The sequence below is a fragment of the Halomonas sp. OfavH-34-E genome (assembly GCF_024124525.1).
In the GTDB taxonomy this organism is placed as follows: domain Bacteria; phylum Pseudomonadota; class Gammaproteobacteria; order Pseudomonadales; family Halomonadaceae; genus Halomonas; species Halomonas litopenaei.
On sequence record NZ_JAMXRY010000040.1, the window covers coordinates 1 to 46,852 of the forward strand.

Here is a 46,852-nt window from a genome sequence, read left to right on the forward strand (position 1 = left end):
CCAGGCGCAGCGCCAGGCCCTGCCCCGCGCCAACGAGCGGCGCCTGATGACCCTGGCGCTGGATGGCCGAGGCCAGGACGCGGCCTGGGGCTATCGCTTCTATCTGGGTGCCATCACCCCGCGTCCCGACACCCCGGAAGCTGGCGCACTCGAGCAAAGCGGCCTGCTGCGGCCACGCCCGTCGCTGTCATCCGAGCGAGCCGAGTGGGACCGCTGGGCCTCTGCCATCCTCGAGGCCCACGCCCAGTTCCAGTTGCTGACGCCGCTGCGCGCCGGCCACTACGGGGTCGAATCGCTCAATCAGCGCATCGAGCAGGCGCTGGCGCGGGCCGGACTGATCGACAAGCCGGATCACAGCACCCACTGGTACGAAGGCCGCCCGGTGCTGGTCACTGGCAACGACTACGCGCTCAAGCTGATGAACGGAGATATCGGCATTGCCCTCAAGGTGCCGGTGGAGTTCGCCAACCCCGAGGCCGGCACCACCCTGCGCGTGGCCTTTCCTGCCGGTGACGGTCAGGGCGGTATCCGCTGGGTGCTGCCCAGCCGGCTGCAGCGGGTCGAGACGGTATTCGCGATGACGGTGCACAAGTCCCAGGGCTCGGAGTTCGTCCATACCGCCCTAGTGATGCCGGACACCCTGTCGCCGATCCTGACCCGCGAACTGGTCTACACCGCCGTCACCCGCGCCAAGAAGACCTTCACCCTGCTCAGCGCAAGCGATGTGGTGCTGGCCAAGGCCATCGAACGACGGATTGCGCGTCAGAGCCGGCTATTTCAGTCGCCCGAAACATAAGCCCTGCAAAGTCCCGGTCGCACTGCCTATCAGCAGAAAGCCGCGTCCTCACAGCGCCAACGACGCTTTGGCACAAGGCGAAGTGGGGATGCGACCAACGCCAGGACGCTCTAGGCTGGTGGAGAATGGAGTGTCACACGCATCCAAGGAGGACTCATGCCCGCCACCCGCACGACCTCGCCCGCCCTGGAGCGGGCTCATCTGGTGTGGGACCTGTTCATCATCGCGCTGGTGATCGCCAACCTGGCGCTGTTGCTGTTCGACAGCCTGTTTCTGCTGCCACCGCTCAACGCCGCCTTCGAGGCGGCGGCACCTGGCCTTCACGGCGCCTACGACCGGCATATCCATGCCAACTTCTTCAGCATCGACCTGGCCTTCGTCGCCGTCTTTCTGTTCGATGTGCTGCTTGGCTGGGCCGTCGCCATCTACCAACGCCGTTACCACCGCTGGTTCTTCTACCCCTTCGTGCACTGGTACGACGTGCTGGGGTGTATTCCCCTCGCCGGCTTCCGCCTGCTGCGTATCCTGCGTGTGATCTCGCTGCTGCACCGCCTGCACCGCCTGGGACTGATCGACGTGCGTCGCTGGTATCTCTACTCGGTTGTCGCCAAGTACACCGACATCCTGATGGAGGAACTCACCGATCGTATCGCCATCCGCCTGCTCGACAACGTCCAGGAGGAACTCACCAGCGGCGACGGCCTGGCCTCACCGGCCATCGAGAAGATCGTCACGCCGCGCAAGGAAGCCCTGGTGCGGGAAGTCAGCCAACGCCTCGAGACCATGGTCGGCGACATCGCCCACCACAACCGTTTCGCGACGCTGGCCTACGTGCGCGGCCTGGTCGCCCGCACCCTGGCCGAAACGCCGGAGCTTCAGCGACTCAAGCGCCTGCCCATGGGCTCCCAGCTCACCCAGGGCCTGGAGTCATCGATGTCCGACCTCGCCTGCCACCTGGTCGATGAAGCCCTGAACGGTCTCAAGTCCAGGGAGTTCTCCTCGCTGGTCGAACATATGGCCGACAGCGGCTTCGACGCCTGGCTGCGTACCGACCCCGAGACCGAACAGATCACCGAACAGGTGCTGGTCGACATGCTGGAACTGCTCAAGGAACGTATCGCGGTCAAGCGCTGGCACGACAAGTACGCGTGAACGGAGCGGGCCACGGGGGGAGCCCTGTGGCCCACTGGGCATTCAGGTCTCGCATATTCTTTGCGATGGATCTGCGGTCGCTAAGCTAGACGGCACAACCACGGCTAATGCTGTGGAATGCGATGGTGGCACAATCGATGACTGCACGGAGGGAGACACCTGCGAACGGGGAGAGACACGTGGCCATTACTGAAGATGACGTCAGGCAGGCAAAGGCCCGCATGGCCTGTGCACGCGGTCACGCCCACGTTGTTTCCGCGCGATACGACAGTCGCACCCATCGCGTCATCATTCATCTGAACTCAGGGCTTGAGCTCGCGATTCCGCCGCACCTCGTGGAAGGTCTCACCGACGCCACTCCAGAAGCCTTGGCCGACATAGAGGTTTCTCCCACCGGGCTTGGCCTTCATTGGCCCCAACTCGATGCTGACCTCTACGTCCCCGCCCTCCTGCAAGGCCAATTTGGCTCCCCCTCCTGAGCTAAAGGATGGCGCCAAAGGGGGCGCCCGCGGACGGTTCGGTGAAACGGTCATTAACAAACATCCGGGACCCGACAATTAAGCAGTCACTGGCATACTCGCAGACCTTATTCAACATTTAGTACCTGTCGGTGCTCGGTAGAAAAGGCATCGATTGACCGAAATTCAGCCTTAGGACGCAAGCCAATCGACACGACGAGTCAGCAAGCAAGATGGCGTCACCAAGAAATCAATGGACTAGTTTCTTGAACGCTTGTTGTCGAAGCTGTCAATATCCCGGATATTTTTTCCATACCCAATCATTGTCGACGCCGCCAAAATCATCCAAGTCCCATTCATTGCTATCCACTAAATCCTCAGCCATTTCAGTTATCACGTCCCGTAATTCTAGCGGTTCCAACCAACTCTCCGGGATGGCCGAGACCCCCATCATGGCGCCCAATAGATTGCCAGCAATGGCGCCAGTAGAATCAGAGTCACCATCATGATTAACTGCAAGGCAGACTCCATGGCGGAGATCTTTGGCACCCAAGGCGCAATAGACAGCAATAGAAAGTGCCTCTTCTGCTACCCACCCTTGTCCCAGCTTACTAATAGCCTCGAAGTGATTACTCGAAATATCGGCCAACGCTTCAGCTTTTTCCAGAGCATCAAGCGTCTCTTCGTGCCCTTCATATGCCACAAGTGCCTCCTTCACTTTGCCAAGTGAATCTCTGAGACCTTTACCATTGATAAGATGCAAGATTAATTCCGACAGCACTCCAGCAGTCAAATAGCCGCTGGGATGACCATGAGTAATACTCGCGGCTTGCATACCCAGATGGAAAGCATCGCTGCCAGTCGTAGAAGGCCAAATGAAAAGTCCACATGGCGCCACTCGCATGAGTCCACCACAGCCTTTACTGTTGTTCTTAGCTGAAGCGCCATATCTTTCCATCGATCGCAATGCCGAGATACAAGTACGACCCGGCGCACGTTGATTTTGTAATTCTGCATGTCCGGCTAACCAACCACTAGTGAGCCAGTCTTCTCCTGTTTCCATTCGCGACCGATACCCTTGTGTATAAAGCCAGCGCTCATAAGCACTGGAGATTACACTGGCTCTGTGACATATCCCACGTCTGGCGCCCCGTACATGACCGCGCAGCAGCCCCTCGGCAGTAAACAATACCATTTGGGTATCATCAGTAATTCGACCTATACCACCATAACACGGCACGTACTCAGTTATACCAGACTCACCAAACTTAGAGACAATCTCAACATGAGTCATAAACTCTACCGGAGCGCCAAGTGCGTCACCGACAGCGCCCCCTAGTAGGCAACCAACGAACTTTTGTCTTATTTCATGAGTTTTATTTTTCATATCCACAATCACACCAAAAAAATCAAAAACACTAAAACAGAATGGTTGATTTTAGAATCAAAAATCACCTATTCACAAAAATCGAACTTTTTCCCTCGTACCTATACGATCAAACACAATACAATCCTCCGTCGATCTTGCAATATTTAATTTAAATGTACCAACAAACCGAAGAAGGTTTCTTCCCAAGGAGTCTTTAGCTTTGGCAAAAACAATTGTTTTTCTTTCCGGATTTCTCTCAGCGTCTATCAACTGAGTCTCAATAGATTTTTTCCCGTCAAGATTTTCAGCACACTCGTAAATACGCTCACCATCTTTTGTTATTTTATTGTGCCACATACCATGTCTAAAAAGTCTGGGAAACCATACAACATCGGTACTACCATCAGGTATCCCCCAAGCGCCACGCTGCAGTGCTTTACCTTTAAAACCAAAACATCTCAAGGCTTCTGCCTGCGTTCGAAAAACAGGATTATCGGCAACGTCCAAGTATCCTTGATTGATCCATCTCCGTGAAGAATAAGCGAAATCCCAGTCCCAAGGAACAAACGTGCCGTTGTCAACACCAATCTCTTTAATTTTGTTCAGTTTATCGATGAAATTATCAGTTTCTTCCGCAACAATAGAAATGTCTTTAAACATCCCTTCATCGCCATACGTTTTTATCCTATGAATTTCGTGTCCTGTAGCTAAAACAATATCATCACTTCTCTCAACATCTTCAGAAATTTGGTTTGTGTGATGCTTTTCATCAATCTCCAGATGCAGATTGAACTGAGGAAAATAAATATCAGTCAAGGCGCGATAGCCCTCTGGCCGATATACAAGCTGCTGACATACGAATTCAACGTCATCATCAATTTTATGAATTATTCGAGAAACAATGTACAGCTCCCATCTTTTGTGGGATATTTTCTGCAGACTCCTAAGAATGTAGTCAGCTTTAGAAAGTTCTTTTGCCATCAAATCCACCAAACCTTTTAATCATCATAACAATTATTCTAGATATAAAAATATCACATACATCAGAGGGTAACAGCACTTATTTTACTATACGTTAAATTCCCGTTTACCTATATAAACGCACTTCAACCGTTGCCTTGTCTAAGCCACAATCCATAAGTTCGTGCAAGAGTACCAACTATTACCGACAGCCCCACCAACCTCGTCATCCACCTTCCAATTCCCTACTCCCAATCCAACCAACCCCATCTCGCTCACCAAGCCAACTTTGCCCCCGCCCTCCTGTGCTGGCGCAGCCATGCACCTCCTGATACTGTATATCCAAACAGTTTCTGCGATTCAGGAGGCCCCCATGCGCGACGACTATTCCCTTGTTTGGCGAACCCTTTCGTGTAGCGCCTATGGCAACGACGGGAGCCTGTGCCATGAGTCTTGAGGTGGAGGTGCTGGGGCGGGTCGATCCGCACGCGCCCAGGACCGCCTTGCCGCTGGCGGCGACCGAGGTTCGCGCGGGCTTTCCGTCACCGGCCGATGACTACCTGGAGGGACAGCTCGATCTGGTGGCGCATCTGGTGCCCCACCCCAGCGCCACCTTTTATCTACGCGCCAAGGGCGAGTCGATGAAGGGACTCGGCATCTTCGACGGGGATCTGCTGATCGTGGATCGCTCGCTGGAGCCGTGCAGCGGTTCGGTGCTGATCGCCAGCGTCGACGGTGAGCTGACCTGCAAGCAGCTTGGCTATATCGGCAATCGACCCTACCTGCTGGCGGCCAATGAGGCCTTCGCGCCGATTCCGCTCAACGGTCGCGACTGCGACCTATGGGGCGTGGTCACCCACAATATCCACGCCCTGGCAGCGGGAGTCGCGCGGTGATCGCGCTGGTCGACTGCAACAACTTCTACGTCAGCTGTGAGCGGGTCTTCGACCCCTCGCTTCGCGGCAAGCCTGTGGGGGTGCTGTCCAACAACGACGGCTGCGTCATCGCCCGCAGCCAGGAGATCAAGGACCTCGGCGTTGCCATGGGCATGCCTGCCTTCAAGATCGAGGGCGCGCTGCGCAGGCAGTGCATCCTGCTGTCGAGCAACTATGCGCTCTACGGCGACATGTCGCGTCGGGTGGTCGATACGCTGCGGGAGTTTGCTCCCGCCGTCGAGGTATACAGCATCGACGAGTGCTTTCTCGACCTCGCGGGCATGGCACCCGCCGGGCTGGACGCCCACTGCCGGCGCTTGCGACACACGGTGATGCGCCACACCGGCATTCCCGTCGGCGTCGGCGTGGCGACCAGCCGCACCCTGGCAAAGATCGCCAACCACCAGGCCAAGAAGGATCCCCGCGCAGACGGCGTCCACGTGCTCGAGGCCGATTCGGCGGCAACCCGGGCGCTGCTGCAACGCCTGCCGGTCACCGAGGTCTGGGGCGTCGCCGGGCGCACCGCCGCCCGGCTTGGGCAGCTCGGCATCGAGTCCGCCTGGCAGCTACGTGAAGCCGACCCCAAGCATATCCGCCGCCATTTCAGCGTGGTGCTGGAACGCACGGTACGCGAACTTCGCGGCGAATCCTGCATCCGCCTCGACGACGTCGGCGCCCCGCGCGAACGGATCATGACCAGCCGCTCCTTTGGTCGGCCCACCGATGATCTCGCGCAGTTGCGTCAGGCAGTGCGCGCCCATGCCGGCCGCGGTGCTGAAAAGCTGCGTGGTCAGGGCAGCGTGGCGCGGGCGCTGCTGGTGTTTTTGAAGACCAACAAGCATCGTCAGGATCTGCCCCAGCACCATCCTTCGCTGGTGGTTCCGCTGGAGCGTCCCAGCGACGACAGCCTCGAGATCGTGGCAACCGCGACCCGGGCGCTTGCGCGCATCTATCGCCCAGGCCACCAGTACATGAAGGCCGGCGTGATGCTGCTCGACCTCGCCGACAAGGCAAGCCTGCAGCAGGATCTGTTTGCCGTCGACGACGCCAGACAAGCGCGCAATCAACGCCTGATGGACACCCTGGACGCGATCAACCAGAAGCACGGACGTGGTGCATTGAGCCTTGGCAAGACCAGCGTGGACGCGGCCTGGCAGCTCAAGTGCGAACACCGCACCTCAGGCTACACCACCCGCTGGGATGAACTGCCGATCGCCAGGCTATAGCCACACACGATGGCGTCACGCCATGCCCTTGGCCCTGCCGGTCAACCCCGCCAACACGACGCTGCCCCTGGCCACGTGTATCACGGGGGCAGGGGCAGCGGTGACGATCAGCCATTACGGCCTGGTGAAAGGATGACTACTCCGAGGTGACACTCTTGCCTTGCCTGGTCAGCTCGCGACGCCGCTTGCTCAAACGTGTGGCGGTGATGTCTTCCAGCTCCTCCAGCGTCTTGCCCTTGGTTTCCGGCACGTAGCGCAGGACCACCAGCAGGCTGATCAGCGTCAGCACCGCATACAACCAGAAGCTGAAGCCACCCCCCGTCAGCTCATTGAGGAAAGCATTCTCGCGCAGCATGGGGAAGGTCTGGGTGACCATGAAGCCCATGAACCACTGCGCTGCCACCGCCAACGACATGGCCCGCGCGCGGATGGCGTTGGGGAAGATCTCCGAGATCAGCGTCCAGCACACGCAGCCCCAGGAGATGGCGAAGGACACCACGTAGACGATCAGCGCGATAAGTGCGCCCGGCCCGGCCTCGCCTCCGGCGATCACAACGCCGAGGAAGGTCATGGCCACCATGCTGCCGAGGCTACCCGCCACCAGCAGTGGGCGACGGCCGACCTTGTCGATCAACAGCATCCCCAACAGGTTGCCGCCGACAAAGGTGACCCCCATGATCGACGTCTGCAGCAGCGCATCCTCGTTGCTGGCGGTCACCGACGACAGCACGTCAGGCGCGTAGTACATCACCACGTTGATGCCCGTCAGCTGCTGAGCGGCGGCGATGAAGACACCGATCATCACCAGACCGAAGGTGCCCTTGGCGCGCAGCGACACCTTGCGTTTCGTCTGGCCACGCTCGAACGACTTCTGGATATCACCGAGGGTCTGCTCGATGGCCTCGGGACGATAGAAGCGTCCCAGCACCCGTCGCGCCTCGTCGATCCGCCCTTTCAGCACCAGCCAGCGTGGTGACTCGGGCACGAAGGGAACCAGCACCGCGAAAAGAATCGAAATCACCGCTTCCGAACCCAGCATCCAGCGCCAGCCGAAATTCAGTATCCAGGTTTCGGCCATCCCCTTGGCGATGAAGTAATTGACGAAGAACACCACCATCTGGCCGAACACCACCGACTGCTGGAACAGACTCACGGTACGCCCGCGCAGGTAACCCGGTGACATCTCGGAGATGTACATGGGCGCGATGACGCTGGCCATGCCGACGGCCACGCCACCGACCATGCGCCACCAGATGTAGCTCTCGAAGGTGCCGGCAAGACCAGAACCAAAGGCCGAGGCGGTGAACATCAGAGCAGACAGCAGAAAGACCGCTCGGCGGCCGTACAGGGTCGAAAGCCAACCGGCGATGAGAGCACCGCCGATGCAGCCGATGACCACCGACGATACCGCCCAGCCCTTGGCGGCGGGTGAAAGATCGAAGTACTCGGCGATGGGACCGATGGCGCCGGAAATGACCCCGGTGTCATAGCCGAACAGCATGCCGCCAAGGGCGGCGACCAGGATGATCTTGACCAGATAGACCAGCTGGGTGGATGTCAGTTGTTGCTGCTGACTGGCCGGTGGTGACACGCCGGCCGGTGAAGGGGCAGCGCTGGCGCTGCCATCGTGTGACGTGGGCATGGTGACCTCTCGTTGAAGGTTGTTGTAGTACCAAGAGTCCTGCTTGCGCAGGCATGACAAGACGTCACACCCCGATCTCGCTGGCGGATGACGTACACACGGCTGAGCCCCTGCCCCCCACCGAGGCCGCCCAGGCCACGGGGAGGAGTCTGTCCATCAGGCCTCGGCCAAACCCTGTTGCAGAATGTGGCGCTCGATGAACTCGCGACTCTCGCGGGCGTTATCCAGGGCATCGTTGTCCCTGGTCGGATCCACGTCCTGCTCGACGGTGATCCAGCCCTGATAGCCGATGGCGGCCAGGCTTTCGCGCACGGCATCGAAGTCGACACTGCCCTGGCCCAGTGGGCAGAACACGCCCTGACCGATGGCGCGGTAGAAGTCGGTGCCCTGGGCCACCACATCCTCAAGCACTGTGGCCTGGACATCCTTGAAGTGGATGTAGACGACCCGCTCTCCGTAGTGGCGAATCAGCTCGGCGGGATCGATGCCGGCATACAGGCTGTGGCCGGTATCGACACACAGCTTGACCAGGTCCTGATCGAGCTCCGCCATGGCACGGTCGACCTCATCGCGGTACTCGATGTAGCTGCCGGCGTGAGGATGGAGCACCGGTATCACCTGATACTGGTGACAGATCTCGGCCACCTGACGAATGGTGCACATCATTTCCGCCCACTGGACGTCGCTCAGTCGGGTGGCCGAGGCCTGCTGCCCCGCCTGATCGGTACGTGGCGAGCTGACGTGATCGATGATCACCATGTAGCTACCCTGCTGGGGTTTAAGCACCTCGCAGGTCGCCCGGGTGTAATCGAGGATCTGCTGTCGCTGCTCGGGATCGTGCAGGTGCTTGAAGATGGTGCCGGCCACCAGCGAAAGCCCCCGCTGCTCAAGCGCCTCGGCCAGCGTGTCCGAAGACGTGGGCAGGTAGCCCAAAGGGCCCAGTTCGGTGGCGTTGAAGCCGGCCCCGGACAGTTCGTCCAGCACCGTGAACCAGGGGGGATTGGCCGGGTTGTCGGCAAATTCGATGCCCCAGGAACAGGGGGCATTGGCAAGCTTGATCTGCATCTTGGTGGTCCTCAGGTTGTTGGTGGCGTGCTTGGCGATGCAACGAAGGGCTAGAACGCCACCCAGGCGCCATCGTTGTCGGCGGACTCGACGCAGCACTCGAGCAGGCGCACGCCTTCGATGCCGTCGTCGATGTCCGGATACCACAGGCCGCCAGCAGCGCCGTGCATCGCCATGGCGTAGCGGTGGTAGAGGTTGGCCCAGGATTCAAAGAAGCCCTCGGCATGGCCGCCGCCGATACGATTGCAGGCCACGCCAGGGTCGTCGGTCGCCAGATAGCCCATGCCACGCTCGAGAATGCGCACCGGCTGGTTCTGCACTTCGTGGCGCAACTGGTTGGGATATTCGTCCCACCATTCGAGGCTGGCCTTCTCCCCGACGATGCGAATCTTCTGCTGATGCATGGAGCCGGCATTGACGGCACTGGCCCACAGCGACCCCACGGCGCCGCTCTGGTACTGCAACAACACCTGGGCGTTGTCCTCCAGCGGTGCCCGGGTCGCCACGAAGCTCTGGCGATGACACAGCAGCCGTTCGACCTTGAGCCCAGTGATGAACTGGCCAAGGTGGAAGGTGTGGGTGCCAAGATCCCCCAGAACGTAGGTCGGGCCTGACACCGCGGGACTGGTGCGCCATTTGGCGCCACTGCTGGTCTGCTCTACCGGCTGACTGTGAAAGCCGTGGGCAAACTGCATGTTGACCAGGCGTATGTCGCCCAGCTCGCCGGACTGCACCATGGCCCGGGCCTGGTGCAGCATGGGATAGCCGCTGTAGCCATACATGACGCCAAACACAAGCCCCCGCGCCTGGGCTTCGGCCTTGAGTTGCTGCGCTTCGGCGACGGTGAAGGTCACCGGCTTCTCGCAGATGACGTGCAGCCCGGCCTTGAGGGCAGCAAGACCTATCGCGTAGTGGGTGCTGTTGGGGGTGGCGATGCTGACCGCCTGGATGCCATCGTCGCGTACCGCTTCGGCACGCAGCATGCTGGCGTAGTCCGGGTAGCAGCGCTGGGCGTCGACACCCAGGCGAGTGCCGAAGTCGCGCCCGCGCTCGGCGTCCAGGTCAAAGGCGCCGGCCACCAGCTGAAACAGGCCGTCGCGCTGTGCCGCGGCCCGGTGGGCATGGCCGATCTCGCTGCCCCGACCGCCGCCGACCATGGCCCAGCGCAGCGGGGTAAGTTGGTGTTCCTCGTTGAACATTGGTTGTTCTCCGGTGAGTCAGTGGCATGTCACCGAGCCAGGGCCACGCCCTGGCTCGGTGACGTGGCTAGATACCGCGACGCTGGTGGACACGACCGGCGTCCATGGCAGCGACGCGCTCGGCGTCGACCCCATCGGGCACCTGTTGCGGCAGTCCCACGTCCCACCAGCAGTCGCAGGAGGACCACTTGGTGGGATCGATATCGACCACGATGACGTAGGTACGCGGGCTCTCCTGGGCACGCTCGTAGGCGGCGCGGAAGTCGGCGATGTCGCCAAGGTGCTCGCCATGGGCGCCCTGGGCACGGGCATGCTGGAGAAAGTCGACGCGCACCAGTTCATCTGCCTGACTGCGACAGTCGGCCAGCATGTTGTTGAAGGAGGGATTGCCGCTGTTGTTCTGCAGCTTGTCGATCACCGCGTAACCGGCGTTGTCGCACACCACCACAATCATCTTGTGGCCGGTCAGCACCGAGCTGTAGATATCGGAGTTCAGCATCATGTAGGAGCCGTCACCGACCAGCACCACCACATCGCTGTCGGGGTTGGCGATCTTGGCACCCCAGCCGCCGGCGATTTCGTAGCCCATGCACGAATAGCCAAACTCGATGTCGAACTTGCCAAGCTGACGGCTCTGCCAGTTCATGTTGAGCTCTGCCGGCAGACCGCCGGCGGCGGTCAGCACGGTGTCCCCCGGTTGCTGCACCGTATTGACTGCGGCGACCACCTGGGCGTAGGACGCCACCTGGCCGGGCGTGATCTCGCCGCGCCGAGCGCAAAGCGCCTTCCACTCGGCCGCCAGCGCCTGTGCGCTGTCCAGCCAAGCGGCGTCTGCCTGCCAGTCGCCCAGAGCGTCATCGAGCCGCGCCAGACTGTGCCGGGCATCACCGACGACCGCCAGCGCCCGATGCTTGTACGCATCGGTGGGTGCCACGTTGAGCGACACCATGGCAAGGTCCGGATGCCGAAACAGCGACCATGACCCGGTGGTGAAATCCTGAAGCCTGGTGCCCACGGCCAGCAGCAGATCGCAGTCGTGTGCCAGGGCGTTGGCCGAGTCGCTGCCGGTGACGCCGACAGGTCCCGCGTTGCAGGGGTGTGACTGCAGCAGCGAGGCGCGACCGGCGATGGTCTCCACCACCGGGATGCGGTGGCGCACGGCAAAGTCCGCCAGGCGCTCGTTGGCCTTCGAGTAGTGCACTCCGCCACCGGCCAGAATCAGCGGCCTTTCGGCCTTCTTCAGCAAGGCGATGGCCTCGTCGATGCTGCGGCTGTCGGCTTCCGGGCGGCGAATTCGGTGCACGCGCTCCTCGAACAGCGCCTCGGGGTAGTCATACACCAGCCCCTGCACGTCCTGGGGCAGCGAGATCAGCACCGGCCCGCAGTTGGCGGGGTCCAGCAGAGTTGCCACCGCCGCCGGCAGCGACTGGATGATCTGCGCCGGGTGGGTGATGCGATCCCAGTAGCGGGTGACGGGCTTGAAGGCGTCATTGACGCTCAAGCCCGGCTGATGAGGGTGCTCGACCTGCTGCAGCACGGGGTCCGGCAGACGGCTTGTGTGGGCATCACCGGCCAGCATCAACAGCGGCAGGCGGTTGGTGTGGGCGATGCCGGCGGCGGTGATCATATTGGTCGCGCCCGGCCCGATGGAGGTGGTGGCGATGCCGATCCGCTCGCGCCGATTGGCCTTGGCATAGGCCACCGCCGCCATCGCCATCGACTGTTCGTTCTGCCCCCGCCACAACGGAATCACGTCCTGGATGCGGTTGAGCTGCTGGCCGAGGCAGGTCACGTTACCGTGACCAAAGATGGCAAAGCCGCAGCCAAACAGCGTATCGATGTGTCCGTCCCGCTCGACCTTCTGGGCCGCCAGAAAGCTGGCAATGGCCTCGGACACCGTCAATCTTGTCGTCTTCATTTCTTTCTCCCGTCATCCCGAAGGCTGCATCGAAGTACCGGCGAACGGATGAATTCCGTCTTCCGGACGCTGACGACTGGCCCATGAATATCTCGTTCACTGTGATCGCTCGCTGTGAGCGTTCATTGCGATCGCTCGCTGCGGTCACCGACAGCGCAAACCCGCTGCAGACCTTCACCGCACCATGTCTTGCCGCGCTGCTTGCCGCACTGCTTGCCGCACTGCATGAAAACGTTTTCATTCGTCGTCAAAAAAGAGAGGCTGACACTTGCCCTCTGCGTGCTGGCCCTGGCGCTCTGCGCGAATCCGTCAGCCGGTGGCTAACCCGCTACCCGTGCCAGGCGCTCCTGGGCTAGACCAGTCCACCATCCACGATAAAGGTCTGGCCGCTGATCATCTGGCTGTCGTCTGCGGCAAGAAACAGCACCATCCGGGCGATATCCTCTGGCTTGACGCGCTGGTGGAGGCTCTGATTCTCGAGCACCTGCTGCTCGAGCTCCGCGCTCCACCACAGGGACTTCTGCCGCTCCGTGATCACCCAGCCTGGCAGCACGGTGTTGACGCGGATGCCGGCGTCGCCCATGTCCCGGGACAAGGTTCTGGTCAGCCCTATCGTGGCCGCCTTGGCACTGGAGTAGGCACAGATATCCCGTGAACGTCGCATGAAGCTGGGGGAGCTGAAGTTGATGATCGACCCGCCCCCGGCCGCTTTCATGCCGGCGAAGACGGCCTGGCAGGCAAACACCGCGTGGCGCAGGTTGGTCGCCTGCAGGTCGTCCCAGGTGTCGACGTCCAGTTCACTCAAGGGCACACGGGTGTCCCGCGCCGCATTGTTGACCAGCACCTCGACCGGGCCGAACGCGCCAGCCGCCTGCGCGATCGACGCCCGCAGCGCTTCGATGTCGGTCACGTCGCAGCGGGTAAACGCCACCTGGCCGCCCTGGCGCTGCAGTCGTTGTGCCAGTAGTGATCCCGCCTGCTCGTCGATATCGATGAAACTGACGCAGGCCTTCTGCTCGCAGAAATGCTCGACCAGGCTGGCACCGATACCGGACGCCCCACCGCTGATGAACACATGGCGCCCCTCGAGGCTCGGATACCGTGCATAGCTGTCCAATCGAAAACCCTCCACATCACCTGGATGTTCTGTCCTGCTTCATCTGCGACACCTAAGGCTCTCAATAACCTGCCTTTCCCGTCGCCTCGCGCTGCATCTCCTGCAGAATGCTGCTCGAACCTGCCACCAGCATTCGCGCATCCGACGACACCGTCACCAGATCGCATCCACGGGCCAGCATTTCGCGGGCGTGTGCCGCGCTGCCGTTATGGATACCGACGATCTTTCCCTGCTGGCGACAGCCATCGACCAACCGCTGAATGATGGCGTCAAGTTCGCTATCGTCATGGTCGAACCCCGGCGTCTTGCCGTGGGACAGTGCCAGATCCGCGGGACCGATATAGATACCGTCGAGGCCTTCCACCGCGAGGATATCCTCGAGATTCGCCACGCCTTCCCGGGTCTCGATCATCGCCAGCACCAGCAGCTCGTGGTTGGCATGGGTGACATAGTCATTACCGGCATAGAGCATGGCGCGGTGGGGACCGAAGCTGCGCACACCCAGGGGCGGATAGCGGCAGGCCGCCACCAGTGCCCGCGCATCCTCGGCACTGTTGATCAGCGGGGCGATGACACCGTAGGCCCCGGCGTCCAGCACCTTCATGATCAGCCCCGACTCGAGACTCGGCACCCTGACCAGCGGCACCGTCGGGGTGGTCGAAATGGCCGTCAACATCTCCACCAGCTGGGGGTAGTCGATCAACCCGTGCTGCATGTCGATGGTCAGGCTATCCCAGCCCTGGTGGGCCATGACCTCGGCAGAAAAACCGCAGGGCAACGACAGCCAACCATTGACCACGCCCGTGCCTTCCTTGATGTGCGACAGAATTCGATTGGTTCTCATGTTCTGCTCCGTATAGGGCTCACAAGAATGCCGGAGGGGAAGACGGCGCCAGCTCGGCGTGTCGGCTCGCGCCGCCGAAGGTCGAGACCGGCACACCCGGCACCTCGACCTCCAGCGCAAGGACGCTGCCGGACAGCGGAAACGCCGCCAGATCGGCCTCGGACAGTCCCTTGCGCAGGGTGGTGACAAACAGGGTCTTCATGTCCGGGCCGCCAAAGCACGGCATGGTCGGCCCCGTGCATGGCAGCGATACCTGTCGCGCCAGACGCCCGCGATCGTCCCAGTAGTTGAGCACGCCGCCGAACACACCGGCGCTCCAGTACCCACCTGCGACGTCGGTGGCGCCACCGTCGGGACGTCCGTGCACGGCGGGATCGGTCACCGCCATGACCCGGGGCGCCCCCATGGCGCCGCTCTCCAGGCAATAGTCGGCGACATAAAGGGTGTCGCGGCGCGTATCGCTGAAGTAGAGACGGCGGCCGTCGGCGCTCCAGGCCAATCCGTTGGCAACGATGAATCCCTGGTGCAGACGTGTGGTCTCGCCCGAACGGGACACGCTGTAAAGAGAACCAAGCGGGCGCGACCTGCACTGCTCGTCCATGGTCCCCACCAGCAGACGCCCGTCGGGGCCTACCTTGCCGTCATTGAAGCGTGTGCCGGCCAGCGGCTCGCCGGGAGGACAGCAGAGAAACTCGAGCGCGCCGCTTGACGGCTCGAAAAGATGGATGCCCGAGCGCATCGCCACCACCAGGCGGCCATCGTCGCAACGACCAAAGGAGCCCAGGGTTTCCGGCAACACCCAGCGCTGGCGATGACCATCCGCAAGGCGCCAGGACTCGATCGCCGGGGCGTAGAGGTCGGCCCAAAGCAGGCACCCCGTCTCGGCGTCCCAGACCGGCGATTCGCCGAGCTCGGCACGACTTTCGATCAGCACTTCGACGCTGGTCATATCCCCTGCTCCTCTGTTGGCAACGCCTCCGGCCACGCCGGGCGACGTACCGGGCGACGTACCGGACGACGTACCGGGCGAAGTAAAGAACGCTGTCCCATGCTCAGTAGATGTCCGGCTCGGGAATGCTGCCGGGCGCCCCTTTGGCGAAGTCGAAGTCGCAGCCTTCATCCGCCTGGGTCACGTGCGCCTTGTACAGCGCGGCATAGCCATGCGGATGGCGATCTGCCGGCGGCTGCCAGTCTTCCAGGCGACGGCGGATCTCCGCCTCCTCGACCAGCAGGTCCAGGCGCCGATTGGGCACGTCCACCGAGATGATGTCTCCGGTCCTGACCACCGCCAGGGGGCCGCCGACCGCCGACTCCGGCGTCACGTGCAGGATGCAGCTTCCGTAGCTGGTGCCGCTCATGCGGGAGTCCGAGATGCGCAACATGTCACGCACCCCCTGCTTGAGCAGCTTGCCGGGGATCGGCATCATCCCCCACTCCGGCATGCCAGGGCCGCCCACCGGCCCGCCGTTCTTGAGCACGATGACGCTGTCGGCCGTCACCGGGAGATCCTCGTCGTCGATGTGTGCCTTGAGCTCGGCGATGGTCTCGAACACGAAGGCCGGCCCCTGGTGGACATGCAGCCGCGGATCGGCCGCGGTCGGCTTGATGATGGCGCCCTTGGGCGCCAGGCTGCCGCTTAGCACGGCGGTCCCGCCGGAACTGTTGACCGGTTCCTCAAGCGAGTGAATGACCTCCGGTCGCCAGACCCTTGCCCCCTCGATATTGTCGCCGAGGCGGCGGCCTGTGACGGTCATGGCATCGAGCGCCAGCTCCTCGCCGATCGTCGACATCAGCGCCGGCAGTCCCCCGGCGTAGAAGAAGTCCTCCATCAGGAACTCACCGGATGGCTTGAGGTTCAGCACCAGAGGCACGCGTCGCGATATCTCGTTGAAGCGCTCCATCGGCAGGTGAATGCCGAGGCGCCCCGCCATGGCGACGAGATGAATGATGGCGTTGGTGGAACCACCGATCGCCATGTCCACGGCGATGGCATTGTCAAAGGATGCCTCGCTCATCACGTCGGTGGGCTTGAGGTCTTCCCACACCATGTCCACCGCCCGCTTGCCGCTGGCGAAGCAAATCCGTGAATGGTTGGCGTCCACCGCCGGGATGCTCGAGGCCCCCGGCAGGCTCATGCCCAAGGCCTCGCCGATCGACATCAGGGTGGCCGCGGTCCCCATCGTCATGCAGGTCCCCGCCGATCGGGCGATACCGTTCTCGATGTCGTTCCAGTCGGCCTGGGAGATGTTGCCGATGCGACGCTCGTCCCAGTACTTCCAGACATCGGTACCGCTACCCAGCACCTGCCCGCGAAAGTTGCCACGCAGCATGGCACCGGCCGGTACGTAGATGGTCGGCAGATTCATCGAAATGGCGCCCATCAGCACGCCAGGGGTGGTCTTGTCACAGCCGCCCATGACCACGGCGCCATCCACCGGGTAGCTTCTCAAGAGCTCTTCCACTTCCATGGCCAGCATGTTGCGATACATCATGGCGCTGGGCTTCATCAGCTGTTCGCCCAACGATATCGCTGGCAATTCCACCGCAAAGCCCCCGGCGGCGGTAATCCCGCGCTTGATATCCTTGACCCGCTCGGGAAAGTGGGAGTGGCAGGTATTGAGATCATTCCAGGTATTGATGATGGCGATCACCGGCTTGCCGACGAACTCCTCATCCCAATAGCCCATCTGCTTCACTCGGGAACGATGTCCGAATGAACGAAGATCATCCCGCTTGAACCAGCGATTACTGCGCAGATCATCCACACTTTTCGCGTGCATTGCGTTCTCCTGAGCCACACTTCAGCCTCACCACTTTGGCCGTCCTGCCGGTTATTGTTGTGTCACCACCGCCATCCCGTACGGGGCGGCGTTACATCCAGCCCCTGATGGGGTATCGAAGCCAAATGCCTAGGGGGATGTTGCTGGCATCGCCACCCACTCCCCATTGGCATTGGTCGATGCCAAGGCTGTCGCCACGAACTCCACCCCGCGCACCCCCGCACGGAGGTCCGGATACCAGTACGCCAGGGGGTCGGCTCTGGTCCCATGACGCGCGGCATCAATCACCTCGAACAGGTCGCTGTACAGGCTGGCAAAGGCTTCTCGGTAGCCCTCCGGGTGACCAAAGGCCACACTCGATACCCGCCGGGAGGCCGGGTGCAGTCCTGGCGCGCCCTTGGACAACCATTGAGGGGCGTCGTCCAGGCGTCGGAACAGCAGCTTGTCGGGATTTTCCTGGTGCCACTCGAGGCCGCCCTTGCTGCCGAAAATACGAAAGCAAAGGCCATGCTCGGCGCCGGCAGCCGCCTGGGTGATCCACATCATGCCCCTGGCGCCATTGGTGTAACGCAGCATCAGGTTGGCGTTGTCATGGGCCGTGCGCTCGGGCACCACTGCGACCACATCGGCGCTGACTTCACGGGTACTGAGCCCCGAAACGTACTCCAGCATGTGGAAGGCATGGGTGGCGATGTCACCCAGGATCAACGATTCGCCCGCGACGGCGGCTTGCATATGCCAGTCTTCTCCCGCCACTTCGGCATCGCTCATCCTGGCCAGGTGACCCTGGACGTAGTCGCACTGGAGCTGTCGAATCTCGCCCAGTTCCCCCGCCTCGATCATGGCCCTGGCCTGACGCACCATGGGGTAGCCGGTGTAGCCGTAGGCCACACAGAAGCATCGCTCGCCTCGTTTCGCCAAGGCTTCGAGTGCCCGCGCTTGCGCCAGGCTATTGGTCAGCGGCTTTTCACACACCACGTGAAAACCCAGCTCCAGCGCCAGTCTTGCCAGCGCAAAGTGCGAGTCATTGGGGGTCAGGATGGCGACAACCTCGGCGCCGTCCTCACGGGCGGCTTCCTCGCGCAACAGCGTCTCGCCGTCGCCATAGCCACGCGCAACGCCCAGCTGCCGTGCCTGTTGTAGCGAACGGTCGGCGTTCGACGACAGCGCCGCTGCCACCAGCTGGTAGCGCCCATCCATCTGCGCCGCCGCCCGGTGAACCTGACCGATAAACGACGCAACGCCACCACCGATCATCGCCAGCCGCAGTGGACGGGCTGCCCCGGCTTCGCCGGATGCCTGCGGCGAGGCTTGCCCTGCCATCGGCAAGGAAGATTGGGCCGAGGTATCGCAGGCGTCAGACATCGGTCGCTGTGTCATGTGTTGAACCTTTTCAAGAACCTTTACCGAAAGCCTTTATCGAGCGCCGCTATCGACTAACTTTATCGACTAACTTTATCGATCAACTTTATCGATGCTGAATGGCAGACACTCGAGCCTTGGAGCTTGGAGTGGACGACACCTGGTATCGATGGAACTGGTATCGGCGCCCTCCTTCATGTGGACCGAGGCTAGCGCATCAAAAACGCTTTTGAAAACGTTTTCATCGCGATTTATACCAAGGATTAATTCACGAAAAACTCATCGTATCGGCTCGTTCATCCTCGATTAACACGGACCAGGCCAAGCGATCTCTTACATAAAAAGGAAATCTCTTCAAAAAATTTTGCGATTACATTTACACCTGGATAAGCGATACCCGAACACAAGGACACCAATGTCGTCGACACGGAGCGTGCAACACACTTCCCTCGACGCCACATGATTCAGCGCGATCATCCATTGCGTACAGGCTGAGGGCTCACCGCCGAGACACCGCCCTGCTCAGTGGCGGCAAAAAGGAGAGTTCATGAAATGACGGGATTGGCTGCAACTACCAGAAGCGAGAAAAAGCGAAGGCCTTACTCAGAGATATCGCCAACTGTTCAAGTCATCGACGCACACTCAATCAGCCATCCCGCCTGCCCACGGACAACCGGGAAAGATGGCATCCTCAGGTGATGCGACGGGTCGTGCTGCGCTGGACAATATGACAGGGCAACAGGACGCGATCGGCTGACACGGCGGGCCGCTGCACACGCTCGAAAAGCCCCGCCACCGTCCGTTCCACCATGTCACTGAACGGCTGGCGAATGGTCGTCAGGTCAAACGACCGACTGGAGGCAAACTGAATATCATCGATGCCGACCACGCCGACGTCGTCAGGGACCCTTAACGAAAAGTCATGGCGGATCGCATCCAGCCCACCACAGGCCATGATGTCATCGAAGTAGAAGATGCTGTCGGGCATACCGGGGGTGCTGTTCAGCAGCTCGCAGGTGGCCGTGTAGCCTGCCTCGTAACTGTGCCTCAGGCCTTCGGCATGGCCATGCAGACGCTGTCCACGCTGCTCGAGTCGCTGCGAGAAACCACGCAGGCGATCCTGGGTGGCCTGCTCGTTGGAAGAGGCTCCGACATAGGCCGGTCGACAATAGCCGCTGTCCAGGAGGTGATCCGCCGCCATCCGCCCCATCTCCTCGTCATCACAGGTCACCACCAGAGCGCCGGAATCCGGCGCATCGCGCCCGAAGACCGCCACCGGGGTCCTGTGCTGCTCGCAGGCTTCGACCAGTTCGGCAGGCACCGAGGCGGACGTCACGATCAGCGCATCCACGTGATACTCCATCACCAGGGAGACGGCCTCCTCGATGCTCTTGGCGGTATTCACGTTGATCAACAAGGTGTGGCAGTTGTAGCGCTGAATGGCGGAAGAAAACTCGCTGAGAATGGCGAGATAGGCAGGGTTCTCGAAGTTGGTGACGAGGATGCCGATCAGACTGGAGCGCGACTTGATGCCACGTGCCAGGCGGTTCGGCTTGTAGCCAAGACTGTCTGCCACCGCGAGGATTCTGCTGCGCATCTCGGGGGAGCTGCTGCCGTTGGGATTCATGGCGCGTGACACGGCCGCGATCGACACCCTGGCCTCGCGCGCCACGTCGGTGATGGTGACGCGCCCCGACGGCGACCGGTCGCTCGTTTTCGTCATGCCAACTACTCCTTTGCGAGCTCGCTTCCTCGGATCACCCAACCGCGGCGACTTCAGGCCCCTCGCGACATTCTACAGCGTCTCGAGCGTCGCACACCGTCGCCGAACTGCGCACCGCCTCGTTGCACTGGCGAATCCCTTGATGGACACCTTGGCTCACCTTGAAATCCAGCAGCCTGGATTGCCAGCAGAAAATCCGATTGTTGCACGCGCGTTTGACGACAGTCACCTGCATCATTGCGGCGCAATCTTGCCTAAGCTTTATCTCAACAACGATTCTTTAAAGCACAGTTTCTGCTAGATGCTCTCACTCCGGCAACTTCAACGATGGCAATTGAATGACGTGCACGCTGATCCCGGCGACGCCGTCGAGGCCATGGCGCGAGCCAGCTGACCTGGGCTGCTTGCCCTGGTAGGCGTAAGGACTCACCGGCGAGCACCTACATAAACCACGACTAGCCTGAATGCCTGGATCTGCCGGCATCGCGGCACAAGAAAAGCAAAAACTGACCAAGGTACGCTATGAAAAATCCAGTCTTGATGGGCCTCGTCCTGCTTTCGGTTTCCCTGCCTGCCATGGCCAGGGACGTGACGGGTGGTGTCTACGTCGCCACCAACAACGCCGACGAGAACTCGCTGATCGCCTGGCGCCAGTTTGACGATGGCACCCTGGAGAAAGTCGGCGAGTACACCACCGGCGGCACGGGCAACGGCATGGATGGCGGCCTCGACCCGCTCGGTTCGGCCTACGGCGTGTGGCGTTCGGCAGACAACCGCAACGTACTGGTGGCCAACGTCGGCGACGGCACCCTGTCGTCACTTCACGTCGAAGACGACCTGACGCTGACGCTCAACAATGTGGTGGATGCCGGCGGCGCCAAACCCAAGGCCATCGACGGCCATGGCGACATCGTCTACGTCGCCAGCACCGATGGTGCCAACGATGAGCCGGGGGTGATCAAGGGCTTTACCATCGATGGCGATGGCAACCTGACCGAGATCCCCGACTCCGTTCGGCCGCTGGACGATTCTCCGGTCAGCATGGAGTTCACCGAGGACGGCAAGTACCTGACGCTTGTCGGCTTTCTTACCGGCATGGTGCATGTCTACGCAGTGGACGACGAAGGCCTCCTGTCGCAGGAGCCGATCTCGAGCCTCGAGTCGCCGCACCTGAGCGAGGAGCGCTTCTTCGCCCTGCCCATCGGCACCAAGCTGGTCACTCGCCCGGACGGTCACAGCACCCTGCTGGTGACCGAAACCCGCTATATCACCCAGGGCTACCAGTTCCACCCGTCCTCCGAGGAATCGAAGGCCAAGTATCCCTTCCTGCAGGAATACGAGGGCCAGACCGGCTCCATGTCGTCCTACGACATCGACGAGAACGGCAAGCTGACCCTGGTGTCGGCGGATGTGATGACTGGCGACGACATCTGGGGTGGCGAGCAGGCCGCCTGCTGGGTCACCACCTCGGAAGACGGCAAGTACGCCTGGACCACCAACTCCCATACCTCGAGCCTGTCGACCTTCAGCGTCGATCCCGAGGACGGCAGCATCGCTCTGCTGGAAGAAGCCGCCTACCGCGCCGAGGATTACAACGAGTATTTCGCCGACATGGACCTGAGCGCCGACGGCAACTACGTCAACATCATCAGCGGCAACACCGGCAAGACCTGGGTGTTCGAGATCCAGCACGATGACGGCAGCCTGAGCGTGGTCGATGCCTATCCCGGCAGTGCCGAAGTCCACTCCTACGGGCTGGTGACCATCCCGCTGCCCCAGGGCGGCTAGGCGACTTTTCGGACAAGGACTAGGGGGCGGCGACCAGAGCAGAAAGCTATGCCACAAAGCTTCGCCAGGAAGCTGACCAAAATCGCCAGATCAGCCGGGTAGGTAAAGTAGCTAAAATGGGGGCCGTGCTGACACGGCCCCCTTCTCTATTGCAAGCAGCATAAAAAACTCAACTCGTGCGCGGTGCTTCCCGGCTCGAGGCCGCAGGCCATAGATCCAGCAGCCGATGCAGTACCGCCATCACCGCCAGGGTGACCAGCAGTGCCACGCACATCGAGCTGAACCGATAGACGGCGTCGACGACCAGATCCTGATCGGGTCTCAGGTACTGGCCAAACAGGATACCCAGGGTCGTCAGCCCGCCGAAGCCGATGCCGGAGCCGGCGTTCTCGATGACGTGCTCCCGTGCGAACAGCAAAAGACCGATGGCGTAGGCCAGCAGCACCAGAAGCAGATGGTCGCTCTTGGTGAACAGCACCATTTGCAGCACCAGTGCCAGGTTGCAGCCCAACAGAGTGCCGATGGCACGACGCCAGGCCGACATCCGGGCGCCATGGTAGCCGAGGGCAAACAGGATCAGGATGGTCGCCATCTGCGCGGACAGGGAGTCGCGCAGATCGAGCAATTGAAACACCAGAAAGGACAGGGTCGCGGTCAGCGCCCCGATCAACGCCTGATGGCGCTTCAGCGCCGCCGTCTTGGCCTGACGTGGTGGCGGCTGTCGCGGCGTGACATCGGGAAACAGCCAGTGCATCAGGGCGGCGATGGCCACCGCCAGAAAACTCGCCACGGTGTTGCTGGCCAGCAGATCGAACAGGTCGAGGTCGGGGTAGCTGGCAAAATGCAGCATGATGCTCAGGGTCAGCACGCCGTTGGCGCCGAACACGAACAACGGCCCCCTGGCCATCAGGGTGAAGCGTCCCAGGAACATCAGGAACACCAGTCCCGTCATCACCACCGGCAGATGCTGGGTCAACCCCACCACCAGGCTGATCTCGACCACATTGAGGCAGGCGTTACCCAGGAACTGGCGCACCACATGGGCGTTGAACACCGGAATGATCCCGAGCAGAAACATCGGAAAGACGGTGAAGAAGACACCATAGTTCCAGTGCATCAGCTGGCTGATCAGAAAGCCGAACCAGGCCCCCACCGCGATACGCAGACACTGGCGCAGGCCGTTGTCGCTGAGCTTCGAGGCCTTCGGTTGCTGCTGCCCTGACGACGCCGGTGGCTGCTTAATAGACGACGCCCGTAGCTGCTTGGTAGACGACGCCCGTGGCCGCTTGGTAAACGACGCCGGTAGCCGGTTAATAAACATAATGCAGCCAGGACATCAGCCGAATCTGCAGCGCCCCCAGCGGATGGGCCAGCGGGTGCTCCCCGGGAAACAGCTGCACCGTGGCGCGGGAGCCGGTGGGTAGACTCGTCGGTGCGTCCCCGGCCAGCGAAAGGTGCAGGCGAAGGCGCTGGGCGTCGCGCAGCCAGCGGTCGGTGGTGGGGATGTCGGCCAGGTTACCGTCGGCGCTGATCTGTCCGTCGTAGACCCCGGCGTCGCGCTTCTCTACCCGGGCGGCAAAGACCTGGCCGGGCATGGCGTCGAACACCACCCGGGCCTCGTCGCCGGCGGTGACCTTGCGCAGGCTCTTCTCGCGGAAATCCGCGATCAGTTCGACCTCATCGGTGATCAGCGCCAGCGCTGGCTGTCCCTGGGTGGCGTAGTCACCCACCTCGAGTTGCAGGTTGCTCAGCGTGCCGGAATGCTGGGCCCGCACCAGGGTGTGGTCGAGATCGAGCTCGGCCTGCTCCAGGGCGTTGCGGGCCTGACGCAAACGCAAGTTGGCCTCCCCTTCGGCACCCAGTTCGGCCTCCAAGCGCGCCACTTCGGCCTCGGCGGACTTGACCTCGGCCTGGGCCTGACGGTCGGTGGCTACCAGGCCATCAAGGCGCTGGCGCGAGATGCTGTTCTGGCTGATCAAGCGCTCACCTCGCCGGCGCTCCTGGGCGCTCTCCTGGGCCCTGGCGCGGGCCGCTTCGAGGGCGGCGCGGGCCGATGCGATGCTGGCGCTCAAAGTCGCGTTCTGCTGGCGGGCTGCCTCCCGTTCCAGTCGCGCCTGCTCAAGCGCCAGCTCGAAGGGCGCGGGGTCGATACGAAACAACGGATCACCCGCCTCGACATGGTCGTTATTGCTGACGTGGACCCGCTCGACGGGGCCGCTGACTTCCGGGGCGATACGCACCACCGGGCGCATGACCCGCGCCTCCGGGGTCATCGGCATGTAGGTATCTGCCACCACAAAATAGGCAAACATCAGGACGAACATGCCCAAGGCCAGGCGAACGATCCACCTGAAGCGCTGGTCGGGGGTCATGGTATTCCTCTTGGTTACACGACGGGCTGACTTGACGGGCTCACGTGACGGAGCCGCTCGGTATTTGACGAAGGCGTCCCCCGTCGACCGGCCGCGTAGACTAGCACTTTGTTAGCCTGTTAACAATATTGAGACCCTTCATGCACCCTTCCTGAACCTTTGCCGATTCGGGCAGTCGTACCCTTCGACGTGCTCGACCAGGCGTAGCGACTGCTTACCCAGGCAGTCGCCCGACACCCGACATGCTCGACCCACAAGGATGATGGAAATGCAGCGACGTGACTTCCTCAAGGCGGCCACCGCCCTCAGCGCCTACGCCCTGCCAATCTCCCCGCTGCTGGCCGCGCTGGACCAGCGGCTCATGACCACCGGAGAAAAGGTCTCCTTCGACTACGCCTGGCTGAAAGGCTTCGCCCGCCATCTGTCGGGGCAACCTCACCAGGATCACGAAGGCGAACTGCCCGACCAGCTCAAGTCCCTTTCCTGGGACGACTACCAGGCCATCGGCTACCGCGCCGACCACGCCCTGTGGAGCAACAGCGACGCGCCCTATACGGCCCAGCTGTTTCACCTGGGTCGTGGCTTCACCACCCCGGTCAGGATCTACCAGGTCAGCCAGGGACAGGCGCAGGAACTGGCCTACGACCCGGCGCTATTCAACTTTTCCAATGCCGATGGGGATAGCGTGGTCGATACCGATACGCTATCCGAACGCCTCGGCTTCGCCGGCTTCCGCCTGCACCATCATCAGGACCCCAAGCGCGATATCGCCTCCTTCCTGGGCGCCAGCTACTTCCGTGCGGTCAGTCAGAGCATGCAGTACGGCATGTCGGCCAGGGGCCTGGCTATCGACACCGCCGGCAGCGAACCCGAGGAATTCCCCGATTTCACCCGCTTCTGGCTCGAACAGCCCGAGGGTGAAGACAAGCTCATCGTCTACGCCCTGCTCGAGTCGGAGAGCACCACCGGGGCCTACCGCTTCGATATTCGTCGCGACGTCGAAGGCGTGGTCATGGACGTGGCCGCGACCCTCTATCCGCGCAAGACGATCGAGCGTCTGGGCATCGCGCCACTGACCAGCATGTACCTGGTCGGCGAGAACGATCGTGACGTCAACTATGACTGGCGCCCGGAGATCCATGACTCGGATGGGCTGTCGATCCACACCGAAAGCGGCGAATGGTTGTGGCGCCCGCTGGTAAACCCGCCCCAGCTTCGCTACAACGCCTATTCCGCCACCCATGTTCAGGGCTTCGGCCTGGCCCAGCGCGACCACGACTTCGACCACTACCAGGACGATGGGGTCTACTACGATCGCCGACCCAGCGTGTGGGTCGAACCTACCGAGGGCTGGGGCGAAGGCAGCGTGGACCTGGTGGAGCTGCCTGCCAAGGACGAGACCTTCGACAATATCGTGGCCTACTGGCAACCCAAGGCCCCGGTGGAGGCCGGCCAGGAGCTACGCTACGCCTATCGTCTGAGCTGGTACGACCTGCCGCCACAGCAACCCAGCCTGTCGCGCTGCGTGGCGACCCGTACCGGACTAGGTGGCGTCGTCGGCCAACGTCGCGAGTACTTCAGCTGGCGCTTCGCCGTGGACTTCCGCGGCGGCCCCTTCCCCTTCGATGACGCAAGCGAGGCCGAGGTGGAGCCGGTCATCGAGACCAGCGCCGGGCGCGTCGAGATCACCTCGGCCCGACCGCTGGACGCCATCCAGGGCTACCGGGCCATGTTCGATGTGGTACCACCGGACGAGGGCACCGAGCCGATCAATCTGCGTCTGTATCTGCGCGATAGCGAAGGCAAGCCGCTGTCGGAGACCTGGATCTACCAGTGGACGCCGCCGCCCGGCGATGAGCGCGAGTTGCATAACCCCGATCACTTGTAGTCGCCCCCCCACCGACGATGCGGGGCGCCCTCCTTCCTTGATGACAAGTTGCCAGTGCCAGGCCACAATGTAGCTACACAGTGGCTACCAATGAGAAGGAGACATTCATGGGTACCGATACCGTGGTCCGAGCTCGCATCGACAGCGAGACCAAAGAGCGCGCCACCGCCGCCCTCGATGCCATGGGCCTGACCGTGTCCGACGCCATCCGCCTGCTGATGCTGCGGATCGCCGACGAAAAGCGCCTGCCGTTTGCGGTGCAGGTACCAAGCGCCACCACGACCAAGGCGCTGGAAGAGCTCGAAGCCGGAAAGGGCAAGCGCTTCGATAGTGCGGATGCGCTGTTCGACGATCTAGGCATCTAATGCTGACCCCAGTTCGCTCGAGCCAGTTCAAGCGAGACGTAAAGCGGGTCCAGAAGCGCGGCAAGGACATGGAAAAGCTACGCCGACTGCTGGGCCTGCTGCTTGAGCAAGCGCCCTTGCCGGATACCTACCAGGATCATGCATTGCAGGGAAACTGGAAGGGTTACCGAGATGCCCATATCGAGCCAGATTGGCTGTTGCTGTATCGCGTCGTGGATGACCAACTGCAATTGGCCCGGACAGGTAGCCACGCAGATCTCTTCCGCGAGTAGGCTAGGGCTTGTCTGAAAAGTGCCTGCGCTCGGTAATACGGCGTTAAAAATCGGCTGGTGCGCCAGCCCGGTCAAAATGCTCATTTACACCCCGTAAACTGCGCTTTCTCACCAATTTTTGCCTTGTCTAACCTTCGCTCGTCGACTTTTCGAACAGCGCCTAGCCTGAAACCCTTCCCCGCATGGCGGTTCCCGACACCACGACACAGGGTAATTCCCCTGCTCTCATCCTTTGCTCTTCCCCCTCAACTCAGCCGAATTGACCGCGTGGCGCCGCTTCCGGCATGATCGTGGCTGCTAGATCACTCCAACCTCTCAACAAAAACAAGGCGCTAGGCGGCTACCATCGTAAAGTGACGGCCCGCCGAGAAGACGCCATTTCGCTGAACACCACCAAGGAACCCCCATGACACGCCACATCGCGCCCCGCCCCCTTGCCCTGACCACCCTGGCCGCCAGCATCGCTCTGTCCACTGCGCTTGCCACGTCCGCCGCCCAGGCCAACGACTTCGCCGACATGGACCCGGTCAAGCTGCGCCTGGCCCACGTGGTCAACGAGCAGGACGGCTTCCATATCGCCGCTACCAAGTTCGAGGAGCTGGTCGAAGCCCGCACCGACGGCAAGGTCGACGTCGAGATCTTCCCCAACGCCACCCTGGGTGATGAGCGCACCCTGCTCGAGGGCATGCAGATCGGCACCGTCGACATGGGCGTGATCACCAACGGCCCGGTGGCCAACTTCGTCGAGCCCATGGCGGTATTCGAACTGCCGTTCCTGTTCGCCTCGCCCGAGGAGGCCTACTCGGTACTCGACGGCCCCATCGGCCAGGAACTGCTCGACAGGCTGGCCGACGTCAACCTCAAGGGCCTGGCCTACGCCGAGCGCGGTTTCCGCAACCTGACCAACTCCGAGCGCCCGGTGGCAAGCCCCGAGGACATCGACGGCCTGCGCATCCGCGTCATGGAAAACCCGGTCTACGTCGACACCTTCCGCGAACTCGGCGCCAATGCCGTGCCGATGGCCTGGACCGAGGCGCTGACCGCCATGCAGCAGGGCACCATCGATGGCCAGGAAAACCCGATCAACGTGGTCCACTCGTTCAAGCTCAACGAGACCCAGGACTACATGACGCTGTCGCGCCACACCTACGCCCCGGCGATCTTCGTCATGGGTATGCCGTCCTGGCAGAAGCTGCCCGAGGCCGCCCAGGAGGTCGTCGAGGCCGCCGCCCAGGAAGCCGCCGAGTACGAGCGTGAGCAGAACGCCGCCATGGCCGAGCAACAGCTTGCCGAACTCAAGGAAGCCGGCATGCAGATCGAGGAGTCCCCCGACATCGCCGCCTTCCAGGACGCCGTCGCTCCGGTCTACGAGACCTACGGCGAGCAGTTCGGCGACTACCTGCCGCGCATCCAGGAAGCGCTGAAGGCCGGGGAGTCCAAGTAAGTGCTGTCCCTGCTCGAACGCCTTGAGCGGGGACTCGACGCCGTGACACGCCCGGTGGTGTTCGCCGCCATGGCGGCGCTGATCGGCGTCATCTCCCTGCAGATCATCTCCCGGGTAGCCTTCACCGCGGTGGGCTGGACCGAAGAGGTCGCACGCTTTCTGCTGGTCTGGATCACCTTCCTGGCCGCTACCCTGGCCTACCGCGCCGGTCGTCATATCGCCGTGACCTTCGTGGTCGACGCCCTGCCCGGCCTTGGCGGACGAGTCGCCAGGATCATCGCCCACCTGGTGGTGCTGGCCTTTCTGCTGGCGCTGATCATCATCGGCTGGAACTACATGCAGTTGCAGAGTTTCCAGAAGTCGGCGTCACTGCGCCTGTCGATGACCTGGGTCTACGCGGTGATGCCCCTGGCAGGCGCCTTGATGGCCTTCACCACCTTGGTGGCGATCGTGCGAGAGCTCACCGGCCAGACGCCGGCGAGCCCGCAGGAGGTGGCGTGATGCTGTTGCTGTTCATCTCCTTCGTGGTGCTGATGCTGATCGGCGTGCCCATCGCCTTCACCATCGGCGCCAGCACCCTGGTGACGCTGGTGGTACAGGGCACACCGCTCGCCGTGGTGCCCCAACAGATGTTCCAGGGCATAAACACCTTCGCCCTGGTCGCGGTGCCGATGTTTATCCTCACCGGCGACCTCATGGCCCAGGGCGCGGTCAGCCGCAAGCTGGTCGACTTCGCCGACAGCCTGTTCGGCTTTCTCAAGGGCGGGCTTTCGCTGGTGTCGGTACTGGCCGGGATGTTCTTTGCCGCCATCTCAGGCTCCGGTGCGGCCACCACCGCTGCGGTGGGCTCGAGCCTGGTGCCGGAACTCAAGCGCAAGGGCTATGACCCGGCCTCCGCCGCCAGTCTGATCGCCGCCAGTGGCACCATCGGCGTGGTGATCCCACCCTCGGTGCCGATGATCATCTACGCGGTCATCGCCCAGGAGTCGGTGTCGGACCTGTTTCTGGCCGGCTTTCTGCCGGGGCTGGCCATGGGTCTTGGCCTCGGTGCCATCGCCCTGGTCCAGGCCCACCGTCGCCAGTACCCCCACGGCAGCCCGCTGTCGCTGGCGACCATCTGGCGGACCCTGCGTGCAGCAAGCTGGGGGCTGATGACGCCGGTCATCATCCTCGGCGGGATCTTCTCGGGGGTGTTCACCCCCAGCGAGGCGGCGGTGGTGGCGGTGGTCTACGCCCTGCTGGTGTCGCTGTTCGTCTATCGCGACCTGACCTATCGGGACGTGTACGCCGTGATGATCCGCTCGGCGATCACCACCTCGGTGATCATGCTGGTGATCGCCACCTCGGCGGTGCTCAGCTGGACATTGTCCAGCGCCCAGGTGCCGGCCCAGATCGCCCAGTCGGTGCTGTCGCTGTCCACCGATCCCTACGTCATCCTGCTGCTGGTGGTGGCGGTGATCCTGCTGACCGGGGTGTTCATCGAGACCGCCAGCGCCCTGATCATCCTGACACCGGTATTGCTGCCGCTGGTGACCCAGCTCGGCATCGACCCGGTGCACTTTGGCCTGATCATCGTGGTGGGGCTGGCGATCGGCATGATCACACCCCCTGTGGCGATCAACCTGTACGTGGCCTCTTCGGTGACCCAGCTGCCGCTCGAGCGTATCACCCGTGCCATCCTGCCCTACCTGCTGGGGCTGATCGGCGTGCTGTTGCTGGTGGTCTACGTGCCCCTGTGGCTCTCGTCCTGACGCCGGAGGCGAGAAGGCCGGTTTAGCGCCAACCAGCGAGCCGCGGATGCTGTCACCAGGATCCGCGGTTTTTTCTTTGCTGCCACAGCGCCATACTGGCGATGGACCGCTTCATCGGCGACTCCTTTGCAGCTTCACCGTACCCTGACATCCGGAGCCTTCATGTCCCTTCGCCTGCCTGTCGTTGCCCGCCCCGGCCTTCGCGCCTTCCTGCACCAAGCAAGGATCGGCCTGCCGAGCCGCGCCATGATCGCCGCCATGATCGCCGCCCTGCTGCTGGCAAGCCTCGCCGGCTGCACCACCTACACCTACGATGACGGACACAAGGAGACGGTCTGGGGCGTTCCCCCGGTGGATGAGCACAAGACCGAACAGGAGCGCCAGAACGAAGGCGTCAAGTATCGTGAACCGGGCGTTATCCCGGAAGAATGATCGCCCGATTTGCTCCCTCATTTCACCGGTGGTACAGGCCTCGCCAGGACCTGCTGATGCTCAGGTGCTGCCGCCCTTCACCAGGGTGAATCCCAGATCCCGGATCGGCCGTTCCGGGGTCTTGCCGGACAGACGCTCGAGCAGCAGTTCCGCCGCCTGGGTGCCCATCTCGCTACGGGCCACCGCCAGGGTGGTCAGCTTCGGCGTCAGGTGCTCCGCCAGCGGCAACCCCAGATAGCCCCCCACCGCCAGCTCCTCGGGAATCCTGATGCCCTGGCGGCTTGCCGCCAGCAGCACGCCGCTGGCGACGATATCGTTGGAGCAGTGGATGGCGTCCGGTCGCGGGGTCATCGCCATCACATCCTCCAGCGCCCGCACCCCGACCTCGTAGGACGCCGGCTCGTGGTACTCCAGCACCCCGCCACAGGCCGCGCCCGCCTCCTCCAGCGCTCGCTGGTGGCCCTCCAGGCGCTGTGCCGCCCGGTAGTCATGCCCCAGGTGCGAGCCGACGAAGGCGATACGCCGATAGCCCTGCCCGATCAGATGGGACGCCATAGCGTGACCCAGGGCGACGCCGTCCACCCCCACGTTCATGTCGATGGGGTCGTCGCCCACTTCCATGATCTCTACCACCGGGCGTCCCCAGTCCCTGAGTCGCGAGATCACCCGGGGCCGGTGGCGCAGACCGGTCAGGATCACCCCGGACGGCGAGTAGCCGAGCACCGTATCGACCAGACTGGCCTCGCGGTCCAGATCCCAGTCGGTGGTGGCCAGCAGCATCTGGTACCCCGCCGCCTCCAGTCGCTTCTGGATGGCATCGATGACCTCGATAAAGGTCAGGATCGCCAGCGACGGCACGATCACCGGGATCACGCGGGTGCCCGCTGCGGCAAGCCCCCCGGCGATCAGGTTGGGCACATAGCCAAGCGCCTCCACCGCCGCGTCGACACGCTGCTTGACCTCGGCGGAGACTCGCCCCGGCGTATTCAGCGCCCGCGATACGGTGATCGGCGCGACCCCCGCCTGCCGGGCCACGTCGGCCAGGGTCACTCGGCCCTTGCCCCGGTGGCGCTTGCGTGAGCGAATTTCCTGGCTGTCCATTGGCGTCCTTCCTCGAAGATTCCTTTGGCCACAGTGTAACCCAAGACCAAAGTATGGGTAGCGCTACCATCTTAATGGTAGCGCTACCCATGCAATGTCGGCTACCTTTCGACTACGCCTCGACGCAATAGCGTCGTCGGACGATACGCCCCGAGGAGACAACGACAATGAACGCACGCAGCCTCACCCCCCTTGCCCTGGTCACCGCCATCTCGCTCGGCGCCGCTGGCACCGCCGCCGCCGAAGACCTGGCCATCGCCATCCACACCGACCCGTCCCACGCCATGTTCAAGATCGGCGAGCGCCTCAAGGACACCATCGAGAGCGAGTCCGATGGCGAGCTGACGGTGACCCTGCTTGGCACCGAGGTCGGTGGCGAGCGCGACCACCTGGAAGGCGCCAGCTACGGCGAGTACGCCATCGCCCTCGGTGGCTCCATGCCGATGACCCTGTATGCCCCCGAGTTTGCCGCCGCCGACCTGCCCTTCGTCTACGACTCCAGTGACCAGGCGCGCAAGATCTACGAAGGCGAGATCGGCGAGGCGCTGAATCAGAGCCTGATCGCCAAGGGCAACATGCGCCTGGTGGGCCTGTCGGCACGCAACCCCCGCAACCTGACCTCAAAGACCCCGGTCAAGACCCCGGAGGACGTCAGCGAGGTGCGCATGCGCGTGCCGGAGATCGCGCCCTGGGTCGCGGTATGGGGCGAGATCGGCGCACTGCCGAGCCCGATCGCCTGGCCGGAGGTCTACACCTCGCTGCAGACCGGCGTCATCGACATGCAGGAAAACCCGGTGGACAACATCTACGCCGGCAAGCTGTTCGAGGTGCAGGACTATGTCAGCCGCACCGAGCACGTCTACTCGTTCTTCCACTGGCTGATGAACGAAGACGTCTATCAGGAACTGTCCGACGAACACCGTGACATCGTCCTGTCCGCCATCGACGACGCCACCACCTGGGGCGATCAACTGGTCAGCGATGGTCAGGCGGAGCTGTTTGAAAAACTCAAGGAAGAAGGCATGGAGGTGGTCGAGCCCGATGTCGCCGCCTTCCGCCAGGCCGCGCGCCCCGCCGTGGAAGAGATCGCCCAGGACTACGACCCGGCCGTTCGTGACTATGTGCTGTCACTGATCCAGTAAGTCCGAGGCGGCGCTAACCCCGAAGGCGTTGTTGCCTCGAGGGTTGGCACAGCATCTGACCGTCCCACGGGGCCTCGCCGACCGAGGCCTCCCTCCCTTGAGTCAAGTCCCCGCCACCCGGCGGGGGCAACGGAGTGTCCGATGACCTCATCTCCTACCCTGTCCCGGGCACTGGGTGCTTTCTGGTGGTTGTTGACCACCGTGGTAGTCGGTGCCTTCGGCCTGATGCTGCTGGTCATGGCCATTCAGGTAATCGCACGCTATGCCCTCGGCGTCGCGGTGCCCTGGACCGACGAGGTTTCCCGCTATCTGTTCCTGGCGGAGATCTTTCTCGGTTCGGTGCTGGCGCTGCGCTACCAGGAACACATCCGCATCACCGTCGTCACCGACCTGCTGCCAGCGGGCGCCCAGCGCTGGGCGGCGGTCGCCGCCGACGCCATCAGCATCCTGGTGCTTCTGATGATCATGGGGGGCGCCTTCAACATGATGGAGCGCACCGCCGGCATCTTCGCCAGCACCTTCGACATGAGCTTTTCCTACCTGTACCTGATGCAGCTGGTCGCTGCCGGCCTGATGGCACTGCTGCTGGTGGAGGACCTCGTCGTTCGTCTGCGCGGCAAGCCTTCCACCTTGCCTGACGAACCCAAGGAGTAAGACACCATGGAAATCTTTGCCATCATGTTCGTCGGCCTGATCGTGCTGCTGATGCTGGGGGTGCCGGTCGCCTTTGCGATGATCGCCTCATCGGCGGCGGTGCTGGCCTACACCCGTGGCTTCGCCGAGATCCCGCTGGAGATGATCGCCCAGCGCACCCTGTACGGCGTCAACAGCTTCACCCTGCTGGCGATTCCCGCCTTTCTGCTGATCGGCCGGCTGATGAACTCCGCCGGCATCTCTGATCGGGTGTTCGACGTGGCGCGCTGCGCCGTGGGTCACCTCAAGGGCGGGCTCGGCCACGTCAACGTGCTGGCGAGCATGCTGTTTGCCGGCATGTCGGGCTCAGCGGTGGCCGATGCTGGCGGGCTTGGCGCGGTGGAGATAAAGGCCATGGAAGACGATGGCTTTCCCACCGACTTCAGCGCCGCGGTCACCGCCAGTTCCGCCACCATCGGGCCGATTATCCCGCCCAGCATTCCGGCGGTCATCTATGGCGCCCTGGCCAACGCCTCCATCGCCGCGATCTTTCTCGGCTCCATCCTGCCGGGCCTGTTCATGGGTGCCGGCCTTATGGTGATGGTGGCGGTGATCTCCCATCGTCGTGGCTACCCGACCCGGGCCCGCGCCACCATGGCCGAATTCACCCGTGCACTGTCGCGGGGCCTGCTGCCCATGCTGACGCCAGTGATCATCCTGGTCGGCATCCTGTCGGGGCTTTTCACCCCCACCGAGGCCTCGGTGGTGGCGCTGCTCTACTGCATGATCATCTCGTTCTGCGTCTATCGCTCGATCACCCTGCGCGAGTTCGTCCAGATCCTGCGTGACACCGCCATCGACACCTCGGTGCTGCTGCTGATCATCGCCGGCAGCGCGCTCTACAGCTGGATCCTGGCACGCTACCAGGTCACCGCCCTGGTCGCCGACTTCCTGCTCGCCACGGTCAGCGATCCTATGCTGCTGCTTCTGCTGCTGAGCCTGTTCATCCTGCTGATCGGACTATTCATCGACTCGGTGCCGGCGCTGTTTCTGCTGACGCCGCTGCTGGTGCCGGTGGTGGTGCAGTACGGCATCGATCCGGTGCACTTCGGCGTGCTGATGATCTTCAACCTGATGATCGGGCTGATCACGCCACCGGTGGGCACGGTGCTGTTCGCCATCCAGAAGATCACCGACCTGCCCTTCAACACCCTGGTGCGGGCCACCCTGCCGTTCTACATCCCGCTGGTGGCGGTGCTGATCGTGATCACGCTGTTTCCGTCCATCGTGATGTTCCTCCCCAACCTCTTGCTCAAATGACGCCGCGACCGGGCAAGGCTCCAGGGCCTTGCCCGGCGGGCTTATCTCAATAGGAGTCATGCCATGGCTATACTGATCACCGGTGGCCTCGGCCACGTCGGTTCCTGGGTCGCCACCCTGCTCGCCCGCCAGGGCAAGAAGGTCATCATCTGCGATATGGCCGCCCCCCACGTCGACCGCATGGGCCTCGACTATCTCGAGGAAGTGCGCGACAACGTCCACTTCGAAGCGGTCGACGTGCTCGACACCCACACCCTGTTCGAGACCTTTCTGCGCTATCGCGACGAGCTTGAAGGGGTCATCCACGGCGTCTCGGTGATCGCCGGGCCGAGCTTCCAGACCCGCCCGTTCAAGCACCTGTCGATCAACGCCATGGGCACCCTGAACGTCTACGAGACCTGCCGACTGCTGGGCATCGACAAGGTGGTCAACATGAGCTCCGGCGCGGTCTACGGCGACGCCGCCGGCCCCCAGGTCGAGACCATGCCCTACAAGGCCACCGACCTTTACGGCGCCACCAAGATTTCCGGCGAGCTCTACGGCGACCAGTACACGGCGACCTACGGCATGGATATCCGTCAGGCCCGACTGTTCTTCGTGTATGGCCCCGGCAAGCGCCCTTCCCACATGCACGCGGTCTACCAGGCGATGTTCGGGCCACTCGAAGGGCTACGCGATGTGCACCCGGACAACGGACGCGACCAGACCACCGACTGGACCCACGTCGAGGACACCGCGAGGGGCATCCTGGCGCTGTTCGATGCCGACAGCGTGCCTCACCGCCACTACAACATTTCCTGCGGTGTGCCGATCGCCCATCAGGACATCGTCGACAGCGTCACCGACCTGCTCGGCCACGACAGCGGCATGCGTCTGGGGCCTGGCCCCTTCGTGGTGCGTGGCAGCCCCCTGGACATCACCCGCGCGCGCACGGATCTGGGCTTCGAGCCGCAATTTACCGATATCCGCGAGGGGCTCGAGGACTACCATCGCTGGCTCAAGAAGAACGCCTGAAACGACACGGCCGGCCTGTCAAAGGCCGGCCGCTCGCAGACGGGGTCGATCCGCTTCCGCCATCACTGCCGACGGAACACCAGCGCCAGATTGTTGGCCGGCAGCTCGTGGACGGCCTCCCGGCTCAGGCCGTGCTCGGCGGCAACCTCGGTCACCTGCTCCAGGTCCCGCACGCCCCAGCGCGGGTCACGGCGCCTCAAGTCGGCGTCGAAGGCCGCATTGGACGGCGCGGTATGCTCACCACCACGTCGGTAAGGGCCGTACAGCAACAGCACGCCGCTTGGCTCGAGGTGGACCTGGGCCTTTGCCATCAGCGCAGGCGTCACTTCCCACGGCGAGATATGGATCAGATTGATCGCCACCAGGGCGTCAAAGGTGTCATCCGGCCAGGGCTCCAGCAAGTCGCGGCGCACCGGCGCCAGCAGATTGCCGCCCCCTTGCGTCGCTTGCTCCGGCTCTCGCCCAGCAGGCCCTGCCCGTTGCGCTTCGCTTTCGCCTTGCCTGTCACCCTCCGCTGCCCCTTGCCTATCTTCTGCTGCTGCAAGCGCGCGCCAGGCAGCGATGGACGCCAGCGCCGCCTCGGAAACGTCACTCGGCTGCCATCGCCAGCCCGGCTGGCACTGCGTCATATAGAGTCCGTGCTCACCACTGCCGCTGGCGAGCTCCAGCACACGGGCATGGCGTCCCAGGCACTGGCGCAGCACCGCGTGGATGGGCTCGCGATTGCGAAGCGCCGCTGGACTGGAGAGTCTCGCGTCGGACATGGGAAAACCTCACGGTAAACAAGGGGAGTAACAAGAGCGGCAATGGCCAAACGGATATAACGGAAGCATGGTAACGTCTGGCATCAACGGCTTGCGCAACGATGCCAAGCGATGATCGTCCCGGTACACTAGCAAAAGATACCCTTCATCTTCACCAAGGACGGCCCATGGCTCGACCCGCGCCTCGCTACCTCGAGATTCAACAGCACATCCTGGCCAAGATCCAGCGGGGGGAATGGCCCACCGACCATCGCATCCCGGGTGAGGAGCAGCTGGCGCTCGACTTCAACGTCAGTCGCATGACCGCCAACAAGGCCATCCGCGAACTGGTTCAGCGTGGCTACCTTACCCGCCAGCCGGGGGCGGGAACCTTCGTCACCGAACGCAAGGCGGAATCCTCGCTGATGGAGGTCCACAATATCGCCGAAGAGGTCCGCGGTCGCGGCCATCACTATCGGGCCAGGGTGCAGCGTGCCGAAGCGATCGATGCCAGTGAGGACATCGCGTTGCAACTGGGGGTCAAGCGAGGCAGCAAGGTCTTCCATACCCGCATCGTTCACCACGAAAACGACGAGCCCATCCAGCTCGAGTTGCGCTACGTCAATCCCCGCCACGTGCCCGACTATCTGGACGCCGACTTCACGCTCACCACGCCCCATCAGGTGCTGATCCAAACCTGGCCGATCACCGATATCGAACACGTGGTCGAGGCCGTTTCGGCAGACACACGACAGGCCGAGGAGCTGGCCATTTCCACCTCCCTCCCTTGCCTGCAGTTGCGGCGGCGCACCTGGTCAAATGACCTGCTCATCAGTTACGCCGTGTTGATCCACCCGGGAGATCGCTACAAGCTGCGCTCGGCGTGGAAGGACTGAGGGACGGACACAGCCTCCACCAATGCACGAGGGCCGGACAGTGATTGTCCGGCCCTCGTGCTTACGGCTACAGCGATCGACAAGGTTACTGCAGCAGCATGGCCGCCGGGATCGCCATTACCAGGGTGAGTGCCACCCGCACCGCCCACACCACCAGCATCTGCCATATCGTGATGGGAATCCGGGTGGCCAGCACGCAGGGAATGGACGCCGAGAAGAACAGGATGGACGACACCGACACCACGCCGGCGGCAAAGCGCGCCACGAAGTCGATTCCCGCGTCGCCACCGAGCAGCAGCGCCGGCAGGAACATCTCGGCCAGGCCCGCCGCGCTGGCCTGGGCCAGTTCCTGGGCATTGTCGATGCCGAAGATCGCCACCACCGGATAGAACAGCCAGCCCAGCCACTCGAACACCGGCGTGTACTTGGCCACCAGCAGTCCCAGCAGCCCCACCGACATGATCGACGGCAGGATGCTGATCGCCATCACCAGCCCTTCGGTCAGATTCTTGCGTACGCTGGATCCCAGCCGCGGCGCCTGCTCGGCCACCTTGATACCGGTGCGCCACGCCAGCGCCAGGCGATCCCCCTTCCGCGCTTCAGGTTCGCCGTCGGTCGCGGTGTTGTCCATGCCTGACAGCGGCCACAACCGCGCGGTCACCGCCGAGACAACGAAAGTGATCACCAGGGTGATCCAGAAGTAGGCGTTCCAGTAGTCCATCAGCCCCAGGGTCTTGGCGACGATGATCATGAACGGCGCGGAGACGGTAGAGAAACCGGTGGCAATGATGGCCGCTTCTCGGGCCGAGTACTGGCCACCGGCGTAGGCACGGCTGGTGATCAACAGTCCGATCGAGTAGCTGCCGACAAAGGAGGCCACCGCGTCGATGGCGCTTCGACCCGGGGTACGCCACAGCGGGCGCATGACGGGCTGAACCAGGATGCCGATCAGCTCGAGTAGCCCATAGCTCAGCAGCAGCGCCAGGAAGATGGCACCGATCGGCACGATCAGCCCCACCGGAATCACCAGCTTGTCGTAGAGAAAGGGCAGCATGTCCGGCTGATGCAGCAGTGCCGGACCGGCGGTGGTCATGGTCAACAGCGCCGCCACCACCCCCAGAAGCTTGAGCACGGTGAAGATCTTGTCGGTGAGACTGCGTCGCCAATCCCCCTTGATCAACGGATAGGCCGCGCCGGCGATGATCAGCGCCAGGGCGTAGAACCTCGCCCAGTCACCGAGCCCGGCCCGGGCCGCGGTCACCAGATGATCCAGCGGAATCGTGGTTCGACCTTCCCAGGCAACCGGAACAAAGAAGATGAAGATGCCGATGGCGCTGGGCACCAACAGCTTGAACAACAGCAGGCCGAGGGGTGTCTGGCCTACCGAGGAACCAGGAGTCGTCGCCATGAAGGGAACCTCGTCGAAGTGTGAACCAACTCGTAAGTGTCATCTTGTTTGTATATACATTTCAACCGCTATAGTGGCAAAGCACTCCCCCTCAGCGCCTTTAGACGATGGTCTAATACGCCACAAACTTCTCCTCAGATTCGTTCGTTAAACGGCGTTATCACGCTCCGCTAGACCTCTTTCCTGCAGCGTCGCAGACAGGCCGCCGGTCAGGGCATCGGACGAACCGGCAAGGACTCCAGAACCACACTTTCCTGTATATACATGATGCTGTCGAGCGATCCCATGGGGCACCCGACGCCTTCCGCGCGTGCCTGAAACGCTCTCGGGCCCCTCGACGACTCGGGGTTCAGAAAAGCCGGTAACGATCCCGCGGCCAAGACGGAGTGCACTGCGCCTAGACGACCTGCGCTCCCCCGGGGCGATGCTTCAGAGAGGACAGGCCTGGTGCATCCGCGACCATGTATATACGTTTATCGAAGCAATCCGTCGGGATTTCACGCCTATCCGCGCACTACGACCATGGTCTATTGATGCGCCATGACCTGAAAGCGAGCCCATAAAACGCCTGCAAGCCGCTGTTTCAACAACCATCCATCAGGCCCGAACCAGGGTTCGGGCAATGCATCACTGGCGACTCGGCGGCTTGACGAAACGGCCTGAAGGCATTATTTGTATATACATTACCCGACACGGAGCATCCCCATGTCCGAGCAATCCAAGCGCCTGCTGTGGCGCGATCTGGCGATCTTCGACGGACTGACCACCCTGCCCGAGCGTCACTGGGTAGCGGTCGAGGATGGACGGATCTGCGCCCTGGGCACCATGCAGACCCTTGACCCGAGTCAACATCGCGACGCCGTCGACATGGGGCAAGGCGGCGTCATGACGCCGGGCCTGATCGACTGCCATACCCACCTGGTCTTCGGCGGGCAGCGCAGCGACGAATTCGAGCTGCGCCTGCAAGGCGCCTCCTACGAAGAGATCGCACGTCGCGGTGGCGGCATCCTGGGCACCGTTACGGCGACCCGGGAAGCCGACGAATCGGCCCTGTTCGACGCCGCTGCGAAGCGTCTCACGTCGATGATCGAGGACGGCGTGACCAGCGTCGAGATCAAGTCCGGCTACGGCCTGACCCTGGCCGACGAACTGAAGATGCTGCGGGTGGCGCGACGTCTCGGCGAGCAACTGCCCGTTCGCGTCACTACCACCCTGCTGGCCGCCCATGCCCTGCCACCGGAGTATGCAGGCGACGCCGATGGCTACATCGAGCTGGTGTGCAACCAGATCCTGCCGGCGGCCCACGCCGAGGGCCTGGTCGATGCGGTCGACGTGTTCTGCGAGCGCATCGCCTTCTCAAGCGAACAGTCCCGGCGCGTGTTCGAGGCGGCCAGGGCGCTTGACCTGCCGGTCAAGGCCCACGCCGAGCAGCTTTCACTGTCCGGTGGCGCCGCCCTGGTGGCCCAGTTCCGAGGGTTATCCGCCGACCATATCGAGTATCTGGACGACGACGGCATCGCGGCGATGGCCGATGCCGGGACCGTCGGCGTCCTGCTGCCCGGCGCCTTCTACACCCTGCGTGAAACGCAGCACCCACCGATCGACGCCATGCGTCGTGCCGGTGTCGCCATGGCGGTGGCCTCGGACGCCAATCCTGGCACCTCGCCCATCGTGCTGCCGACCTTGATGCTGAACATGGCCTGCACCCTGCTGCGCCTGACGCCCCAGGAGGCACTGGCCGGCATGACCCGCCACGCCGCCCAGGCCATCGGCCAGCCAGACCTTGGACGCATCGCCGTCGGCGCTCCCGCCGATCTTTGCGTCTGGAACATCGATAGCCCGGCCGAACTGGCCTATGCCGTCCAGCCGGGACGACTCAAGCATCGCCTGCTGGAGGGCGTATTGACCCATGGATGAGCAGCTATCTTCCCCCTGGTCATCCATGACCCCGGCGGCTGACCCAGACACCATGCCGTCCAGCCGGGACGGCTCAAGCATCGCCTGCTGGAGGGCGTATTGACCCATGGATGAGCAGCTCGCTTCCCCCTCGTCTCCCACCGCGCCGTTGACCGAACCGGACATGGGTATCTGGCAGGGGCGTACCGACCCCGAGCCCAACAGCGAGCGCTGGCACCAGCGCATCGCCGCCTACCGCTCCGGCGCCGAGCCTGGCGTCGTGGTGACGGGCTTTGCCAGTGATGCCGGTGTCGCCCGCAACAAGGGGCGGGTGGGCGCCGCCGATGGCCCCGCCGCCATTCGCCGTGCCCTCGCCCCCATGGCCTGGCACCGCGACGCCCCGGCCTACGATGCCGGCGATGTGCACTGTGTCGGCAATGGCCTGGAAGATGCCCAGGAGGCGCTGGGCGCGCGGGTGACCGAGATCCTCGACCAGGGCCACCAGCCGGTGGTACTGGGCGGCGGTCACGAAGTCGCCTACGCCAGCTGGCGCGGCCTCTCCGAGCATCTGGACAAGGGCCACCGCAGGCCCACCGTGGCGATCATCAACCTGGACGCCCACTTCGACCTGCGCGACCCCAGCGAACAGACGTCTTCCGGCACGCCCTTCGCCCAGATCGCCGCCGACTGCGCCAGGCGTCGCTGGCCGTTCCGCTACGCCTGTCTCGGAGTCAGCCAGGCGGCCAACACCCGTGCCCTGTTTCACACCGCCAAGCGGCTCAAGTCGCTGGTGGTCGAGGATCGCGAGTTTCGCGATAGCCGCATCGCGTACATCAAGCGCGACGTGCAGCGTCTGGTAGCCGACTGCGATCACGTCTACCTGACCATCGACATGGATGTCTTCCCTGCAAGCGATGCCCCTGGCGTCAGCGCTCCCGCCTCGCGGGGCGTGATCCTGACCCACTTCGAGCCGATCCTCGAGTTCCTGCGTCGCTCGCGCAAGCTCCGCCTGATCGACATCGCCGAGGTCAACCCGGCGTATGACATCGACCAACGTACGGCGCGTCTCGCCGCCCGCCTGGTGCATCAACTGACCCGGTCCAACGCCTGACCGAGCCTTTTATTCCCTTTCACTACAGGTACCGACATGAACCAGATCACGCCCTCGCTGAACGACCGCCACGATCCTTCGCGCAAGATCGCCGCCCCCACCGGCACCGAGCTGTCGTGCAAGAGCTGGCTGACCGAAGCCGCCCTGCGCATGCTGATGAACAACCTCCACCCTGACGTCGCCGAGCGTCCCGAGGATCTGGTGGTGTACGGCGGCATCGGTCGCGCTGCCCGCACCTGGGAATGCTTCGACAAGATCGTCGAGGTGCTCAAGCGCCTGGAGGACGACCAGACCCTGCTGATCCAGTCCGGCAAGCCGGTAGCGGTGATCCCGACCCACAAGGACGCGCCGCGGGTACTGATCGCCAACTCCAACCTGGTGCCGGCCTGGGCCAACTGGGAGCACTTCAACGAGCTCGACAAGAAGGGACTGATGATGTACGGCCAGATGACCGCCGGGTCCTGGATCTACATCGGCTCCCAGGGCATCGTCCAGGGCACCTACGAGACCTTCGTCGAGGCTGGCCGTCAGCACTTCAACGGCGACCTCAAGGGCCGCTGGGTACTGACCGCCGGCCTCGGCGGCATGGGCGGCGCCCAGCCGCTGGCGGCGACCCTGGCCGGCGCCTGCTCGCTGAACATCGAGTGCCAGCAGACGAGCATCGACTTCCGTCTGCGTACCCGCTATTTGGACGAGCAGGCCAACGACCTGGACGACGCGCTCGAGCGTCTTGCGCGCTACACCAGTGAAGGCAAGGCCATCTCCATCGGTCTTTGCGCCAACGCCGCCGACGTCCTGCCGGAACTGGTCAAGCGCGGCGTCAAGCCGGACATGGTCACCGACCAGACCAGTGCCCACGATCCGCTGCACGGCTACCTGCCCTCTGGCTGGACCTGGGACGAGTACGTGGCCCGCGCCAAGAGCGAGCCCGACACAGTGGTCAAGGCCGCCAAGGCGTCCATGGCGGTGCATGTGCGCGCCATGCTCGAGTTCCAGAAGATGGGCGTGCCCACCTTCGACTACGGCAACAACATCCGCCAGATGGCCCAGGAAGAAGGCGTCGAGAATGCCTTCGACTTCCCCGGCTTCGTCCCGGCCTACATTCGTCCGCTGTTCTGCCAGGGCATCGGCCCGTTCCGCTGGGTGGCGCTGTCCGGCGATCCGGAGGACATCTACAAGACCGACGCCAAGGTCAAGGAGCTGATCCCCGACGACGAGCACCTGCACCACTGGCTCGACATGGCCAAGGAGCGCATCAGCTTCCAGGGCCTGCCGGCGCGTATCTGCTGGGTCGGCCTGAAGGATCGCGCGCGCCTCGGCCGCGCCTTCAACGAGATGGTCAAGAACGGCGAACTCAAGGCGCCCATCGTCATCGGCCGTGACCACCTCGACTCCGGTTCCGTGGCCAGCCCCAACCGCGAGACAGAGTCCATGCTGGACGGCAGCGACGCCGTGTCCGACTGGCCGCTGCTCAACGCCCTCGCCAACACCGCAGGCGGCGCTACCTGGGTCTCACTGCACCACGGCGGGGGTGTCGGCATGGGCTTCTCCCAGCACGCCGGTGTGGTCATCGTCGCCGACGGTACCGACGAGGCCGATGCCCGCCTGGCCCGCGTCCTGCGCAACGACCCGGCCAGCGGCGTGATGCGCCATGCCGACGCCGGCTACGACATCGCCAGGCAGTGTGCCCGCGACAACGGCCTCGACCTGCCGATGCTCAAGGACTGATGCCGTCCCGGGCGCGCCGCTGGCGTGCCCGACCCTGGCATCAAGGCGCCTTGTCCCTGAGCGCGCCTCCTGCCCGGGAGCGCCATGTAAGAAGCGCAGACGCCTGCACAAAGGCCGCCCCTAGGGGCGGCCTTTATCGTGTACAACCGTGATTCACTTCGATGCCACTTGAAACGTGCGCCGACGCCCCTGAAGTGGCCGGCGACGGGTCAGGCGCAGCACTGCTTGAACTTGCGCGCACTGCCACAGGGACAGGGATCGTTGCGTCCCGGCTTGAGTCGAGACACCCTGGCCTCGCCATCCAGATAGACCCAGCGCCCCTGGTGGCGCACAAAGCGCGAGCGCTCTTCCAGCACGCCCCAGCGCTGCCGCCCTGGCGTGTCCTCGGCAAAGGTCGCACGAAACTGCACCCAGCCCTGATCGCCTGTTTCACCGCTATCGAGAATCTCGAGACGCTTCCAGCGGGTATCGTCGTCACCGCCCAGTTGCGCCGGGCAACTGTCCGGGTGCCAGCTATGGCGCAGGTAGTCCTCGAGCCCGAGGGCGAAGGCCGCAAAGCGCGAGCGCATCAGCGCCTCAGGCGAACCTGCGTTCTCGCCCTGGTGCAGCAGACCACAGCAGTGCTCGAGGACCAGGCCACTGCCGCAGGGGCAGCGGGTGGATGACGTTGTAGTCAAGGTGCGGCTCTCCTCTTATCTACCTTGCGCTTTGCCACAGCGCGGGCCTTGTACGAACACCCGACGTGGGTGGCAACGCTTTAAACAGACTGCCGACCTGTACCGGCCTCACGCAAATACCGACCAGCCTGTGGCCTTGGAAAGCCCTTCCAGGGCGGCGGTGCCCTTGAGCGAATTGCCGTAGCGATCCAGGCCCGGCGACCACACCGCGATCGAGGCCACGTTGGGTACCACCGCCATGATCCCGCCCCCGACACCGCTCTTGCCCGGGAAGCCGACCCGATAGGCGAAGTCCCCCGAGCCATCGTAGTGGCCGCAGGTCATCATCAACGCATTGATCGCCCGTACCCGCTCGAGCCCGATCATGCGCTGGCCCTCGAAGCCACCACACAGAAAGCGTGTGGCCCTGGCGAGCTGGGCGGTGGACATCTCGATGGCGCAGTGATGGAAGTAGGTGCCCAGCACCCGGTCACAGTCGTTGGTCAGGTTGCCGCAGGAACGCAGGAAGTAGGCCAGGGAGAAGTTGCGATCCCCGGTGGCATGCTCGGAGCGCGCCACCTGCTCGTTGATGTGGATGTCCTCGTCGCCGGAGGCCTCGCGCAGAAAGCGCAGAATCTCGCCGAGGGTGTCGCGTGGCGCATTGCACCCGAGCACCGCGTCGGTGGTGACAATCGCCCCGGCGTTGATGAAGGGATTGCGGGGAATGCCGTCTTCCACCTCCAGCTGGACGATGGAGTTGAAGGCCCGGCCCGATGGCTCGCGCCCGACCCGCTGCCACAGGCCATCGCCGTGGCGCCCCAGCGCCAGCGCCAGGGTGAAGACCTTCGACACGCTCTGGATCGAAAAGGCCTTGGCGGCGTCGCCGGCATGAAACTCCTGTCCATCCACGGTGCACACACTGATGGCGAACTGGCGGGGATCAACACAGGCAAGTTCGGGGATATAGCTTGCCACCTGGCCCCACTCGCCAGCCTGACGAGCCTCGCGATCCAGCCTCTCGACCAGCGCCTGCAGTTGTTCCGGCGTAAGGGTCTTTCCCATGAGCGTGATTCTTCCAGGAGCCTGACAAGGCTGGCGATGGTCGCCCCCTCCTTCGTGGCTGTCAACGCCGGTTCCCGGCCGGGGACAATCTCCCGGGCGATATGTCCCGCTCAGCGCCCGCGCCGCTTGGTGCGCATGGTCGCCTCGGCGGCAAGCGGATCTTCTGGCCAGGGGTGCTTGGGGTAGCGGCCGCGGTTCTCCTTGCGCACCTCGGGGTAGACGTTGTGCCAGAAGCTTCGAAGGTCCATGGTCGTCGCCAGCGGACGCCGCGCCGGGGACAGCAATTCCAGGCGTACCGGCACCCGCCCGTCGACGATATGCGGTGTGGCCTCGCAACCGAACAGGGCCTGCAATTTGGCGGCCAGCACCGGCACGATACGCGTGCCGTGCTCGTCGCCGTCGTCGACCTCACGCTCATAGCGCAAGGCCGCGCTGTCACCGCTTGGCAGCGCCAGCCGTCGCGGTGCCAGCTCGTCCAGCTTGCCCGCCAACGGCCACGGCAGACGTTCGCGCAACAGCCGTTCCCAGGGCAGCGCCAGCACCTGATCGAGCCGCGACAGGCCGTCCAGATGCGGACCGAGCCAGTCCTCGAGCTCGGCCATCAGGCTGGCGTCGTCAAGCTCCGGCCACTGGGGATCATGCGCCCGTCGCAACAGCGCTACCCGTCTTCTGAGCTGTTCTGCCGCCTCGTCCAGCGGCAGCGCCTCGCGCTGCCCCAGGGCGTCGAGCAGCGCCCTATGCCTCGCCTCTCGACTCGGCGGTCCTGCCAGGGGCTTGCGCTCCAGCACCACGGCATCGAGGGCGCGTACCCGCTCGCCTTCCAAGCGCCCCGCCGATGCGTTCCAGGCGACCCGCTCGGTCCAGTCGCCAAGTTCAGGAAAATGCGCCAGCAGCGCCGCCTCCTCGATCCGTACGCCACGGTAGAGCCGGGCCTCACGCTGGCGACCGTCCAGGTCCACCGCGACCAGCAGGGGCGCGTGGGCCAGGGGGTGATCGCTTGCCAGCGTCACCAGGCCACCGCCACGCAGGCGAAAGCGTCCGGGCGAAAGGTGCTGAGCGACACGATCGGGGTAGGCGCAGAGCAGAAGCTCGCCCAAGGTTATTGAGGCGCCCGGCTCGCTTGCACGGGACTCACCCCCATGGGCCTTGTCCAGCGCCACCCCGGCGCGCTTGCACAGTCGCCGGGCCTCCCGCTGCCAGGCAGGGTCTGGCCTCGGCGACGACAACAGCGGTACGAACACCCGCTCCAGATCTGGCTCCCGCGAGGCGCCCTGACGACCCTCG

General features: G+C 63.3%; 43 protein-coding genes. 22 read left to right on the plus strand and 21 right to left on the minus strand.

All coding sequences use genetic code 11. The features are described from left to right. The 3 genes from NH448_RS16370 to NH448_RS16380 form a co-directional block, all read left to right on the plus strand. Positions 1-796, plus strand: a 796-nt coding sequence (locus NH448_RS16370) for an ATP-binding domain-containing protein (protein WP_253029033.1), incomplete at its 5' end; no start/stop codon positions are given. 156 nt (positions 797-952) lie between these two features. Further along, entirely contained in the window at positions 953-1,948 is a 996-nt protein-coding gene (locus NH448_RS16375) for an ion transporter (protein ID WP_045991616.1), read from the plus strand. A 179-nt stretch (positions 1,949-2,127) separates the two neighbouring features. Continuing rightward, positions 2,128-2,427 (plus strand): DUF2442 domain-containing protein, encoded by a 300-nt coding sequence (locus tag NH448_RS16380; protein WP_083970229.1) that lies wholly within the window; start codon positions 2,128-2,130, stop codon positions 2,425-2,427. A gap of 268 nt (positions 2,428-2,695) precedes the next feature. Here NH448_RS16380 and NH448_RS16385 read toward each other — a convergent pair whose 3' ends face one another. Both NH448_RS16385 and NH448_RS16390 read right to left on the minus strand, forming a co-directional pair. Then, positions 2,696-3,793 (minus strand): ADP-ribosylglycohydrolase family protein, encoded by a 1,098-nt coding sequence (locus NH448_RS16385; RefSeq protein ID WP_083970225.1) that lies wholly within the window; start codon positions 3,791-3,793, stop codon positions 2,696-2,698. A 72-nt stretch (positions 3,794-3,865) separates the two neighbouring features. Beyond that, the gene (locus NH448_RS16390; protein WP_253029034.1) at positions 3,866-4,756 is read right to left on the minus strand and encodes an AbaSI family restriction endonuclease; all 891 of its coding nucleotides are present in this window, start codon (positions 4,754-4,756) and stop codon (positions 3,866-3,868) included. 425 nt (positions 4,757-5,181) lie between these two features. Between NH448_RS16390 and umuD the strand changes: the two genes are divergently transcribed. Further along, on the plus strand, positions 5,182-5,631 hold the full coding sequence (umuD, locus tag NH448_RS16395; protein WP_045994834.1) for a translesion error-prone DNA polymerase V autoproteolytic subunit: 450 nt from the start codon (positions 5,182-5,184) through the stop codon (positions 5,629-5,631). After that, positions 5,628-6,896, plus strand: a complete 1,269-nt coding sequence (locus NH448_RS16400) for a Y-family DNA polymerase (RefSeq protein WP_045994833.1) — start codon at positions 5,628-5,630, stop codon at positions 6,894-6,896. The genes umuD and NH448_RS16400 overlap by 4 nt, the downstream gene beginning before the upstream one ends. 136 nt (positions 6,897-7,032) lie before the next feature. Here NH448_RS16400 and NH448_RS16405 read toward each other — a convergent pair whose 3' ends face one another. The 4 genes from NH448_RS16405 to iolD form a co-directional block, all read right to left on the minus strand. Beyond that, entirely contained in the window at positions 7,033-8,538 is a 1,506-nt protein-coding gene (locus NH448_RS16405) for a sugar porter family MFS transporter (RefSeq protein ID WP_083970647.1), read from the minus strand. A gap of 156 nt (positions 8,539-8,694) precedes the next feature. Beyond that, the gene (locus NH448_RS16410) at positions 8,695-9,603 is read right to left on the minus strand and encodes a TIM barrel protein (RefSeq protein ID WP_045994832.1); all 909 of its coding nucleotides are present in this window, start codon (positions 9,601-9,603) and stop codon (positions 8,695-8,697) included. A 50-nt stretch (positions 9,604-9,653) separates the two neighbouring features. Next, positions 9,654-10,802, minus strand: coding sequence for a Gfo/Idh/MocA family oxidoreductase (locus tag NH448_RS16415; protein ID WP_045994831.1), 1,149 nt, complete (start codon positions 10,800-10,802; stop codon positions 9,654-9,656). 67 nt (positions 10,803-10,869) lie between these two features. Then, positions 10,870-12,720, minus strand: coding sequence for a 3D-(3,5/4)-trihydroxycyclohexane-1,2-dione acylhydrolase (decyclizing) (gene iolD, locus NH448_RS16420; protein WP_045994830.1), 1,851 nt, complete (start codon positions 12,718-12,720; stop codon positions 10,870-10,872). A gap of 83 nt (positions 12,721-12,803) precedes the next feature. Here iolD and NH448_RS16425 point away from each other — a divergent pair, with 83 nt between their 5' ends. Further along, positions 12,804-13,076, plus strand: coding sequence for a hypothetical protein (locus tag NH448_RS16425; protein WP_157033131.1), 273 nt, complete (start codon positions 12,804-12,806; stop codon positions 13,074-13,076). On the opposite strand, the gene NH448_RS16430 is transcribed toward NH448_RS16425, so the two are convergent. The 7 genes from NH448_RS16430 to NH448_RS23565 all read right to left on the minus strand — a co-directional run bounded on the left by NH448_RS16430 (position 13,073) and on the right by NH448_RS23565 (position 20,976). After that, a complete protein-coding gene (locus tag NH448_RS16430; protein ID WP_157033130.1) occupies positions 13,073-13,837 on the minus strand; it encodes an SDR family oxidoreductase in 765 nt (254 codons plus the stop codon). The genes NH448_RS16425 and NH448_RS16430 overlap by 4 nt on opposite strands. Positions 13,838-13,898: 61 nt before the next feature. Beyond that, positions 13,899-14,681 (minus strand): aldolase/citrate lyase family protein, encoded by a 783-nt coding sequence (locus NH448_RS16435; RefSeq protein ID WP_045994828.1) that lies wholly within the window; start codon positions 14,679-14,681, stop codon positions 13,899-13,901. A 19-nt stretch (positions 14,682-14,700) separates the two neighbouring features. After that, on the minus strand, positions 14,701-15,630 hold the full coding sequence (locus NH448_RS16440; RefSeq protein ID WP_045994827.1) for an SMP-30/gluconolactonase/LRE family protein: 930 nt from the start codon (positions 15,628-15,630) through the stop codon (positions 14,701-14,703). Between the two features lie 103 nt (positions 15,631-15,733). Further along, complete coding sequence (gene araD, locus NH448_RS16445) at positions 15,734-17,461, minus strand: L-arabinonate dehydratase (protein WP_045994826.1); 1,728 nt, start codon at positions 17,459-17,461, stop codon at positions 15,734-15,736. Positions 17,462-17,590: 129 nt separating this feature from the next. Continuing rightward, positions 17,591-18,841, minus strand: coding sequence for a Gfo/Idh/MocA family oxidoreductase (locus NH448_RS16450; protein ID WP_253029035.1), 1,251 nt, complete (start codon positions 18,839-18,841; stop codon positions 17,591-17,593). Positions 18,842-19,514: 673 nt separating this feature from the next. Then, positions 19,515-20,546, minus strand: a complete 1,032-nt coding sequence (locus NH448_RS16455; RefSeq protein WP_045994825.1) for a LacI family DNA-binding transcriptional regulator — start codon at positions 20,544-20,546, stop codon at positions 19,515-19,517. Positions 20,547-20,853: 307 nt separating this feature from the next. Then, positions 20,854-20,976 (minus strand): hypothetical protein, encoded by a 123-nt coding sequence (locus NH448_RS23565; RefSeq protein WP_287164521.1) that lies wholly within the window; start codon positions 20,974-20,976, stop codon positions 20,854-20,856. 92 nt (positions 20,977-21,068) lie between these two features. Here NH448_RS23565 and NH448_RS16460 point away from each other — a divergent pair, with 92 nt between their 5' ends. Then, complete coding sequence (locus NH448_RS16460; protein ID WP_083970645.1) at positions 21,069-22,334, plus strand: beta-propeller fold lactonase family protein; 1,266 nt, start codon at positions 21,069-21,071, stop codon at positions 22,332-22,334. A gap of 169 nt (positions 22,335-22,503) precedes the next feature. Here NH448_RS16460 and NH448_RS16465 read toward each other — a convergent pair whose 3' ends face one another. Further along, a complete protein-coding gene (locus tag NH448_RS16465) occupies positions 22,504-23,655 on the minus strand; it encodes a DUF2955 domain-containing protein (RefSeq protein WP_083970644.1) in 1,152 nt (383 codons plus the stop codon). Beyond that, complete coding sequence (locus NH448_RS16470) at positions 23,645-24,706, minus strand: HlyD family secretion protein (RefSeq protein WP_045994823.1); 1,062 nt, start codon at positions 24,704-24,706, stop codon at positions 23,645-23,647. The genes NH448_RS16465 and NH448_RS16470 overlap by 11 nt, the downstream gene beginning before the upstream one ends. Before the next feature lie 268 nt (positions 24,707-24,974). Here NH448_RS16470 and NH448_RS16475 point away from each other — a divergent pair, with 268 nt between their 5' ends. From NH448_RS16475 to NH448_RS16505, 7 genes are all read left to right on the plus strand, one after another. Then, entirely contained in the window at positions 24,975-26,594 is a 1,620-nt protein-coding gene (locus NH448_RS16475; protein ID WP_045994822.1) for a glucan biosynthesis protein D, read from the plus strand. A gap of 107 nt (positions 26,595-26,701) precedes the next feature. After that, entirely contained in the window at positions 26,702-26,959 is a 258-nt protein-coding gene (locus NH448_RS16480; protein WP_045994821.1) for a type II toxin-antitoxin system RelB/DinJ family antitoxin, read from the plus strand. Next, entirely contained in the window at positions 26,959-27,231 is a 273-nt protein-coding gene (locus NH448_RS16485) for a type II toxin-antitoxin system mRNA interferase toxin, RelE/StbE family (protein WP_083970643.1), read from the plus strand. Before NH448_RS16480 ends, NH448_RS16485 begins: the two co-directional genes overlap by 1 nt. A 406-nt stretch (positions 27,232-27,637) precedes the next feature. Continuing rightward, positions 27,638-28,675, plus strand: coding sequence for a TRAP transporter substrate-binding protein (locus NH448_RS16490; protein WP_253029036.1), 1,038 nt, complete (start codon positions 27,638-27,640; stop codon positions 28,673-28,675). Next, on the plus strand, positions 28,676-29,176 hold the full coding sequence (locus NH448_RS16495; RefSeq protein WP_239452596.1) for a TRAP transporter small permease: 501 nt from the start codon (positions 28,676-28,678) through the stop codon (positions 29,174-29,176). Next, the gene (locus NH448_RS16500; RefSeq protein ID WP_045994304.1) at positions 29,173-30,426 is read left to right on the plus strand and encodes a TRAP transporter large permease; all 1,254 of its coding nucleotides are present in this window, start codon (positions 29,173-29,175) and stop codon (positions 30,424-30,426) included. Before NH448_RS16495 ends, NH448_RS16500 begins: the two co-directional genes overlap by 4 nt. Positions 30,427-30,588: 162 nt before the next feature. Further along, the gene (locus tag NH448_RS16505) at positions 30,589-30,858 is read left to right on the plus strand and encodes a hypothetical protein (protein ID WP_315900842.1); all 270 of its coding nucleotides are present in this window, start codon (positions 30,589-30,591) and stop codon (positions 30,856-30,858) included. A 60-nt stretch (positions 30,859-30,918) separates the two neighbouring features. Here the strand turns inward: NH448_RS16505 and NH448_RS16510 are convergent, their stop codons facing one another. Further along, positions 30,919-31,959 (minus strand): LacI family DNA-binding transcriptional regulator, encoded by a 1,041-nt coding sequence (locus tag NH448_RS16510; protein WP_045994305.1) that lies wholly within the window; start codon positions 31,957-31,959, stop codon positions 30,919-30,921. Between the two features lie 167 nt (positions 31,960-32,126). On the opposite strand from NH448_RS16510, the gene NH448_RS16515 reads away from it, so the two are divergent. The 4 genes from NH448_RS16515 to NH448_RS16530 all read left to right on the plus strand — a co-directional run bounded on the left by NH448_RS16515 (position 32,127) and on the right by NH448_RS16530 (position 36,068). Beyond that, positions 32,127-33,101: a TRAP transporter substrate-binding protein gene (locus NH448_RS16515; protein ID WP_045994306.1), complete on the plus strand. Its 975-nt coding sequence runs from the start codon at positions 32,127-32,129 to the stop codon at positions 33,099-33,101. Positions 33,102-33,242: 141 nt separating this feature from the next. Further along, on the plus strand, positions 33,243-33,755 hold the full coding sequence (locus NH448_RS16520) for a TRAP transporter small permease (protein WP_045994307.1): 513 nt from the start codon (positions 33,243-33,245) through the stop codon (positions 33,753-33,755). 6 nt (positions 33,756-33,761) lie between these two features. Next, positions 33,762-35,054 (plus strand): TRAP transporter large permease, encoded by a 1,293-nt coding sequence (locus NH448_RS16525; protein WP_045994308.1) that lies wholly within the window; start codon positions 33,762-33,764, stop codon positions 35,052-35,054. 63 nt (positions 35,055-35,117) lie between these two features. Next, the gene (locus tag NH448_RS16530; RefSeq protein ID WP_045994309.1) at positions 35,118-36,068 is read left to right on the plus strand and encodes an NAD(P)-dependent oxidoreductase; all 951 of its coding nucleotides are present in this window, start codon (positions 35,118-35,120) and stop codon (positions 36,066-36,068) included. A 62-nt stretch (positions 36,069-36,130) separates the two neighbouring features. Here the strand turns inward: NH448_RS16530 and NH448_RS16535 are convergent, their stop codons facing one another. Then, complete coding sequence (locus NH448_RS16535; RefSeq protein ID WP_045994310.1) at positions 36,131-36,832, minus strand: DUF938 domain-containing protein; 702 nt, start codon at positions 36,830-36,832, stop codon at positions 36,131-36,133. Between the two features lie 167 nt (positions 36,833-36,999). Here NH448_RS16535 and hutC point away from each other — a divergent pair, with 167 nt between their 5' ends. Next, positions 37,000-37,707 (plus strand): histidine utilization repressor, encoded by a 708-nt coding sequence (gene hutC / locus NH448_RS16540; protein WP_045994311.1) that lies wholly within the window; start codon positions 37,000-37,002, stop codon positions 37,705-37,707. A gap of 85 nt (positions 37,708-37,792) precedes the next feature. Here hutC and NH448_RS16545 read toward each other — a convergent pair whose 3' ends face one another. Then, positions 37,793-39,115 carry a YjiH family protein gene (locus tag NH448_RS16545; RefSeq protein WP_045994312.1) on the minus strand — a complete coding sequence of 441 codons (1,323 nt, stop codon included), beginning with the start codon at positions 39,113-39,115 and terminating at the stop codon, positions 37,793-37,795. Between the two features lie 705 nt (positions 39,116-39,820). Between NH448_RS16545 and hutI the strand changes: the two genes are divergently transcribed. From hutI to hutU, 3 genes are all read left to right on the plus strand, one after another. Next, positions 39,821-41,032, plus strand: a complete 1,212-nt coding sequence (gene hutI, locus NH448_RS16550) for an imidazolonepropionase (RefSeq protein WP_045994313.1) — start codon at positions 39,821-39,823, stop codon at positions 41,030-41,032. Positions 41,033-41,138: 106 nt separating this feature from the next. Continuing rightward, positions 41,139-42,122, plus strand: coding sequence for a formimidoylglutamase (gene hutG, locus NH448_RS16555; protein WP_083970572.1), 984 nt, complete (start codon positions 41,139-41,141; stop codon positions 42,120-42,122). A gap of 36 nt (positions 42,123-42,158) precedes the next feature. Further along, positions 42,159-43,850, plus strand: coding sequence for a urocanate hydratase (hutU, locus tag NH448_RS16560; RefSeq protein ID WP_045994314.1), 1,692 nt, complete (start codon positions 42,159-42,161; stop codon positions 43,848-43,850). Between the two features lie 209 nt (positions 43,851-44,059). On the opposite strand, the gene NH448_RS16565 is transcribed toward hutU, so the two are convergent. From NH448_RS16565 to NH448_RS16575, 3 genes are all read right to left on the minus strand, one after another. Then, positions 44,060-44,527: a YchJ family protein gene (locus NH448_RS16565; protein ID WP_157033107.1), complete on the minus strand. Its 468-nt coding sequence runs from the start codon at positions 44,525-44,527 to the stop codon at positions 44,060-44,062. A gap of 108 nt (positions 44,528-44,635) precedes the next feature. Then, positions 44,636-45,568: a glutaminase gene (locus NH448_RS16570; protein ID WP_204248984.1), complete on the minus strand. Its 933-nt coding sequence runs from the start codon at positions 45,566-45,568 to the stop codon at positions 44,636-44,638. A gap of 110 nt (positions 45,569-45,678) precedes the next feature. Continuing rightward, the coding region (locus NH448_RS16575) for an ATP-dependent helicase C-terminal domain-containing protein (RefSeq protein ID WP_290442838.1) at positions 45,679-46,852 on the minus strand (1,174 nt) is incomplete at its 5' end.

Coding starts and splice junctions, on each gene's coding strand:
- NH448_RS16375 (WP_045991616.1), top strand. CDS start 953: ATGCCCGCCACCCGCACGACCTCGCCCGCCCTGGAGCGGGCTCATCTG.
- NH448_RS16385 (WP_083970225.1), bottom strand. CDS start 3,793: ATGAAAAATAAAACTCATGAAATAAGACAAAAGTTCGTTGGTTGCCTA.
- NH448_RS16390 (WP_253029034.1), bottom strand. CDS start 4,756: ATGGCAAAAGAACTTTCTAAAGCTGACTACATTCTTAGGAGTCTGCAG.
- umuD (WP_045994834.1), top strand. CDS start 5,182: ATGAGTCTTGAGGTGGAGGTGCTGGGGCGGGTCGATCCGCACGCGCCC.
- NH448_RS16405 (WP_083970647.1), bottom strand. CDS start 8,538: ATGCCCACGTCACACGATGGCAGCGCCAGCGCTGCCCCTTCACCGGCC.
- NH448_RS16410 (WP_045994832.1), bottom strand. CDS start 9,603: ATGCAGATCAAGCTTGCCAATGCCCCCTGTTCCTGGGGCATCGAATTT.
- NH448_RS16415 (WP_045994831.1), bottom strand. CDS start 10,802: ATGTTCAACGAGGAACACCAACTTACCCCGCTGCGCTGGGCCATGGTC.
- iolD (WP_045994830.1), bottom strand. CDS start 12,720: ATGAAGACGACAAGATTGACGGTGTCCGAGGCCATTGCCAGCTTTCTG.
- NH448_RS16425 (WP_157033131.1), top strand. CDS start 12,804: ATGAATATCTCGTTCACTGTGATCGCTCGCTGTGAGCGTTCATTGCGA.
- NH448_RS16435 (WP_045994828.1), bottom strand. CDS start 14,681: ATGAGAACCAATCGAATTCTGTCGCACATCAAGGAAGGCACGGGCGTG.
- NH448_RS16440 (WP_045994827.1), bottom strand. CDS start 15,630: ATGACCAGCGTCGAAGTGCTGATCGAAAGTCGTGCCGAGCTCGGCGAA.
- araD (WP_045994826.1), bottom strand. CDS start 17,461: ATGCACGCGAAAAGTGTGGATGATCTGCGCAGTAATCGCTGGTTCAAG.
- NH448_RS16450 (WP_253029035.1), bottom strand. CDS start 18,841: ATGACACAGCGACCGATGTCTGACGCCTGCGATACCTCGGCCCAATCT.
- NH448_RS16455 (WP_045994825.1), bottom strand. CDS start 20,546: ATGACGAAAACGAGCGACCGGTCGCCGTCGGGGCGCGTCACCATCACC.
- NH448_RS16460 (WP_083970645.1), top strand. CDS start 21,069: ATGAAAAATCCAGTCTTGATGGGCCTCGTCCTGCTTTCGGTTTCCCTG.
- NH448_RS16465 (WP_083970644.1), bottom strand. CDS start 23,655: ATGTTTATTAACCGGCTACCGGCGTCGTTTACCAAGCGGCCACGGGCG.
- NH448_RS16470 (WP_045994823.1), bottom strand. CDS start 24,706: ATGACCCCCGACCAGCGCTTCAGGTGGATCGTTCGCCTGGCCTTGGGC.
- NH448_RS16475 (WP_045994822.1), top strand. CDS start 24,975: ATGCAGCGACGTGACTTCCTCAAGGCGGCCACCGCCCTCAGCGCCTAC.
- NH448_RS16480 (WP_045994821.1), top strand. CDS start 26,702: ATGGGTACCGATACCGTGGTCCGAGCTCGCATCGACAGCGAGACCAAA.
- NH448_RS16485 (WP_083970643.1), top strand. CDS start 26,959: ATGCTGACCCCAGTTCGCTCGAGCCAGTTCAAGCGAGACGTAAAGCGG.
- NH448_RS16490 (WP_253029036.1), top strand. CDS start 27,638: ATGACACGCCACATCGCGCCCCGCCCCCTTGCCCTGACCACCCTGGCC.
- NH448_RS16505 (WP_315900842.1), top strand. CDS start 30,589: ATGTCCCTTCGCCTGCCTGTCGTTGCCCGCCCCGGCCTTCGCGCCTTC.
- NH448_RS16510 (WP_045994305.1), bottom strand. CDS start 31,959: ATGGACAGCCAGGAAATTCGCTCACGCAAGCGCCACCGGGGCAAGGGC.
- NH448_RS16515 (WP_045994306.1), top strand. CDS start 32,127: ATGAACGCACGCAGCCTCACCCCCCTTGCCCTGGTCACCGCCATCTCG.
- NH448_RS16520 (WP_045994307.1), top strand. CDS start 33,243: ATGACCTCATCTCCTACCCTGTCCCGGGCACTGGGTGCTTTCTGGTGG.
- NH448_RS16525 (WP_045994308.1), top strand. CDS start 33,762: ATGGAAATCTTTGCCATCATGTTCGTCGGCCTGATCGTGCTGCTGATG.
- NH448_RS16530 (WP_045994309.1), top strand. CDS start 35,118: ATGGCTATACTGATCACCGGTGGCCTCGGCCACGTCGGTTCCTGGGTC.
- NH448_RS16535 (WP_045994310.1), bottom strand. CDS start 36,832: ATGTCCGACGCGAGACTCTCCAGTCCAGCGGCGCTTCGCAATCGCGAG.
- hutC (WP_045994311.1), top strand. CDS start 37,000: ATGGCTCGACCCGCGCCTCGCTACCTCGAGATTCAACAGCACATCCTG.
- NH448_RS16545 (WP_045994312.1), bottom strand. CDS start 39,115: ATGGCGACGACTCCTGGTTCCTCGGTAGGCCAGACACCCCTCGGCCTG.
- hutI (WP_045994313.1), top strand. CDS start 39,821: ATGTCCGAGCAATCCAAGCGCCTGCTGTGGCGCGATCTGGCGATCTTC.
- hutG (WP_083970572.1), top strand. CDS start 41,139: ATGGATGAGCAGCTCGCTTCCCCCTCGTCTCCCACCGCGCCGTTGACC.
- hutU (WP_045994314.1), top strand. CDS start 42,159: ATGAACCAGATCACGCCCTCGCTGAACGACCGCCACGATCCTTCGCGC.
- NH448_RS16570 (WP_204248984.1), bottom strand. CDS start 45,568: ATGGGAAAGACCCTTACGCCGGAACAACTGCAGGCGCTGGTCGAGAGG.